The organism is Dolichospermum sp. UHCC 0406, from assembly GCF_009712025.1.
Lineage (GTDB): Bacteria > Cyanobacteriota > Cyanobacteriia > Cyanobacteriales > Nostocaceae > Dolichospermum > Dolichospermum lemmermannii.
Map to the genome: position 1 here is coordinate 1 of NZ_VILA01000009.1, position 49,309 is coordinate 49,309.

The 49,309-nt window shown below is 38.4% G+C and carries 51 protein-coding genes, 2 tRNA genes and 3 pseudogenes; 24 read left to right on the forward strand and 32 right to left on the reverse strand.

Annotation, left to right across the window (positions count from 1 at the left end):
- Positions 1 to 173 precede the first annotated feature (173 nt).
- Positions 174 to 500, reverse strand: coding sequence for a hypothetical protein (locus FJR09_RS08400; protein ID WP_174782928.1), 327 nt, complete (start codon positions 498 to 500; stop codon positions 174 to 176).
- A 389-nt stretch (positions 501 to 889) separates the two neighbouring features.
- On the opposite strand from FJR09_RS08400, the gene FJR09_RS08405 reads away from it, so the two are divergent.
- Positions 890 to 1,804 (forward strand): amino acid ABC transporter substrate-binding protein, encoded by a 915-nt coding sequence (locus FJR09_RS08405; protein WP_254433064.1) that lies wholly within the window; start codon positions 890 to 892, stop codon positions 1,802 to 1,804.
- A 280-nt stretch (positions 1,805 to 2,084) separates the two neighbouring features.
- Here the strand turns inward: FJR09_RS08405 and xseB are convergent, their stop codons facing one another.
- Positions 2,085 to 2,324, reverse strand: a complete 240-nt coding sequence (gene xseB / locus FJR09_RS08410; protein WP_015080802.1) for an exodeoxyribonuclease VII small subunit — start codon at positions 2,322 to 2,324, stop codon at positions 2,085 to 2,087.
- 23 nt (positions 2,325 to 2,347) lie between these two features.
- Between xseB and FJR09_RS08415 the strand changes: the two are divergent.
- A pseudogene (locus FJR09_RS08415) lies at positions 2,348 to 3,025 on the forward strand (VOC family protein); the annotation flags it as partial.
- Positions 3,024 to 3,137: pseudogene (locus tag FJR09_RS08420) on the forward strand (DUF1838 family protein); the annotation flags it as partial. The pseudogenes FJR09_RS08415 and FJR09_RS08420, both read left to right, overlap by 2 nt.
- A 131-nt stretch (positions 3,138 to 3,268) precedes the next feature.
- On the opposite strand, the gene FJR09_RS08425 reads toward FJR09_RS08420, so the two are convergent.
- The gene (locus FJR09_RS08425; protein WP_015080803.1) at positions 3,269 to 3,637 is read right to left on the reverse strand and encodes a pentapeptide repeat-containing protein; all 369 of its coding nucleotides are present in this window, start codon (positions 3,635 to 3,637) and stop codon (positions 3,269 to 3,271) included.
- A gap of 737 nt (positions 3,638 to 4,374) precedes the next feature.
- On the opposite strand from FJR09_RS08425, the gene FJR09_RS08430 reads away from it, so the two are divergent.
- The 4 genes from FJR09_RS08430 to FJR09_RS08445 all read left to right on the forward strand — a co-directional run bounded on the left by FJR09_RS08430 (position 4,375) and on the right by FJR09_RS08445 (position 6,527).
- Positions 4,375 to 4,740, forward strand: a complete 366-nt coding sequence (locus FJR09_RS08430; RefSeq protein WP_168653808.1) for a Lin0512 family protein — start codon at positions 4,375 to 4,377, stop codon at positions 4,738 to 4,740.
- A gap of 112 nt (positions 4,741 to 4,852) precedes the next feature.
- Positions 4,853 to 5,191: a hypothetical protein gene (locus FJR09_RS08435; RefSeq protein WP_168632185.1), complete on the forward strand. Its 339-nt coding sequence runs from the start codon at positions 4,853 to 4,855 to the stop codon at positions 5,189 to 5,191.
- Between the two features lie 75 nt (positions 5,192 to 5,266).
- Positions 5,267 to 5,794: a hypothetical protein gene (locus tag FJR09_RS08440; RefSeq protein ID WP_168653807.1), complete on the forward strand. Its 528-nt coding sequence runs from the start codon at positions 5,267 to 5,269 to the stop codon at positions 5,792 to 5,794.
- A 52-nt stretch (positions 5,795 to 5,846) separates the two neighbouring features.
- On the forward strand, positions 5,847 to 6,527 hold the full coding sequence (locus tag FJR09_RS08445; RefSeq protein ID WP_015080807.1) for an SDR family oxidoreductase: 681 nt from the start codon (positions 5,847 to 5,849) through the stop codon (positions 6,525 to 6,527).
- Positions 6,528 to 6,571: 44 nt separating this feature from the next.
- On the opposite strand, the gene FJR09_RS08450 is transcribed toward FJR09_RS08445, so the two are convergent.
- From FJR09_RS08450 to ylqF, 4 genes are all read right to left on the reverse strand, one after another.
- The gene (locus FJR09_RS08450) at positions 6,572 to 8,410 is read right to left on the reverse strand and encodes a bifunctional serine/threonine-protein kinase/formylglycine-generating enzyme family protein (protein WP_168654062.1); all 1,839 of its coding nucleotides are present in this window, start codon (positions 8,408 to 8,410) and stop codon (positions 6,572 to 6,574) included.
- Between the two features lie 319 nt (positions 8,411 to 8,729).
- Positions 8,730 to 10,373: an acetolactate synthase large subunit gene (locus FJR09_RS08455; protein ID WP_148760599.1), complete on the reverse strand. Its 1,644-nt coding sequence runs from the start codon at positions 10,371 to 10,373 to the stop codon at positions 8,730 to 8,732.
- 114 nt (positions 10,374 to 10,487) lie between these two features.
- Positions 10,488 to 11,855 carry an NAD-dependent succinate-semialdehyde dehydrogenase gene (locus tag FJR09_RS08460; RefSeq protein ID WP_168653805.1) on the reverse strand — a complete coding sequence of 456 codons (1,368 nt, stop codon included), beginning with the start codon at positions 11,853 to 11,855 and terminating at the stop codon, positions 10,488 to 10,490.
- Between the two features lie 213 nt (positions 11,856 to 12,068).
- Positions 12,069 to 12,950: a ribosome biogenesis GTPase YlqF gene (gene ylqF / locus FJR09_RS08465; RefSeq protein ID WP_015080811.1), complete on the reverse strand. Its 882-nt coding sequence runs from the start codon at positions 12,948 to 12,950 to the stop codon at positions 12,069 to 12,071.
- A 78-nt stretch (positions 12,951 to 13,028) separates the two neighbouring features.
- On the opposite strand from ylqF, the gene FJR09_RS25105 reads away from it, so the two are divergent.
- Complete coding sequence (locus FJR09_RS25105; RefSeq protein WP_254433065.1) at positions 13,029 to 13,172, forward strand: hypothetical protein; 144 nt, start codon at positions 13,029 to 13,031, stop codon at positions 13,170 to 13,172.
- Positions 13,173 to 13,224: 52 nt separating this feature from the next.
- On the opposite strand, the gene FJR09_RS08475 is transcribed toward FJR09_RS25105, so the two are convergent.
- Positions 13,225 to 13,662 (reverse strand): VOC family protein, encoded by a 438-nt coding sequence (locus tag FJR09_RS08475; protein WP_051155190.1) that lies wholly within the window; start codon positions 13,660 to 13,662, stop codon positions 13,225 to 13,227.
- A gap of 661 nt (positions 13,663 to 14,323) precedes the next feature.
- Between FJR09_RS08475 and FJR09_RS08480 the strand changes: the two genes are divergently transcribed.
- Positions 14,324 to 15,184, forward strand: a complete 861-nt coding sequence (locus tag FJR09_RS08480) for an Rpn family recombination-promoting nuclease/putative transposase (protein ID WP_015080813.1) — start codon at positions 14,324 to 14,326, stop codon at positions 15,182 to 15,184.
- Positions 15,185 to 15,194: 10 nt separating this feature from the next.
- Positions 15,195 to 15,374, forward strand: a complete 180-nt coding sequence (locus tag FJR09_RS24620; RefSeq protein ID WP_041458080.1) for a hypothetical protein — start codon at positions 15,195 to 15,197, stop codon at positions 15,372 to 15,374.
- Between the two features lie 324 nt (positions 15,375 to 15,698).
- Here the strand turns inward: FJR09_RS24620 and FJR09_RS08485 are convergent.
- From FJR09_RS08485 to FJR09_RS08500, 4 genes and pseudogenes are all read right to left on the reverse strand, one after another.
- Positions 15,699 to 15,899 (reverse strand): annotated as a pseudogene (locus FJR09_RS08485) (transposase); the annotation flags it as partial.
- A complete protein-coding gene (locus FJR09_RS08490; RefSeq protein WP_083881473.1) occupies positions 15,860 to 16,096 on the reverse strand; it encodes a hypothetical protein in 237 nt (78 codons plus the stop codon). The gene FJR09_RS08490 and the pseudogene FJR09_RS08485, both read right to left, overlap by 40 nt.
- A gap of 69 nt (positions 16,097 to 16,165) precedes the next feature.
- Positions 16,166 to 18,592 (reverse strand): hypothetical protein, encoded by a 2,427-nt coding sequence (locus FJR09_RS08495; RefSeq protein WP_015080814.1) that lies wholly within the window; start codon positions 18,590 to 18,592, stop codon positions 16,166 to 16,168.
- 450 nt (positions 18,593 to 19,042) lie between these two features.
- Entirely contained in the window at positions 19,043 to 19,210 is a 168-nt protein-coding gene (locus FJR09_RS08500; protein WP_158310538.1) for a hypothetical protein, read from the reverse strand.
- A 183-nt stretch (positions 19,211 to 19,393) separates the two neighbouring features.
- Here FJR09_RS08500 and FJR09_RS08505 point away from each other — a divergent pair.
- Positions 19,394 to 19,465: transfer RNA gene (locus FJR09_RS08505), tRNA-Lys, on the forward strand.
- Between the two features lie 137 nt (positions 19,466 to 19,602).
- On the opposite strand, the gene FJR09_RS08510 is transcribed toward FJR09_RS08505, so the two are convergent.
- A complete protein-coding gene (locus FJR09_RS08510; protein ID WP_015080815.1) occupies positions 19,603 to 20,232 on the reverse strand; it encodes a hypothetical protein in 630 nt (209 codons plus the stop codon).
- 201 nt (positions 20,233 to 20,433) lie between these two features.
- On the opposite strand from FJR09_RS08510, the gene fbp reads away from it, so the two are divergent.
- Both fbp and zwf read left to right on the forward strand, forming a co-directional pair.
- Positions 20,434 to 21,471, forward strand: coding sequence for a class 1 fructose-bisphosphatase (gene fbp, locus FJR09_RS08515; RefSeq protein WP_015080816.1), 1,038 nt, complete (start codon positions 20,434 to 20,436; stop codon positions 21,469 to 21,471).
- Positions 21,472 to 21,813: 342 nt separating this feature from the next.
- Entirely contained in the window at positions 21,814 to 23,343 is a 1,530-nt protein-coding gene (gene zwf / locus FJR09_RS08520) for a glucose-6-phosphate dehydrogenase (RefSeq protein ID WP_168632175.1), read from the forward strand.
- Positions 23,344 to 23,361: 18 nt separating this feature from the next.
- Here the strand turns inward: zwf and FJR09_RS08525 are convergent, their stop codons facing one another.
- The gene (locus FJR09_RS08525; RefSeq protein ID WP_168654063.1) at positions 23,362 to 23,499 is read right to left on the reverse strand and encodes a hypothetical protein; all 138 of its coding nucleotides are present in this window, start codon (positions 23,497 to 23,499) and stop codon (positions 23,362 to 23,364) included.
- Positions 23,500 to 23,509: 10 nt separating this feature from the next.
- Between FJR09_RS08525 and opcA the strand changes: the two genes are divergently transcribed.
- Entirely contained in the window at positions 23,510 to 24,874 is a 1,365-nt protein-coding gene (gene opcA, locus FJR09_RS08530; RefSeq protein WP_168652847.1) for a glucose-6-phosphate dehydrogenase assembly protein OpcA, read from the forward strand.
- A 166-nt stretch (positions 24,875 to 25,040) separates the two neighbouring features.
- Here opcA and FJR09_RS08535 read toward each other — a convergent pair whose 3' ends face one another.
- Positions 25,041 to 25,415 (reverse strand): hypothetical protein, encoded by a 375-nt coding sequence (locus tag FJR09_RS08535; protein WP_015080819.1) that lies wholly within the window; start codon positions 25,413 to 25,415, stop codon positions 25,041 to 25,043.
- 468 nt (positions 25,416 to 25,883) lie between these two features.
- On the reverse strand, positions 25,884 to 26,057 hold the full coding sequence (locus FJR09_RS24625) for a hypothetical protein (RefSeq protein WP_217361114.1): 174 nt from the start codon (positions 26,055 to 26,057) through the stop codon (positions 25,884 to 25,886).
- 34 nt (positions 26,058 to 26,091) lie between these two features.
- Here FJR09_RS24625 and FJR09_RS08540 point away from each other — a divergent pair, with 34 nt between their 5' ends.
- From FJR09_RS08540 to FJR09_RS08570, 7 genes are all read left to right on the forward strand, one after another.
- Positions 26,092 to 27,309 (forward strand): type IV pilus twitching motility protein PilT, encoded by a 1,218-nt coding sequence (locus FJR09_RS08540; RefSeq protein ID WP_168652848.1) that lies wholly within the window; start codon positions 26,092 to 26,094, stop codon positions 27,307 to 27,309.
- A 35-nt stretch (positions 27,310 to 27,344) separates the two neighbouring features.
- Positions 27,345 to 28,115 carry a circadian clock KaiB family protein gene (locus FJR09_RS08545; protein WP_015080821.1) on the forward strand — a complete coding sequence of 257 codons (771 nt, stop codon included), beginning with the start codon at positions 27,345 to 27,347 and terminating at the stop codon, positions 28,113 to 28,115.
- Between the two features lie 456 nt (positions 28,116 to 28,571).
- Positions 28,572 to 30,107, forward strand: coding sequence for a hypothetical protein (locus FJR09_RS08550; RefSeq protein WP_168652850.1), 1,536 nt, complete (start codon positions 28,572 to 28,574; stop codon positions 30,105 to 30,107).
- A 20-nt stretch (positions 30,108 to 30,127) separates the two neighbouring features.
- Positions 30,128 to 30,343: a hypothetical protein gene (locus FJR09_RS08555; protein WP_148279058.1), complete on the forward strand. Its 216-nt coding sequence runs from the start codon at positions 30,128 to 30,130 to the stop codon at positions 30,341 to 30,343.
- Positions 30,344 to 30,389: 46 nt separating this feature from the next.
- Positions 30,390 to 30,956, forward strand: coding sequence for a transposase (locus FJR09_RS08560; RefSeq protein ID WP_015080823.1), 567 nt, complete (start codon positions 30,390 to 30,392; stop codon positions 30,954 to 30,956).
- 103 nt (positions 30,957 to 31,059) lie between these two features.
- Positions 31,060 to 31,812, forward strand: a complete 753-nt coding sequence (locus tag FJR09_RS08565) for an MBL fold metallo-hydrolase (protein ID WP_015080824.1) — start codon at positions 31,060 to 31,062, stop codon at positions 31,810 to 31,812.
- A 580-nt stretch (positions 31,813 to 32,392) separates the two neighbouring features.
- Positions 32,393 to 33,706, forward strand: coding sequence for an ABC transporter substrate-binding protein (locus tag FJR09_RS08570; RefSeq protein WP_015080825.1), 1,314 nt, complete (start codon positions 32,393 to 32,395; stop codon positions 33,704 to 33,706).
- 88 nt (positions 33,707 to 33,794) lie between these two features.
- Here FJR09_RS08570 and FJR09_RS08575 read toward each other — a convergent pair whose 3' ends face one another.
- The 8 genes from FJR09_RS08575 to FJR09_RS08610 all read right to left on the reverse strand — a co-directional run bounded on the left by FJR09_RS08575 (position 33,795) and on the right by FJR09_RS08610 (position 39,905).
- Positions 33,795 to 34,262, reverse strand: coding sequence for a hypothetical protein (locus tag FJR09_RS08575; protein ID WP_174783273.1), 468 nt, complete (start codon positions 34,260 to 34,262; stop codon positions 33,795 to 33,797).
- A gap of 181 nt (positions 34,263 to 34,443) precedes the next feature.
- Positions 34,444 to 35,343, reverse strand: coding sequence for a hypothetical protein (locus FJR09_RS08580; protein ID WP_254433066.1), 900 nt, complete (start codon positions 35,341 to 35,343; stop codon positions 34,444 to 34,446).
- A 315-nt stretch (positions 35,344 to 35,658) separates the two neighbouring features.
- The gene (locus tag FJR09_RS08585; RefSeq protein ID WP_015080826.1) at positions 35,659 to 36,183 is read right to left on the reverse strand and encodes a YqeG family HAD IIIA-type phosphatase; all 525 of its coding nucleotides are present in this window, start codon (positions 36,181 to 36,183) and stop codon (positions 35,659 to 35,661) included.
- Positions 36,184 to 36,380: 197 nt separating this feature from the next.
- Entirely contained in the window at positions 36,381 to 36,953 is a 573-nt protein-coding gene (locus tag FJR09_RS08590; RefSeq protein WP_015080827.1) for a DUF3727 domain-containing protein, read from the reverse strand.
- A 180-nt stretch (positions 36,954 to 37,133) separates the two neighbouring features.
- Positions 37,134 to 37,610, reverse strand: a complete 477-nt coding sequence (gene ruvX / locus FJR09_RS08595; RefSeq protein WP_015080828.1) for a Holliday junction resolvase RuvX — start codon at positions 37,608 to 37,610, stop codon at positions 37,134 to 37,136.
- A 1-nt stretch (position 37,611) separates the two neighbouring features.
- Complete coding sequence (locus FJR09_RS08600) at positions 37,612 to 38,856, reverse strand: GNAT family N-acetyltransferase (RefSeq protein ID WP_015080829.1); 1,245 nt, start codon at positions 38,854 to 38,856, stop codon at positions 37,612 to 37,614.
- A gap of 225 nt (positions 38,857 to 39,081) precedes the next feature.
- Positions 39,082 to 39,294, reverse strand: a complete 213-nt coding sequence (locus tag FJR09_RS08605; protein WP_041458081.1) for a hypothetical protein — start codon at positions 39,292 to 39,294, stop codon at positions 39,082 to 39,084.
- A 173-nt stretch (positions 39,295 to 39,467) separates the two neighbouring features.
- A complete protein-coding gene (locus tag FJR09_RS08610) occupies positions 39,468 to 39,905 on the reverse strand; it encodes a DUF29 domain-containing protein (RefSeq protein ID WP_015080831.1) in 438 nt (145 codons plus the stop codon).
- 271 nt (positions 39,906 to 40,176) lie between these two features.
- Between FJR09_RS08610 and FJR09_RS08615 the strand changes: the two genes are divergently transcribed.
- Positions 40,177 to 41,925: a M61 family metallopeptidase gene (locus FJR09_RS08615; RefSeq protein ID WP_168652854.1), complete on the forward strand. Its 1,749-nt coding sequence runs from the start codon at positions 40,177 to 40,179 to the stop codon at positions 41,923 to 41,925.
- A 275-nt stretch (positions 41,926 to 42,200) separates the two neighbouring features.
- Here FJR09_RS08615 and FJR09_RS08620 read toward each other — a convergent pair whose 3' ends face one another.
- The 8 genes from FJR09_RS08620 to argF all read right to left on the reverse strand — a co-directional run bounded on the left by FJR09_RS08620 (position 42,201) and on the right by argF (position 47,716).
- Positions 42,201 to 42,941: a 2-phosphosulfolactate phosphatase family protein gene (locus FJR09_RS08620; protein ID WP_015080833.1), complete on the reverse strand. Its 741-nt coding sequence runs from the start codon at positions 42,939 to 42,941 to the stop codon at positions 42,201 to 42,203.
- A gap of 163 nt (positions 42,942 to 43,104) precedes the next feature.
- Complete coding sequence (locus FJR09_RS08625) at positions 43,105 to 43,485, reverse strand: DUF423 domain-containing protein (RefSeq protein WP_168652855.1); 381 nt, start codon at positions 43,483 to 43,485, stop codon at positions 43,105 to 43,107.
- An 8-nt stretch (positions 43,486 to 43,493) separates the two neighbouring features.
- Positions 43,494 to 43,976: a hypothetical protein gene (locus FJR09_RS08630; RefSeq protein WP_015080835.1), complete on the reverse strand. Its 483-nt coding sequence runs from the start codon at positions 43,974 to 43,976 to the stop codon at positions 43,494 to 43,496.
- Between the two features lie 110 nt (positions 43,977 to 44,086).
- A complete protein-coding gene (locus tag FJR09_RS08635) occupies positions 44,087 to 45,568 on the reverse strand; it encodes a DNA phosphorothioation system restriction enzyme (protein WP_015080836.1) in 1,482 nt (493 codons plus the stop codon).
- A 27-nt stretch (positions 45,569 to 45,595) separates the two neighbouring features.
- Positions 45,596 to 45,718 carry a hypothetical protein gene (locus FJR09_RS25815; RefSeq protein WP_256370247.1) on the reverse strand — a complete coding sequence of 41 codons (123 nt, stop codon included), beginning with the start codon at positions 45,716 to 45,718 and terminating at the stop codon, positions 45,596 to 45,598.
- Positions 45,687 to 45,830: a hypothetical protein gene (locus FJR09_RS24630; protein WP_217361115.1), complete on the reverse strand. Its 144-nt coding sequence runs from the start codon at positions 45,828 to 45,830 to the stop codon at positions 45,687 to 45,689. Before FJR09_RS24630 ends, FJR09_RS25815 begins: the two co-directional genes overlap by 32 nt.
- 169 nt (positions 45,831 to 45,999) lie before the next feature.
- Entirely contained in the window at positions 46,000 to 46,605 is a 606-nt protein-coding gene (gene lexA, locus FJR09_RS08650; protein WP_015080837.1) for a transcriptional repressor LexA, read from the reverse strand.
- A 190-nt stretch (positions 46,606 to 46,795) separates the two neighbouring features.
- Positions 46,796 to 47,716: an ornithine carbamoyltransferase gene (argF, locus tag FJR09_RS08655; protein WP_168653179.1), complete on the reverse strand. Its 921-nt coding sequence runs from the start codon at positions 47,714 to 47,716 to the stop codon at positions 46,796 to 46,798.
- 229 nt (positions 47,717 to 47,945) lie between these two features.
- Between argF and FJR09_RS08660 the strand changes: the two genes are divergently transcribed.
- Positions 47,946 to 48,017, forward strand: a tRNA-Thr gene (locus FJR09_RS08660).
- Positions 48,018 to 48,157: 140 nt separating this feature from the next.
- The gene (locus tag FJR09_RS08665) at positions 48,158 to 49,213 is read left to right on the forward strand and encodes an integrase (RefSeq protein WP_174783275.1); all 1,056 of its coding nucleotides are present in this window, start codon (positions 48,158 to 48,160) and stop codon (positions 49,211 to 49,213) included.
- Positions 49,214 to 49,309 lie beyond the last annotated feature (96 nt).

The window sequence follows — 49,309 nt, forward strand, 5'->3', positions numbered from 1 at the left end:
AATTTATGAAATTTTTATAATTTTAATAAAGGAATTTATCAGATTTTGAATGAAGTTAGATATTTTCCCATATTGATGCACTAATATAGTATTCTGTCAAGATAATTTAGATGCGTTTCCCCTGTACATAATTACCGTCAACGGCTTTTAGGTCAAGGTGAAGAATCTGCACGTTATGATTCTAAAATTTGGCGAATTTGTTCAATTGTAGCATTTTCTAACAACAATCGTCTACCGTTGCGGCCAACAATCAGAACTTTGTCAATTTTTTTACCAGATTGTTTTTGTTTATACTCTTGATACCATTTGCGGATTTGTTCAGCTATGGCCATAGTTCCACCCACCAAACCGACTATAGTGGCAACAGTGGTAATTACTGCCTCTTTTTTCACATCTTCTGAATTTACGGTATAGTTACCAGTTATACCTTCAATTGCCAAAAGTTCCTCTGCGGCTGTAATGGCATCTTCACCTTCAATAGAAAATTTAATTTCTGTCATAAATTTACCTAAAATAGCTAATTTCCACGTTTATAAACCATTATTTTCAAATATCATAGAGTAAGGATGATGACTTTGCAAGCGATCAATTCCAATTAAATCCTGACATATAACTATCAATAATTGTGCAATACCAAATTAAAATGAAGTTGTATAGAATCAGATTTCAATAATAATTGACCGCAGATAAACGCAAATGAACGTAGATGAATACGGATAAATTAATTGGTTTCATAATTCTGTGCAGGGTCTAATGTGAAGAATCATTTCTAGAACTGCTAACTTGATCTTTAATAGAGATAATTTAATCATTTTGATTCTATGGATTCCCCAAGATTAATATGTTTGTAAGTACCAAAATAAATCTTTCCCATTTACCTGCTTTCACTATGTCGAAGATATATAAAAATATTGCCCCTGTGATCTTCGGTTTGATATTATCAGGATTAATACCCGGTGTTGCCGGTGCAGAGACAGTGATGGAAAAAGTAGCCCGAACAGGAGTATTAACTGCTGGTACAAGCAAAGATGCTTTACCATTTGCCTACTCCGACAGTCAAGGAAAATTGACTGGTTATTCTGTGGATATGCTAACTTTAATCCAACAGCAATTAGAGAAAGAATTAGGCAAAAAAATTACACTTAAATTAGTTGCAGTTACCCCAGCAGCAAGGATTCCCAAAATTATTAACCGACAAGTTGATATTGTCTGTGATGCCAGTAGTTTTACTTGGGAACGAGATAAAAAAGTTGATTTTTCTATTAGTTATGGTGTCACAGGGACGCAAATTTTAATTAAAAAGGAAACCAATTTAGGTTCACCGGAATCCCTGATTAATAAGCGTGTGGGTGTGTTAGCTGGAACTACCAATGAACAAGCAATCAAGCAAATACAACCCCAATCCAAACTTGTATATTTTAAGACTAGATCGGAAGCATTTGCAGCTTTGGAACAGGGTAAAATTGACGCTTTTGCATCCGATAGCATTCTTTTAGAAGGATGGTTACAAACAGCAAAAAATCCAGATAGTTTTGCCATAGTCCCCCCTCGTCCCTATTCACGAGAAGGAATTGCTTGTATGGTTCCTGAGAATAACTCGAAATTCCTCAATTCAGTGAATTATTCCCTCGTCAAATTTATGCAAGGATTTGTGAACAATAACCCCAAATATGTGGCGATTTTTGACCGTTGGTTTGGTTCTCAAGGTGCTGTATATCTCAATCAAGATTTACGTGATTTAGCCGTAGAAACCATGCAATTAATGATCGAGTTTCATGAACCGATTCCTCAGAAAGATTTGTAAGCCGTAGTTATTAATTAGCAAATAGTCTCACAAGTTAATTTTTTTTAATTTGGTTAATCAGGTAAAGTTTCAACATATCCAAAATGATGTTTGTTTCTGATACCTGAATTAACTAATTTTGGCAATTACCACAATTACGGTAATAATGAATGGTATGTTTGGCTGTATTTAAAAAGTATTTATTACTTATTTGGTTTTGACAATTTTACAAAACTCAACTAAGATAACGCATTCAGGAAGATTTGCATATTTTCGCATATTTTGGTTGTCTTCCGTTTATTTACTTCTGGTCATCTTGCAAAGTTTCAATTAACAAATCTACCTGCTGCTGTTGCTGCTGTAGAAAACTATCACATTCTTGTAAATACTTAACCGCAGTGGCAAATTCTGCAAATATATCCGCTAATTGTAATTCACCTCCTTCAATGCGAGTGATAATAGTTTCAATTTCTGCTATCTTAGCTTCATAACTTTCCCCGTTTGCGGACATGGACTTAACTGAATTATTCCGTTTAACCATAAAATTTTCCCCCTAAATAAATTATGAATTCAAACAATAATACAACAATTAGCAGCATATATGAAGTCTGTATTGGTGTCACAGATGCTATTTCTGCAATTCAATATTGGCAACAATTTGGTTATCGGATTGGAGAAATAGGAGAATTAACCGCAACTACAGCTTATCAACTATATCGGGTAAATTCACCTTTACAGACTATTCGACTTTATCATCAAAATGCAGATCATGGATTAATTCGGTTAATGATTTGGCAAAATCCTACATCTACAGGGTTAGGTGTGAGTTCCATGAAAACAAAAGGTAATCGTTGGGCTACTAGCTTAACTGCGGATATATTAGGGATTTTAAATCATGCGGAAGCAGCAAAATCAATTGGTGAAAACATTCTTTACACTCAAACTCACTGGGAAGTAATTTATAACAAAGATCAAAAAATTCGTCCTTTCGTAGAACCGTTGGTGGGGGTACGAGAAATGCTATTACTTCAACCATTTAGTCGGCAAGTTTTATTTCAACGTTTTGGTTATGATGTGACTAATTATGGACAGATTAATGATCATTCACCTTTAAAAACTAGTCAGTTTACTCATGTAGGTATAGTTGTCCAAGATGATAGTAAAGAAATTCTCAAATTCTATGAACAAGCTTTAGGTTTATTGCGTGTACGTGATGATATAGAAACAACTTATGAATCGTCCAGGAGGAATTTATCAAGCCGCAGAATTATTTAAAATCTCTGTACCTACAGCAGAATTAGAAAATGCAGAACTAAATTCAGTTACGCAATTAAGCCTGTCTTGGGATAGAATTAGACCTCTCCGAAAATGAATGTAGAGACAGCAAATTGCAGATTAATGGGGTACAGAATCTAAATTGAAACCTATACACAAAGACAGTTTTACTCCTGACTCCTGACTCCTGACTCCTGACTCCTGCTGTAATTACAACTTGTGCATATTGTGACTCAGAGGATCAAAATTTCTTGGAAATTTGGTGCTTTCATCATAATATGCACGATGTAAATTCGCTCCATATAACTTAGTATAATGCAGCCTAGCACCCCGAAGATTTGCTTCAGTGAGATTGACACCAGATAAATTTGCTTTAGTCAAATTTGCCTTTGCTAAATTCGTTCCACTCAAATCTGCACCCCAGAGTTTAGCTTTAGCTAAGTTAGCTTCACTTAAATCTGCTCCCCATAAATTAATTCCGGGTAAATAGGCATTAATTAATTTAGCCCTGATTAATTTAGCAGAAACAAAATATCTTTCTCCTGCAAGATAACGCCGTTTTAGTTCCTCAGTTTCCATATCTAACCTACTTGAGCAACAAAACCTCTATCTCCAGAATAGTTCCTAAGTTGTTTATTGGCATTTTATCACCACAAAAATTTTTGCCCATATAAACATAAATAGTATTATTAAACACTGATAAATTAATACTATTTATGGGAATATAACTATTTTACACATAAAAAACGCCTGAGTTTTGTAACTCAAGCGTTTCCCCGTATAACTTTCTACCAATTCATTATTTTTGTAACATTTGAAACCCGCAACTTAAATAACAAAAAGTATAAGTAGTGCTAGGAAAATTGTAACAAATATAAGCTGAAGTGGTATCACTCCTTGCATTCACTAAGGATATCTCTTTTAAAATTAAATTGCTAGTGTAGAGAGTGACACTTTCTGAACTGACACTAGTTAAAAATGAATCATAGTAAATAGTAGTTAATCAAACACGGCTAAATAGTAAATAGCGCAGTATTCCTGTATAAAGATGTCAGATTTGCCATAATTATATTTGGAGAAGAGTAAAAATTTCTTGACAATTACATAAGCTAATAAGCTGTTAAATAACATCCAAATTATAGAATTACACTAGGTTCTCAGGTGGAACATGAATTTAGATTTAAGTTACTCAACGTGATGATGAAAACCGAGAATTATTGATGACAGTTTTAGTATTTGACCTTAAATTAAGAAAAATTACATAACCACCCCATACAACGTTACATTAATAGATACACAATTACTGGAATTTAACTATGCCACTAAAACGGTTTATTATCGAAATGGGAATGGGTGTAGACCAGCATGGACAAGAACCGACGGTAGCAGCAGCAAGAGCAATTAGGAATGCGATCGCTCACAATGCGTTGCTTGGTATTATGGAAGTAGCGGGCTTAAAAGATCCCAATGAAATGATTATAGAAGTCAAAATTGCCGTTCCTTACCCCGAACAAGTACGGGAAACAGAAGTATTAGCTGTTCTTCCCTTTGGTCAAAAAACCCTCATCTTAGAAGCAGGGGGAATGGTAGTTAATGGTTTAGCAATTGCTTCTCTCAACGATAAAAATGATGAAATGTTGATAGCTGTAGCCGCAGTTACAGTTTTTGTAGAAACTGCATAATTAATCTTGAAAATATTGATTTCTTGTGGATTTTTTGAGTTAAAGTAGAGATACTGGGATCATCTCTGGCAGTAATTTTTCCAAATTATACATCTACATAACTCCAGCGAAAATGTCTCAAGATCCTCAAAAATCACCTCAAATCCAAGAAGTAATTGGATTAAAAGCACAACACTTTGCTGACTTAATTAGAGCCGCACAATTAGTTTTTGATCCGACTGCGGGCGTTATCGGCAGAAATGTCAAAATTGATTGGGAGGATTTTGGTATTCCTCGGAATATAGAGGATAATCTCAGAATTCTTGGTGAAGAGTTTCAATATGCTTCTCCCCATATTCCCGTTGATGTGATCTGGGGTAAATTAACTACAGAAACTCGGATTTGGTTTCTAGAAAATAAAGATCAATTGTGGCAATTTGAAGAATTTTTACCTGCACTTGATGAAGATTAACTATTGCCAAAAATACTTTTTTCTAGTAGGATATATATATTTTATATCCTACTTACTTACTAGAAAATAAAGTTGATGAAAATTATAAATTTCCAGTTTTTATTAGTTTCAGCTTCTTTGATATTGCCAATGATAACTCCGGCTTTCCATAAGTCTAGTATGGCTTTGGCAGCAAGTACAACAAATTATGATCAACCAATTATTAATCAGCAACTAGTTGTTAATAAGAGTGAATTTGGCGTAAAGATAGTCAACCCAGAAGGGAAAGTTAATTTTTTTCCAACAACTACAGTTCCCTTAAAAGAAGGTGATGCTTATGGTTGGAGAATTACAATTGATAATTATCAAGGTAAAGTCAAATGGCGCGAAGTTTTAACTTTACCACAAGCCCCCGAAACTTGGACAACAGAAAATAATAAAAATTTCTCCATATCGAAAGATGGAAAAACAGCAACTTCCACGCGCACAGTAACACCTGTGAATGGTGTAATTGAAAATTTTTGGACTATTGCTGCTGGAGATCCTTTGGGTAAACATCAAATAGAAGTCTATATTGATGAACGTTTAATTGGTACTTTTGCCTTTGAAATAGTTCCATTCTAAAATGACAGTTTTGTGCTAAATGTAAGTATAGCATCTTTTTTATAGACTAATTATGTTAATCTCATCTTCCATTTTTCTAGCTGGTGCTAGTCGCGGTGTTGGGCAAGAAATCGCTAAATATTTGATAGCACAACAAATTCAAGTTAAAGCCCTGTTGAGAACAGAAGCCGCTGCTGTGGTAGCAAAAGCAATGGGTGTTTATCCAATTCTAGGAGATGCGTTAAATGTAACTGATATTGAACAGGCAATTTTAGGAAATGAACCTATTCAAGCCGTTATCAGTACATTAGGTGGTTTACCTACAGATAATATCAAACCTGATTATATCGGTAATAAAAACCTCATTGATGCCGCAGTCAAAGCAGGAGTTAAAAAGTTTATTCTCGTAACTTCCATTGGTAGTGGTGATAGTGTGGTGGCTTTACCTCCCCAAGCTTTAGAAGCACTCAAACCAGTTTTAATTGAAAAAGAAAAAGCAGAACAATATTTAATTTCCAGCGGACTTAACTATACAATTATCCGTCCTGGTGGTTTAAAATCAGAACCAGCAACCAATAACGGAATTATCACCGAAAATCCTCAGATTGTGGGTACTATTCATCGTGCAGATGTTGCCCAATTAGTTTGTCGCTGTTTAAATTCTGATCATACTAATAATAAAATTTTCTCAGCCATAGATCGGAATATGATCTATCCAGGATTACCGGAATTTGTGGAATTTAATTTAGATTAGTTGTTGTTAACTTTGAGGACTAAAGTCCTCACTACTAATTCAATTTAAACAGAAAATACTACCCGAAACCCACACATTCTTAAACCACCGTCTGCTTCATTCCAACTTCTACTAGCGCTGCGACAAAGTTCTGCCCCAAAATTCCATGCACCACCCCTTAAAACCCGACGATGTTTATCACCTCCATCTTCCCAGACATTACCATTTGTAGGTGCGCCATGATAGTTATTATGCCAAGAATCTGCACACCATTCCCAGACTAATCCGTGCATATCATATAAACCAAAAGCATTAGCAACTTCAAAATAACCAACATTAGTTGTTTCTTTCCGAAATCTACTTTTTGGTTCTACAGAATAAGTATCGCTACCGCTACAGTTAATTAAATCAGAAGTAATAGTTTCTCCAAAATGGAAAGATGTGGTAGTTCCTGCGCGACAAGCATACTCCCATTCGGCTTCACTAGGTAAACGATATTCTCTCCCAGTTTTAATTGCCAATCTGGCACAAAATTCCACAGATTCATACCAAGAAACATTTTCGACAGGCAAATTTGCACCTTTAAACTTTGAGGGGTTAGGGGGCAATTCTTGTTGAACTGGAGGTAAAGCTGCTATGGTTCTCCACTGTAATTGGGTAATAGGATATTTTCCCATGAAAAACGCTGGAACTATGACTTGATGTTGAGGACGTTCATCATCATCACCTTCACAACTTAGAGAACCCATGATAAAATTCCCATTGGGAATTGATACCATTTCTAAAGTTGTATTTCTGCCTAATTCTTCTTTAAAATATTTAGTATTTCGTCTATCACGGTTAACTTCTCTCCCCGAAGTATCTACGGTAATTACATAAAAATCAAAGTTAGACAAGGAAGGTAAGGGAACAGTAATTTTTGGGGAAGGTGGAAGGATTAATGGTGGTTTAGGAAAGGAAGAAAATTTAATGACTACGGGAGATTTAGGAAAGTTCAAATCATCCAAAACATCCATTGCTGATTGATATCTATCATGTGCAAAATGTTGGAGTAACTTATCTAGGATTTGCTTTAATTCATTACTAATAGTAATTCCTTTGATTCGTAAACGTTCTGCCCATAACCATTTAGCATTCATGGCATCATAAAGATGATCTTGAAGTTGTCCATAATCATTTTGTAATGGTAAATCTTGAGTTAATAAGCGTACACAAGTGACACCCAAGGCATATAAATCACTTGCTTGACAAGCAAACCCAGCCATTTGTTCAGTTGGGGCATAACCAAGGGTATAAATAGCTGTTGCTTGTCTAGCTATACTGGTTTGAGTAACTTGTTTCGCACCTCCAAAATCAATTAATACGGGTTTTCTATCACTATCTCGACGCACAATGTTTTCTGGTTTGATATCGCGGTGAATTACATTATGTTTGTGAACAAAATCTATAACTGGTAATAAGTCAGCCAAAAGTTGCCGAACTTGGGTTTCATCATAAGCTTGATTTTGCAGTTCTTCGAGAAGAGTTTTCCCAATAATAAATTCCTGGACTAAATACAAACTAGAACCTTGTTCAAAGTAAGCTAAAAGTCGGGGAATTTGGGCATGGTTTTCTCCCAAATCGTAGAGTCTAAAAGCTTCTTCTCTGAAAAATTCCGCTGCTTTGGCACGTTGTCCAGTTCCCTGAACTTGGGGGAAAAATTGCTTAATTACACAGGGTGCATTCAGTCTATCTACATCTTCAGCAGCGTAGGTTCTGCTAAATCCACCTTCACCTAATAACCTCAAAACCCGGTAACGGTTTCGCAGCATTTCCCCAAAATTACTTTCTTGACAACTCAGACAAGATTTAGAGGTTTTCGGGTTGAAGGGGTTGGAACAATTGGGATTTTGACAAATTTGCATGAATGTTGAGAAAATAGCATCTTTTCAAAATTCATCCCCAATATTATTAAGTTGTCTAAACTATGATTTATTTGATTTCAATGATTATTGTGATTAAAATTATAGGTAATCATAAAAAATCATCTTGATCACAAAAAAATATAAACTATGATTTATTTGATTTCTATGATGATTATGATGTATATCACAAAAATCACAGTTAAGACGATTTATTTATGAATAACACTTTCAAGTTGAGAAATCTGTGATGTTTGTTGCTGAAAGTTAATACAAAAAAAATTGTCAGCAGGGGACGGAGTTTCCCCGCCCCTACAAATATTTAAATTTCGCAGCTTAACTCACCGGCTTTTTTGGTAAAACGGCGATTTTCTCGATAATCTACCCGACAATCTATCACCGCTGGTACATCTTGCGCGAGCGCTTCTTTAAGTAGGGGAACAAAGTCTGCTACAGATTCCACTCGATAACCTTTTAATCCCATACTTTCGGCAAATTTGACAAAATCAGGATTACCAAAATGGACAAAAGATGAGTTACCAGCCCCAAATTGGTTTTCTTGTTTCCACTCAATTAAACCATAGCCACCGTCATTAAAAATCAGGGTAACAAATGGTGTTCCGACGCGCAAAGCAGTTTCCAATTCTTGACAATTCATCATAAAACCACCGTCACCAGTGGCAGCGACAACTTTCCGATCTGGATAAACTAATTTTGCGGCTAATGCACCAGGAATCGCAATACCCATGGCAGCAAAACCATTGGAAATAATGCAAGTATTGGGACTATGACAATGATAATGTCTAGCAATCCACATTTTATGGGCGCCAACATCAGAAATTACAATATCATCTGGTCCCATAACTTGCCGCAAGTCATAAATTAGTTTCTGCGGTTTAATGGGAAATTCATCATCGTTGGCATATTCTTCGTAATCAGCGCGAATGTTAGAACGTAAGCTAATAGAATAGGGATTGGGTTTATTGTGTCTGTCTGCTAATTTTAATATTTCATTAAGAGAATCAGAAATATCGCCAACTATTTCTACTTGGGGAATATAACTACTATCAATTTCCGAAGAAGTGGCCGCAATATGGATAATAGGAATTGTCCCTTCTGGATTCCATTTTTTGGGGGAAAATTCAATTAAATCATAACCAATTGCTATGACTAAATCTGTACTATCAAAGCCGCAGGTAATGAAATCTCGTTGTTGTAATCCCACAGACCAAAGTGCTAAAGGATGGGTATAGGGAATGACTCCTTTACCCATAAAAGTATTCACAACAGGAATATTCATTTGGGTGGCAAATTGCGTAACTGCATCACTAGCATGGGCGCGAATTGCTCCATTTCCGACTAAAATGATGGGATTAACGGCTTGGGAAATTGCCCCAGCAGCGGCGCGAATACTGGCAAAGGAAGCATAGGTTTTTTCACTATTATCCTTATTTAAAGGTTTGCCTTCTACGGGCATAGCGGCTATATTTTCTGGTAAGTCAATATGAACAGCACCGGGTTTTTCTGTTTGCGATCGCTTGAAGGCTTTTCTCACAACTTCGGGTGTAATACTCGGCCTGACAATCTGTTTATTCCACTTAGTAACTGGGGCAAACATTGCCACCAAATCTAAATATTGATGGGATTCAATGTGCATTCTATCTGTTCCCACCTGCCCCGTAATTGCCACCAATGGCGCACCATCTAAGTTAGCATCTGCCACCCCAGTCATTAAATTAGTTGCCCCAGGACCAAGGGTAGAAAGACAGACTCCGGCTTTTCCTGTTAACCTCCCATAAACATCAGCCATGAAGGCTGCACCCTGTTCATGACGGGTAGTAATAAATTGAATTGATGATGTTTTTAAAGCTTCCAAAACGTGCAAATTCTCTTCACCAGGAAGTCCAAAAACATATTGAACTCCTTCATTTTCTAAACACTGTACTAATAATTCTGCGGTATTCATATCATTTCCTCAAAATAAAAAAATATCAAAATCATCAAATCAAGGCATAAATAAAAACCAATTATCTGCCTTTATCTGCGTCCATCTGCGTTCATCTGCGTTTCAAAAAAACAATCATTTCACCCAAACTGTCTTGATATTCACAAATTCATGAATACCTTGAATACTCAATTCTCTACCATAACCAGAACGCTTAATTCCCCCAAAAGGTAAACGAGGATCAGACTTAACCATGCTGTTAATAAATACTGCCCCGGCTTCAATTTCTTGAATGAGGCGATTTTGTTCTTCTGTATTTGTTGTCCATGCACTTGCACCCAAACCAAAGGGACTATCATTAGCTAATGTAATTGCTGCTTCGATATCAGGAACTCGGAATAATAATGCCACTGGGCCAAAAAATTCCTCTTGGGCAATTGGTGTATCTACAGGAATATCTATGATAATTGTGGGCGGATAAAAGTTCCCCGACATTTCTGTTAACGGGTGTCCACCTGTGAGGACTTTACCACCACTTTTGACCGCATTTTTAACTTGTTGGTCTAATTCTTTGAGAATATCAGGAGTTGCCAATGGTCCCAAATCTGTATCTGCTGCCATTGGATTACCAATTTTCAGGGCTTGAAATTTTTCTAACAGCAATTTTTCAAATTGATCAGCCACAGATTCAGCAATAATAAAACGTTTCGCAGCAATACAAGATTGTCCATTATTTAACATTCTTGCTGTTACTGCGGTGCTAACTGCTGTTTCTAAATCGGCACTTTCTAAAACAATAAATGGGTCACTGCCCCCCAATTCTAAAACAGTTTTTTTGATTTGTTTCCCAGATGCAACGGCGAGGGATATACCGGCTGGTTCACTACCTGTCAAGGTTGCGGCTTTGATGCGATCATCAGCCATGAGATTGGCAACTTGAGAAGCACCAATTAATAATGTTTGAAATACACCTGGGGGAAAACCTGCACGGCGGATAATATCTTCGATCGCCAGGGCGCACTGTGGCACATTGGAAGCGTGTTTGAGTAGCCCCACATTGCCTGCCATGAGTGCTGGTGCAGCAAACCGGAAAACTTGCCAAAATGGAAAATTCCAAGGCATGACGGCGAGAATTACCCCTAAAGGTTGATATTTTACAAAACTATGACTGGCATCGGTTTTGATGGTGACATCAGCTAGAAAACTAGGGGCATTTTCGGCATAATAACGACAAACCAGGGCGCATTTTTCAACTTCTGCGATCGCCGCTTTTAATGGTTTACCCATTTCCAGGGTCATCAATTTCCCTAAGTCTGCCTTTTCTTGGTCTAAAATAGTTGCTGCTTGTTCTAACCAGTGCGATCGCTCTATAAAACTCGTCTGACGATATCCTTCAAAAGCCTTTCCTGCCAAATCTAACTTAGCAACAATTTCTGTATCATTTAGTGGCTCAAAAGTTTTGAGCGTTTCCCCAGTGGTGGGATTAATGGTAGCTATAGCCATTACCTGACCTCCCATTAAAAAATAGTTTGAGGTAGCTTTCCAGTGTTACACACATTCATCACAGAAGCTAACACGAAAATTGCCTTCGAGAGAAAATAATCAACAATAGTTTTGCGGGGATAATTATTTATCTTTCCTCACTACAAACTTTGAATTATTCAAGCCGTTCTACTTAGTTTTGACTTTTACTACCAGATAAATACAAATTAGCGGTTACATTGGCGGTAATTCTAAAGATATATTTCCAAAAAATCCTTTCCGAAAATCAGTGATCATTTGTCTGGCTGCGCGTTCTACATCTCCTTTATAGCGATGCTCTGCTAAAACTTGTAAATATTCTTCTCCTGTATAAATGATGGAATCGAGATCATATCGTGTAAGTAATGGATGTGGTGGTAATGAATTAGAATGCGTTTCTTGAAGTTCATTCAGTATATCTACGAAGGCTGCGGCTATCAGTTGATTATCATAAGCTGCTTCACCGATATCATCACAAATAGCTAATTTGATGGCTGCGGCTTGGCTGTCAAGTCTGGCAGGAATAACACCAGGAGCATCTAGTAATTGTAGCTGATCAGAAATTCTTACCCACCGCAGTTGCCGGGTAACACCTGGACGGGCTGCGCTTTCTACAACTCGCTTACCAATTAAACGGTTAATTAAAGCTGATTTACCGACATTGGGAAAGCCAATCACGACAGCCCGAACAGGACGGGGTAACATTCCCCTATCTGTGCGGCGTTGGTTAAGTTCTATACCCGCTGCTTGGGCAGCCTTGGTAATGGCGGTGATACCTTGACCATGTTGAGCATTGGTAAAATATGGAACTTCGCCTCTATTTTTAAACCACTCTATCCAGCGCGATCGCACTTGTGGCAGAATCATATCTACCCGGTTCAGTACCAATATCCGTGTTTTCGTCCCTACCCATTCATTCATTTGTGGGTGATTTGTGGTTATGGGAATGCGAGCATCTCTGACTTCTAAAACCACATCAACCCGTTTTAACTGTTCTTTGAGATTTTTTTCAGCTTTGGCAATGTGGCCTGGATACCATTGGATCAGATTTAATTTGTAGTTTTGTGTTATTGACATTTATTGTTTGTTAGTTGTTAGTAGGGGCGAAGCATTTGGAAAATAAATTATCGGTCATTGCCAAAAATAGTTCTCCAAATGCTTCGCCCGTACAGTTGTCAGTTGTTAGTAGGGGCGAAGCATTGGGAAGATAAATTATCGGTCATTGCCAAAAATAGTTCTCCAAATGCTTCGCCCGTACAGTTGTTAGTTGTCAGTAGGGGCGAAGCATTGGGAAGATAAATTATCGGTCATTGCCAAAAATAGTTCTCCAAATGCTTCGCCCGTACAGTTGTTAGTTGTCAGTTGTTAGTGGTAATAATATTTGCTTGTTCCCTGTTCCCTGTTCCCTGTTCCCTGTTCCCTCTTGATGAGATTGGTGTAAAATTAATCTGTTGCCGTCGGGGTCGTAGGCATAAATTTCTTGACCGTGGGAAGCTGTAGAAATCGCTCCGGGTGGGGTACAGCCTAAAGATGTCAGGTGAGATATAGCGGTTTCTAGATTATTCACTTCTAAACACAAACTTAGCGGACTTTGGACATAAGTGACAAATTCAGGTTCGTTTGCCGATTTGGGTTTAAAAATCCCTAATTTTAAGCCAGAAATTTGAAATTCAGCATAGATATGGGGAATTAGTTTCTTTGGTTTTTGTTCTAGTAATTGAGTATAGAAACTGACTATATTATCAAAATTAACTGTGGCTATGGTGATAATTATACTATTATATTGCATATTTATTTTTACCATAGATTTGCCCCAGGAGCGGAGTTAATTCATCACCAGATATCGCACCCAGCATAATTATTAGTTTAAATTAGTTTTTCTAAACATATTTCTTTCTTCTAGTCTTGCACAACTGTGAGCGATCTTTGACTTTTATCTAAAAAACATTATGTTTCTAGCTAAATCAAAAGCTTTGGATCATCTATAATCTCCAATTTTGACTACCATTCGCTTATATCTTGAAGCCACTGAGTTTTACACTTACCGAATATTTCTATAAGTTACTTGTATGGGATTTTGGCAAAAAAGAACATTCTCAATTATTGGGGGTTTATTCTCATTATTATTGAGAATTTTATCAATAATGTAACGAGTTTTGGTAATTTCAGCTAGGGGGGTTGACAGTGTTCCGAGTTTCGGGTATGCTTATGATATGGGTGGGAAAGTGTGCGCCCATATATATAAGGTTTTTATTTATCAAGATAATTATTTCCCAAATAAATCCCTCCAAGCAGGGAAATAGGAAAATAAAGTTTGTCCTCATAACCAAAATACCAAGACGTTATTTGTATCTCAGAATGAAGATGCAATTACAGTAGATGGAGAACTGGGAAAGATGGTTAAAATCAGCAGATAAATAAGTAATTAAGAAATTTCAAAATCAGGAATAATGCACACAGACACAATATTTTATCAAATCTTCCTCACTTTTCACACCCTATTATTTGAAATTCTGGGAGAACCTACAGAAAACGCCACAGATTATAAATTTACCTCTGTGGAAGTGAAAGAAAAAGCATTTCGATTTGATGGAATTTTTATGGCAGATAGTCTAGAAAAACCCATCTATTTTGTAGAAGTGCAATTTCAACCAAAACCGGATTTTTACTGGGAATTAATCGCCGAAATCAACATTTATCTTAATCAATTTAAACCTGTACAAGATTGGCAAGGAGTAGCTTTATTTGCGAAACGGAGTTTAGATGTAGGAGAATTGACTGCTTATCAACAAGAATTGATTAATAGTGGGAGAATTAAACGAATTTATTTAGATGAATTACCACCAGGTTCAATTGGTATGGGGTTAATTGAGTTAATTGTCAGTAAGGAAGCACAAGCACCGAAATTAGTTAAAGCTCTCTTGGACAGAACTAAGACAGAAGTTGAGAATGACAGAGAAAAACAAGGTATTATAGAATTGTTGGAGACTGTTTTATTGTCCAAATTTTCACAATTAAGCCGTCAGGAGATAGAAGCAATGTTTTTAGTGAGTGATATTAAGCAAACAAGGGTATATCAAGAAGCCAAGCAGGAAGGGAGAGAAGAAGGTAGAGAAGAAGGTAGGCAGAATGGTGAGATGATTTTATTAATACGTCAGTTATCAAAAAGATTTGGAAAATTGAAAGATATTTACATCGAAAATATCAACAGTTTGAATATAGAACAACTGGAAAAGTTAGGAGAAGCATTATTAGATTTTACAGATATTAATGATTTGGAAACATGGTTAAAATCTGAGATAGACAAGTAGGTTTATTTAATTGTCAGAATCAGGATATCCAGGATTTGAGGATTTTCAGGATGTTATTTTTGGTGGGGAGTTGGTGATTTTTATTTGTCAGAATCAGGATATCCAGGATTTGAGAAATTCAGATACCCGAAAACTTTTAACAATCTTCTCATTTATCACATTAATTATCGCAGAAGCCAGGGATATTTAGGGCTTGCTGAAAAATTGGGAAAAGGCAAGAAAAAAGATGACTAAGTAATTAGGCAAAAGTAAATATAAGTTTTTGTTGTTTAAATTTTTGCAAAATATAACTTTTGCTAATCAAATTAGAGAAAAAAGACGTTATTTGCAAAAATTGCCATAAAAATCCCCGAAAAAACCTTGATAGCAAGGTAGAAAGATTCATAACTAAAAAAGTAATAGCAATACTAGTACAGCACGGCGTAAATAAACCAACCATTCTTAATCGTCAAAAAGCTTGCTCAATATTACTTTTGACTTTTGACTTTTGACTTTTGACTTTTGACTTCCACCTTGCGGTACTAGTCAGAGAGGTATGAGGAAGTTTAGCCATAACTCTACCCAAGCTAAATCTCCGTTTACCTTGCCCAAATTTGCCCTCAATACAGTTACGAATTCCTTCATCATCAGCGGCTTGTTTCTTTGTTTCTGAACTGACATTTTTGGGCGGTCTTCCTAATGGTAGACCACTAATTCTAATTCCTCTTTCTTGACAATTGCTGCATATTCTGATTCAAATTCAGACAAAGGTATCATTTTTGTCATGATTACCCACGGATTATCTAATGCCAATTTCTCCTCGAAAGGTAGTTGAAACTTTCCTGGTGCTGTTTCTTGTTCTTGCGCTTTTCTATACATTCTATTACGCTTTTGTGCAAGGGTTTTTACCCATTTTAACTCTTTTTCTTGCACCTTTTCATTTTCTATCCCCCCTCAAGTCATTGATTTGTCACGGTTCTATGTTTATTCAGCAAGCCCTAGTTAGGGTTTGCTGAATAAGTCTCTCAAATCCACATTTACTGAAGTCAACTCTTGGTTTAAGAGATAAAATCTACCTATAATACTAACAGAATTATAAAATCCATTTTTAGATTTTTTCAGCATTATTTTGGCATTTCTTTGATTATTTATCCCTTTAAGGATGAGAACACCAGCAAAATTAAAACTACCTGATGCAGTTAATTTACTGCTATTTACACTAGCAGTAATATTAGCAAAAGTATAACCTAAAAACTTGAGATTCCCGGAAATACTAGCAGAATTATTGATATTACCATGAGTTCCCTTGCCTAGATTAACTGTAGCACCGTTGAAAGCTAAAATGCCAAAGTTGAAATTACTTGTGGCTTGAAATCCACTCTCATTCAGACTAATTCCTAGTAATGTGAATTGTTTACCCAGGAGAGTAATATCACCTAAACCAAAAATCTTTTTATTCATTAAATCTACTTTAAACTTAGGAACATTTAGCTTGAGAACATTGGCTAAATTAAGAGCTACATCATTAATTAAAACGTCTTGAAGGTTAAATGATAACGTACCCTTACCTAAAGATTGATTAAAACCAATAATATTTGTTTTTCCGGTTGCGCTTTGATTCTTTAAATTAACTGTGAGATTAGGAATAGTCAAAGTTAAGAAACTTGCTAAATTCAGTTGAACGTTCTTCAGGTTAACACTATTGTGATTAACATCAAAGGTAATCCCTACCAGAGTATTACCCAAAATTGAAACCTTTCCTGAACCACTACCAGAACCAGATTTTATATCTATAGTTAGGTCATCAACATCAATACTCAATAAATTAGCTAAACTCAAGTCAAAGTTTTTAAAGGTAGCATTGCTAGAAGTAATTTTAAATTCAACATTTGCAATTTGATTATTAAACAACTCTACATAGCCATCTCCTTGAAAATACTGCTCGCTAGGTGTTACGTTTAAAGCTAAATCTAAGCTATCGTCATCTGTTCCCTTAATTTTGATAAATCCTAAATCTATTTCTAAAACTTTTAACGAACCACTAATATTATTTAAACTTTTGTCACCTTCAAGGAATAAGATTGCTTCATGACCCCAAGCATTGACTTTGCCATTAATTTCTAAACCTTCTGATATTGGTTGGCCTGCAATCATCGTCGGGAAGGGAACATACTTAATTAATGGGTTAATTTTTCCGTCTCTATCCCTATCAATTGATTCGATAGTCAAATTTACCAGACTTTCTAATAAACCTAGGGCTTTGTTAACTAAATCAATTGAGCAACCTACTTGTTTGGTAATAAAGGAACTGACTAGACCGCGCCACAAATCTATTAAACTAACGGCTTGATTAGGAGTTAAAACTAAAGCTAATCGCTCAGGATCATTAGTATCTATGAGGAATGCTACCTCAATATCTATTTTTTCCCATCTCAAATCACCAATGAAGCCAAAATTATCAAAGTAAGGAGGTAAATATGTTCCACCTCCTTGAAACCTGATATTGCGAAGTTCAGTTCCTACCAAACCATAGGGATTATGCCAGGATTTTTCACTTTGTTGACAGAAAGATGCTGTTAAAGATTCAGGTTCGAGAGAGAGAGAACCAGAGAGAAATAGTTTAGGTTCTTTTTCCTGGGTAGGGTCGTAACCTTGAAGAATTAAATTTCCAGTTAATCCAAAGTTTGGCTCTAAATCAGGATCAATTTTTAATTCCATGAGCAAGTTACTAAAATTAGCTTTAAATTGTTGGCGGGAAAATAGTTGCATATCACTTGCAATATTACCTGTTAAGCTAACTTGTCCTGTGGGATTGAAACTAATCATAGATTCCAAGTATGTAATCCCTAAATTTTTATGTAGAAAATTACTAAAGTTTTTAGGGAACTTTCTTAAATCAATATCTCCGATAAAGTTTAGTCCTCTGTTTAAATTAATATCACCTGATTTTGAATGTGCAAAAGCATGGGCAATGTTAGTGATAATTAACTCTGAATTGGCTAATTTTAGATTGTTGATAATAGGAATTTTATTTGTGAGTTTACTGAAACTAAAATCACTAGTTAATTGATATCTTAATGTGGTTTTTCGTCCAAAAATCAATTCAATTTTTCTGTTATTTAGGAATCCTCGACACCTAATTTCAATTTTATGATGATTTTTATAAAGTTTACATTTTGATGCGGATATTTTAATTTCAGGTTGGCTAAATATTTCAACAATAATTCTATCTAGGGCTACATTCATGTATGGGATTTTACTATGAATGTTAAAAATTTCGTCTAAATTTAATTGCAAATCATGATCTAAATCTAAATCTAAATAAACTTCTGAATTTGACGAGACTAAATCTATATTATCCAAAGATTCCAGTTTTAATTTGAGAGCCTTAGGTAAGGTAATTCCTGCTAGGTCAATGTTAGGAGACATAAGTAAATTGACGTAAATGTTTTGAAGTTTTGAAAGGGTAGACGGTGATCAACTTCTGCTGCTGACACAGCGATGGGAGGAGGTAAGCCGGATTTCTCACAAAGAAAAGAAAAAAAGGGGTCAAAAACTGCGAAAACGTATATGTAACAAGCATTTCAGTAATTATAAAATATGACCCCAGTCAGAACAGATTGTATACCAAAACAGTTCACTTGCAAACAAGAAAAACTCCCTCCAGTAGTAGTGAATTTCCAGGGTGGTAAAGTAACATCAGATGCAGGTCTAAGTTTAATTTATTAAAAAATGATAATTTCATACAAATTTTTTACTTAAATTAAGAGAATTTTATCTTATTTTTTCAAAATGAGAATTGCTGCATTTTAACTCTTTTTCTTGCACCTTTTTCACTTTCTATCCCCATCAAGTCATTTATTTGTCCCGGTTTTATGTTTATTCAGCAAGCCCTACGTATGTAGCAGATGCCCTGACTTCTCTTTTTAAACCTACCCCTTTAGGAGTCTGCTTCTGTATGCTTTTAATTAAAGCCAGTAAGCGTTCATAACCAATTAAATGATTATCCAGATTGATTGCCGTATCTGGGTTTGAACTTTCCCCCATTTTTCCCCCAAGTTAATTTTGAGGTGAGGGAAATCTGAGGGAAAAACTAGATCAGTTATGTTACTAGCTGCTTACAACTGCTAACAGTCAAACCACTTTTATCATGCAATTTCCGTTGTTGCCAGTTTTTTAGCTGCAACACTAGCGCAAAATTCAAAAGTCTGATATTATGAGTTAATGAACGGGTGAGTAGCTCAACGGTAGAGCAGTTGACTCTTAATCAATTGGTTGCGGGTTCGATTCCCTCCTCACCCATTAGAAGCAATGATAATAGTTTAAACCTGCCTGGTAATGATAGCGTAGCTTGGCATAAGCCATATTCCCAGTCTCATGACAAAAGCCGACTCAAGCCGGCTCAAAAATTGTTATTGTGTTTTGTCTATAAAATCAAATTAAGCCTCAACCGATACCATGCGTTTTTTAGCAAGATGGTTTCTGCGGAGTTTAGCAGCGCCAAAACAAACAGCTAATGATGCTGGTAGCGCAATAGGACTAGACTCAAAGGGAACAGGTGTCGCAGCAGTGAATTGTGTTGTAGTGTTGGTGTAATCGGCATAAGAGAAAGTACTCATATCAGTTAAATCGTTATAATAACTGTCATTCCCAGATGTTCCCAAAAATAAGAAGGTGTCAGCAGAATTGATAAACGAAGCATCAGCAAAAGTTATATTACCACTGGTAACGTTAAAAGCATTACCGTTACCAGTGGAAGAAAAATTATAACCAGAACCGACTCCTTTACCACCGGGACTAGATATAACCGTTGCTGTAATCCCTGTTCCAGAGTTATTACCTTCCACTAAACCGCTTAATGTTCCCTTAACTAACCCGTTAGTACCTCCAGGCCGTGTATCCTGAAACTGAAAATTGAAACTAATAGCATGAGCCGGGGCTGCACTTAGGAAAACAGAAGCCGCAAATCCGCTTACAGCAAGGGTTTTAGCGATTATGGGGGGGTAGAGATATTGATCTTGACCATGACTATCAAAAAAATATTTACACAACTTGGTACACAGTATCATTCTACGTGCTTAGTGTCAACTACTTTGAAGATTTATTATCTAGAGAAAAATACTGAAAAACACAGATTCTCGACTTCTTGAAGAAGTCGAGAATCTTCAAATTAAAAATTCAATTCTTTAGTTTATATAAAATCACATTTAAGTTATCAAATTCCCTTTCTAAGATAGAAGCAGGAACATGACCCCATAGCAGCGAACAACATGACACAAATATCAGAATCTTTAGATTTGTCCACAGATAAAGCTTTAGATCGTGATTGTACAACATTATCCCGTCACGTCCTCCAGCAATTACAAAGCTTTGGACCAAATGCCCAGGATTTAAGTGCGCTGATGAATCGTATCGCTTTAGCGGGTAAATTAGTTGCCCGTCGGTTGAGTCGCGCTGGTTTAATGGAAGGGGTGCTGGGATTTACTGGAGAAGTCAACGTCCAGGGAGAATCCGTCAAAAAGATGGATGTTTACGCCAATGAAGTATTTATTTCCGTGTTCAAGCAAAGCGGCTTAGTCTGTCGTCTCGCTTCCGAAGAAATGGAAAAACCCTACTACATCCCCGAAAACTGCCCCATTGGTCGTTATACTCTCCTTTATGACCCCATTGACGGCTCATCTAACACAGATAACAATCTCAGTTTAGGTTCTATCTTTGCCATTCGTCAGCAAGAAGGAGAAGATGCTGATGGTGAAGCCAAGGATCTACTTACAAATGGACGCAAGCAATTAGCAGCCGGATATATTCTCTATGGACCAAGCACTATGCTAGTTTATAGCATAGGTACAGGTGTACATTCATTCATTCTTGATCCTAGTTTGGGTGAGTTTATTCTCTGTCAAGAAAATATCAAAATGCCAGATCATGCCGCCACCTATAGCGTTAATGATGGTAACTTCTGGCAATGGGATGAATCTTTTAGAGAATATATCCGTTATGTTCATCGCACAGAAGGCTATAGTTCCCGTTACAGTGGGGCAATGGTGAGCGATATTCACAGAATATTATTACAGGGTGGGGTATTTCTCTATCCCGGCACACTACAAAAACCAGAAGGTAAATTACGTTTGCTGTATGAAACTGCTCCCCTAGCATTTTTAATTGAACAAGCTGGAGGTATAGCGACTACAGGAACAATGGATATTTTAGATGTAGTTCCCAGCAAATTGCACCAGCGGACACCATTAATTATTGGTAGTAAAGAAAATGTAGCCAAGGTCATGTCTTTTATCAAAACAGGTAATTAGATAAAACTCTAATTAATTAAAAAATCAAACCTCATGTTCCACATAGAACAAATAACAGAAAAACAGTCGGTTAAAACCGACTTTAGCTATAAGACAGGGAATAAATTCCCTGGATTCTGGATTCTAAATTCTGGATTCTAAATTCTGATTCTGTACTCTATGTACTTGCAATAACCTGTCTGTGTCCTTTCCGTGTGATTCATGAACTCTTTCAAAGGTCAAGTCAAGCTATTCTCACCTATAGAGGAGATTGCGGAATTTAAGAAAAGATCAGGAAGTAGAGATCTTTTTCTTCTTGCCCTTCACCTCTGGCAAAATCTAAAATCTAAAATCTAAAATCCTATGGTCAGTCTGCTAGAAAATCCATTGCGCGTCGGTCTACAGCAGCAAGGGATGCCCGAACCACAAATTATCGTCATCTTTGGTGCTTCTGGAGATCTAACCTGGCGTAAATTAGTACCAGCACTGTACAAATTGCGGAGAGAAAGACGTATTCCCGCAGAAACCACCATTGTGGGCGTAGCGCGTCGGGAATGGAGTCACGAATACTTCCGCGAGCAAATGCAAAAAGGCATGGCAGAAGCTCACGCTAATGTGGAATTAGGTGAACTTTGGCAAGACTTTTCCCAAGGTTTATTTTACTGTCCTGGGAATATAGATGACCCCGCAGGATACCAAAAACTGAAAACCCTATTAGCTGAACTAGACGAGAAACGAGGAACAAGAGGAAACCGGATGTTTTACCTCTCTGTTGCCCCTAATTTCTTCCCTGAAGCTATTAAGCAACTAGGGTTAGCAGGAATGCTAGAAGACCCCGAAAAACAGCGGTTAGTCATTGAAAAACCCTTTGGTCGTGATTTAGCTTCCGCTCAAAATCTCAACCAAGTAGTACAAAAGGTTTGTAAAGAAAACCAAGTTTATCGTCTTGACCACTACTTAGGGAAAGAAACGGTGCAAAACTTGCTGGTTTTCCGCTTTGCTAATGCCATTTTTGAACCTTTGTGGAATCGGCAATTTGTAGATCATGTACAAATTACTGTCGCCGAAACCGTGGGAGTAGAAGACCGGGCGGGTTATTATGAAAGTGCGGGCGCGTTGCGAGATATGCTGCAAAATCACCTCATGCAGCTTTACTGTTTAACGGCCATGGAAGCACCTAACTCTATGGATGCTGACAGTATCCGCACGGAAAAAGTTAAAGTATTACAAGCGACTCGTTTAGCTGATGTTAATAATTTGTCAAAATCAGCAATTCGTGGACAATACAGCGCGGGTTGGATGAAAGGTCAACAGGTGGCAGGGTATCGAACTGAACCAGGTGTTAATCCTGAATCTACTACCCCTACTTACGTAGCCATGAAGTTCATGGTAGATAACTGGCGTTGGCAAGGTGTTCCTTTTTACCTACGAACTGGTAAGCGGATGCCGAAAAAAGTCAGTGAAATTGCGATTCATTTCCGCGAAGTTCCTTCGAGAATGTTCCCCTCTGCGGCTCAACAAACAAACGCCAACGTTTTGGCCATGCGAATACAACCCAATGAAGGTATTTCCCTCCGGTTTGATGTGAAAATGCCCGGTGGTGATTTCCGTACCCGTGCCGTAGATATGGATTTTAGCTACGGCTCTCTAGGTATTTCTGCTACTTCCGATGCCTACGATCGTCTCTTCCTTGATTGTATGATGGGCGACCAAACTTTGTTTACACGGGCGGACGAAGTAGAAGCGGCTTGGCAAGTAGTTACACCTGCCTTGTCTGTATGGGATTTACCAGCCAATCCTGCGAATATTCCTCAGTATGAAGCCGGTACTTGGGAACCAGAAGAAGCAGAATTACTAATCAACCAAGACGGTCGCCGCTGGCGCAGACTTTAATTAGTCCTTGGTCATTGGTCAGTAGCAAAACAACGAACAACTGACAACGAACAACTGTACGGGCGAAGCATTTGGAGAACTATTTTTGGCAATGACCGATAATTTATCTTCCAAATGCTTCGCCCCTACTGACAACTGACAACGAACAACTGACACAAGATTAACTATGGTTTCTACAATTTTTTCTTTGCAAGCGCCCAAGGATGTTTCCCTCACAGAAATTGAGGTAGAACTTAATCAAGTTTGGCAAAGTTACGGTCTTCAGGGGGAAGATGGTACTTTACCCGCTGCTACCCGCGCCACAACATTTACTTTAGTAGTTTATGAACCGGAAGAAACTCAGTATTTGTTAACTGCAACCGGCTTTTACAAGGGTCCAGTTGACGGTATTCTCGGACCACAAACAAAAACAGCTTTGCAGGAAGTCCAGAAAAAGCACCACCTTCCAGAAACTGGTACTGCTACACCAGAAACTCTGACGGCTTTACGGGCTGAATATTTCCAAAAGCAGCGCACTGGACCAAATGGAGATAATCATGGTGCAGCTATGGGGTATACTTTTAGTCCTACCAGTCCCACGATTGCTGACGAAATTGCTACCCGTAACCCTTGCCGAATTATTGCTTTATGTCCCATTGCCGGCGATGATGAAGGGGTAAAAGCCCAAGTTTCTGCCTATTGTCCCATTCAAAAGCAATCTTCCAGCACTCTTATCTGTTGTGAGTACATTACCCTTACTGGTACTGTTGCAGCTTTAGAACGGATTGGGGGCATGATTCCCGCTTTGTTAATTGGTGGTTTGCCTAAGTTCCTCTGGTGGAAAGCTACACCAGATGCTGGCAATACTTTGTTTAGGCGTTTAGCGTCTGTTTGCAATAATGTCATTGTTGACTCCTGCAACTTTAATACACCAGAAGATGATTTACTCAGCTTGCAGAAGTTAGTAGAATCTGGTATACCTTTGGCTGATTTGAATTGGCGGCGGTTGTCAGCATGGCAGGAGTTAACAGCACAAGCTTATGATGCGCCTAATCGTCGCGCTGCTCTTAGAGAAATTGATCGTGTCAATATTGATTATGAAAAAGGCAATGCTGCTCAAGCCTTATTGTATTTGGGTTGGTTAGCTAATCGCTTAGAATGGCAGCCAGTTTCCTATAAACAGGAAAACGGTGATTATGATATCACCTCGATTCAGTTCCTGTCTCAAGACCAAAAACACATAGAAGCTGAGTTAGCAGGTGTTCCCATTGCTGATATGGGGGAAATTATCGGTGATTTAATTGGTTTGCGTTTGAGTTCTACTAATATTCAAGCTAATTGCGGAACTGTGATTTGTTCGGAAACTGGCGGTTGTATGCGAATGGAAACTCATGGAGGCGCTCAGTCGTCTGGGTTGTTCCAACAAGTAACTTCTCTTTCTGAACAAAAAGCCGAAGCGTTGTTAAGTCAACAAGTACAACGCTGGGGACGTGAGGCTTTATTTGAAGACAGTTTAACTGCAATTGGCAACACTATTAAGTTAGGCAAGTAGTTAATGGGTAATGGGTTAGTTGTCAGTTGTCAGTTGTCAGTGGAAAATATTTTCCCCATGCCCTCTGCTTCTGCCCTCTGCTTCTGCCCTGTTCCCTGTTTTAAATATTAAAAAACCCGGATAAACCGGGCAGATGTACTGTTTGTCGAGTGTTAGCCAATGATAATTATTGGTTAATTTCACAAGTTAAAGGACAAGCTGCATAAACAGTGGTTTGGGCTTTTTCAGCTTTACCATGCAACCAACTTAACCATTTTATTTGCGTAGGATGAATACCTTTAGCTGTTAGCACTCCAGCAGCAATTAATACTGCCATAACATTAAACATTACTAAACCACCTGCCACAATTAACACGGCACTAGCGGGCATCACAGATTGTAAAACAATGGACAATAGACAGCCAACCGTAGCCATCAATACAACCAATGGAAAGCCGACGACTAACAAGCACACTGCCAATGTAAATGTCCAGATTAAAAAGCTTTTCATCATTAATAAGGAGTCGGTCTGAACTAGATTAGAGCTTTGAGCAGAAACCATGACTTTTCCTCCTAATACACAGCAAGTTTAAATTTCAGTTGTTTATCACTCGAAAGCGAATTAACTGATTTTGTTTCAGTGAAATTTAGTATATAAAACCTTAGCTCCAAAATGAGCATTTCTTTACTAAAGTTTACAGTTGATTTTTTCTACTTATGAATAAGAATTCACATATACCCACAGGTAGGGAAGAGAGTTTTGGTCTATGCCTTGAGAAATATAGACTAAGGATAGATGAGAAGCAGATATTGATCCCCGCAATCTGATTACCCAGATGCTTAACATTTCTTATAAAAAACGATATCATTTCTCATAATTTATCAAAAAGTGATCAAAACAGATTGTAGATGATGGGTAATTCTTAATTTCTTTCACTTTGCCCCGCCTCTTTATCCTTAATTACTCCGTATTATTAGTTGCTAATATATTACGTAAATCCTATGAAAGACCAAGGATAATCAGTATGTGTTAAAAAATATGTATATTGGTGAATAACCCACTAAGAAGACTGCATAACAGAGGCAGGGGAAGCAGGAAGCAGGAAGCAGGAAGCAGGGGACAGGGAACAGAAGGAAAATATTTTCCACTGACAACTGACAACTGACAACTAACAACTGACAACTGACAACTGACAACTAACAACTGACCAATTAAAAAAAGTGAAGATAGAAGATATATGACAGAATCACAAACATTCAGAATACCGCCACCCTTGCCAAAAGTAAAAATACAGCATCAGTCGGCAAATTTAGAAATGAATGCACCAGCGCCGTCAATAATTACTCTGCCACCACCAATATATTCTTATGACAATGCGCCCACGGATGAACCTTTAGAACGGACATTGGTACAGCTTATCCAGGAAGCATTTGATGAAGGTTACTCTGATGTTCACTTGGGAGTAGGAGAAATACCCCGCTTCCGCAACCGGGGCGAAATTCTGACCACAAGTTACCCCGAAACTGATAAACCGACTTTTATGAATTGGTTGCGGGAGATTCTCTCTGATTCTGAAATTCAAAGGTTTCAAGAACATTTAGAATTTGATGGTGCAACTCAGTACGATTTTGCCCGTGTGCGGATTAATGTGTTTGATTCCCTGCGCGGTTATGCCATGGTACTGCGGTTAATTCCTCTCAAAATTCTATCTATGGAGCAGTTGCGCTTACCACCAGTGTTTAGAGATATTTGTCACCATCACAAGGGTTTAGTTTTGGTGACAGGTCCTACTGGTTCAGGTAAATCCACGACAATGGCAGCAATGGTTGATTATATTAATCGGGAGATGGCTAAACATATTATTACGATTGAGGACCCGGTAGAATTTGTCCACCAAAGTCGTAAGTCTTTAGTTAAACAGCGGCAAGTGGGAATGCACACCCGCAAATTTGATAATGCTTTAAAAGCAGCTTTGCGGGAAGATCCAGATTTAATTCTGGTGGGGGAAATGCGGGATAAGGAAACTGTAAATACGGCACTAAAAGCGGCGCAAACAGGTCAATTGGTGATGGGAACTCTGCACACTAATAGTGCGGTAAAAACTATTGAACGGATTCTCAATTTGTATTCGGGTGAAGAACAGGAAGCTATGCGGATAGCGCTTGCGGAATCTTTAGTAGCTGTAATTGCTCAAGGTTTATGCCGCACTACAGATGGTAATCGGGCGGCTTTCCACGATATTCTCATTAATACTGAGGCTGTTAAGGAATGGGTGAAGAATGGCAAGTATGATGAGATTGCGGACTTGATGAAACAAGCCAGTTTTGATGGCATGGTGACAATGAATCAGTCATTACTCAACCTTTACCAAGAAGGCCGGATTACTGAAGAAACAGCTTTGGAAATGTCGGCAACTCCTAACGAAATGGCGCAATTCCTCCGAGGTCGTGTTTAATTAACAACTGACAACTGACCCTGGACAACTGACCAATGACTAAGTTGAATTTAGACAAACTATCTAAACCCCAGTTGTTCAAGGGTATTGCCTTGTTTACGCCTGGTGGGGATTTGATTTATTGTATTGACCCTAGTAAGCAAGGAAGATGGCATTTACATTTATGTGCGGCTTTGCAGGAAATTCTCGACTTACCAGAGCCGCCACATTTTTTAGTACCTTGTTATACTGCAACCATTGATCACTGGTTAAATCCTCGGACTCAAAAAGTACAAATTTTTGCGGAGGCTTATCCAGCAGTAATGCGTCATCAAGCTGTGCTGAATGCGATTTTTGGGACGGGAGATTTGGTTTGGCAATCAGCACCTTGGCAAGATGGTTTGTGCGATCGCTTGGTATTATCAACTTATCGCTCTACATTTCCTCAACTTTGGCAAGATCATGATTTAATTGTGCGTTTGGATTTGGCTGATTCTCCCTCACAGTACCAGCAACCAGTCATTAATACACAACCAGTGCTACAAAAGATCCCAGGTCCCCCAGGCTTTGTTTTGCGCTTGTTTGTGGCTGGTCATAGTGCGACTACAGAAAAAATTTTACAAAACCTGCACGAATCCTTAGAGCGCTCGCTAGGATATCCTTATACTCTCAAAGTTATTGATGTTCTCACCAATCCAGAACAGGCAGAAATTGATCAAGTTTCTGCTACTCCTACTTTAGTTAAGGTTTGGCCTCATCCAATTCGGCGCATGGTTGGTAATTTACATAATGCGGACAAACTCCTACAAATGTTAGCGGGACAATAGACAACTGATGATAAAGAATGTATGGACTCTACAAGGATTTTAGGACTGGAATTAGCTGTAAAAAATCCTGTTAATCCTGATTCTGACAATTTTATCAAAAATTTACATAAATTCCGCTAAATTACTGAGAAGTCAGGATTACACTTAGAACCACTCATGAAGCAGCAATCATCAAGGTTGTGGCTAATTTTATTCATCTTATATCAATCTGATAACAGCTTTACAAGCAGAGATCAGATGATAAATTTTCTGCTGGCACGCATAAATATACGGATACTAAAAAAATAAAATTCACTAACTCTTGAAAATTAAAGTATACAAGCTGCTATACTGGCTCGCATAGAATGAAAGGTAACAAGACCACTAATCTTTACATGATAAGGCATCTATGTTTGAGCTATCCTTAGACTCTCAACAATCAGGGTTCATATCTACCCCCCCTACAACAATCTAGGTTTGAGCGATTATCAAGATCCTGTATTCGCTGTTAATCCTGCCAATTCTTCTGAGTTACCTGTTCCGTTTATTGATACAGTTTTTCAGGCAATTAATGAAACTAAATATATCCTGAGTGGACTCAGCAGTAATTCTCAAAGAGATTACATTATGGGGACTGCTTTTGGTCTTTATAACCAGGAGTCAGCTAATCAAATATTGACAGCTTGGGCGCGAAATAATTTTACTAATACACCGCATATAGAATTAGTATTTGGTCAAAACTTCAATGGAGCGTATGCAAAGGACAATAATACTATTTATCTATCTGGGGAATTTTTAGGGGCTAATAAGGATAATATTGAGGCTGTTACAGGGGTTTTAGTAGAGGAGGTTGGGCATTATTTAGATAGTCAAATTAATGTACAGGATGCTGCTGGGGATGAAGGGGATATTTTCTCGCGGTTGGTAAGGGGGCAAAGTATTAGTGAGGGAGAATTGGTATCATTGCATGGTGAGGATGATACAGCAACTTTTACTTTAAATGGACAAAATATTGCTGTTGAGATGTCTAAGGTTGCGATGGAAGTATTTAACAACCGCATCTATCAGTCAGTCAGAGGTACTGACAATGGAATTTATAATCGTTCCTCTGCTGATGGTACTAACTGGACTGCTTGGCAAAACTTCGGTGGTGCTACTCTCGGTGGACCTGATTTAGAAGTGTTTAATGGCAGACTATATCAAACAGTTAGAGGTACTGACAACCAAATCTATAATCGTTCTTCTGATAATGGGAGCAATTGGACTGCTTGGCAAAACTTTGGTGGTGCTACTCTCAGTGGACCTGATTTAGAAGTGTTTAATGGCAGACTATATCAAACAGTTAGAGGTACTGACAACCAAATCTATAATCGTTCTTCTGATAATGGGAGCAATTGGACAAGTTGGCAAAACTTTGGTGGTGCTACTCTAGCTGATCCGGAGTTAAAAGTCTTTAATGGGAAATTATTTCAAGCTGTACAAGGAACAGATGATCGAATTTATACTCGTGATTCATTTAATGGAACAAATTGGAATGGATGGCAAGAAAGAGGAGGTTTAACTCCTGCGGATGCACCCTCTGGTTTAATGGCCACTTCTAGCTATTTAACACAGCTTAGTAATGAAACTCTAATTGGTAAATATAGTAGAAATGTTGATAATGCTTATGGTTATCAATGTTGGGATTTAGTTGCTGATGCAACAGCAATTTCTGGATCAAGTCCTTATTGGAATGCAGGTACTTGGAAACGAAGAGTTAGTGTGATAGGTAATGGCAATGTTGCGGTAGGTACGGCGATCGCCACTTTTGCTGGTACAAATAATAGTTATTATGGTACATATAACCATACCGGAATTTTTGCTGGATACAGACTTAATAGCGCAGGTGCAATAGATGGTTTTTGGATGTGGGAACAAAATGCTCCATTGGGTTCTGCTATTGGCAAAGGATTTTATTCAATTAGCGGTTCTGGTGTTTCTGATGCCGATAATTATTATTTAGTTAGTGTTTAAAGCGTTGTAGGGGTTTAGCAGTGCTAAACCCCTACGTTTGTGGGAAAACGTTAAGACTGGTGTATCGCTTTTCTGTATTTGTAGAAAATGCGATAGCAAAGCTCACCGCTTGTTTATTTTCAATGATACATTGCGATCGCTCATCTACCGTCAATGATTGTAGGGGTTTAGCAATGCTAAACCCCTACCCGTATCGCCACCAACCGATTAATCCCACATTCCCTACCCATGAATGATATATAATCATATAAAAATTCATCAAAACCATCCCTCATCACCAAAGTGTCCTATAATCCAGAAATTCACCATCGCCGTTCTATTAGATTAAAAGACCACGATTACACCCAAGAAGGTGCATATTTCATTACCATTTGCACTAAAGACAAACAATGTATATTTGGTGATATCAAACAAGGGGAAATGAAATTAAACTTGCTAGGAACAATTGCTGATGAATGCTGGCAAGAAATTCCTCAACATTTCCCACATATCAACTTAGACGTATTTGTGATTATGCCAAATCACATTCATGGCATATTATGGATAGTTAAAACAATTCCCAAAGAAGACAAAACCAGAAATTATGGTAAAATGATTCCCGGATCAATTCCCACCGTCATCAGGTCTTATAAAAGTATTGTTACTAAGAAAATTAATATTATTTGCCATCAAAAAGGAATATCTTCTGTATGGCAAAGAAACTTTTATGAACATATTAACCGTAATGAAACATCTTTGGAAGGAATTAGAAAATACATTATTAATAATCCTCTAAATTGGGATAATGATGATGAAAATATAGGGCAAAATATTCAAGAACAACGATTATTATTAGATATACCTTTTTAGATAAAACCTTCGCTTTTACTGCACATATTGTAGTAGGGGTTTAGCAATGCTAAACCCCTACGTTTTCGCTATAATTGGATTATAGATAGCGTTTTCTGTAATTATGAATTTTACTTGGTTAGATAGTAATAGTTGGTTGATTGAAATTGGTGAACAGCGGATACTAATTGACCCCTGGTTAATTGGTGATTTAACCTTTAATAATTTAGATTGGTTATTTAAAGGTTCTCGGACTCAAGATCGGTCAATACCAGATAATATAAACTTAATTTTGCTTTCTCAAGGATTAGAAGATCACGCACACCCACCCACCTTAAAACAGCTTAACAAAAATATCCCCGTTGTCGCTTCCCCCAATGCGGCTAAAGTTGTCAAACAACTGGGTTATCAACAAATCATCAGTCTCAATCATGGTGAAACCTTCACCTTAAATCATCAAATAGAAATCAAAGCTGTTCCCGGTTCTCCCATTGGACCAACCTTATTAGAAAACGGCTATCTACTCAAAGATTTAGCAAATAATTCCACATTGTATTATGAACCTCATGGTTATCATTCCCCCCAACTTGAAGAAATAGCAGCCATTGACGTAGTAATTACACCAATCATTGATTTGAGTTTACCCCTACTCGGTCCGATTATCAAAGGCATGAATAGCGCCCTAGAAGTAGCAAAATCGGTAAAACCTCGATTTATGCTCCCTACCGCCGCCGGAGGGGATATTTTGTTTGCAGGACTACTGGTAAAATTCCTGCAAGCTAAGGGAACTGTAGAAGAATTTCGCACATTACTGGAAAAAAACAATTTAACAACCCAGGTAATTGCTCCTCAACCTGGTGAAAAAGTTATGGTTTGATTGACACTCTCCGCGTCTTTAGACGCGGAGATTCTACAGAGAGTTTCAGTCTATATCCCTCAGTTATCCCAGTTTCAGGCAGGGTTCCTTAAATATTTGGGTTCTTGCCCTGATTTCGTTTGCCCTGGCGGGCGAAATCATATCTGACAAGCGTAACCTTCCGAGAGTCTCTCGGTAGCTTTTTATGTCTTTAGTGACAATTTAATTCTATCACGAATATGGATTAAAAGAATGCAGAATTTAGAATTTAGAATTACGTTTTGCAACGGGGATTTTACCCCGACGCAAAACCCGCTGCTTGTAGAAGCAGGGGACTTTAACCCCCAAAGGTAGATGAAAATTTGAAATTATTTCAAATTTTCAAATTAACGTCAATGCAGGATAAAGGAAAGCCTCTAGCCTTCATCCCTTGTCTAAAGCCCAAATGTGGCTGACTCAGTCAGCCACATTTTCAAGGGTTTTCGGCGTTCTTCCTTATAATTTAAAACCAATAATAGTGTGAGGATGTTATAATCTGCGATTTAAAGGCTTAATGTAAATATATCTACATCAAGTTTTCTAAATATCTGTGTGATTAACTATGGCAAAAATTCGTATTTCCCTAGCCTTGAGTCTAGCTACCCTAGCCAGTGGTTTCTTGTTAGCCGCTTGTGAAAATCCTAATCCTTCATCATCTACCGGAAATAGTACCACCTCCCCAACAGCTACCACTACAACCAGTGATACTAAAGGACTGAAAATCGGGAGTTTATTACCAACAACTGGTGACTTGGCTTCTATTGGACAACAAATGGTTGGTTCAGTTCCCTTACTGGTAGACACAGTTAACGCTTGTGGGGGTGTGAATGGTGAAAAAGTCAGTTTAGTACAAGTAGACGACCAAACAGACCCTAAAGCCGGTGCTGCGGGAATGACCAAATTAGCAACTTTAGATAAAGTCGGTGGTGTAGTCGGTTCTTTTGCCAGTAGCGTTTCCACTGCGGCGGTTTCTGTGGCTGTACCCAATAAAGTCATGCTGATTTCTCCTGGTAGCACCAGTCCTGTATTTACCGACAAAGCTAAAAAAGGCGACTTTAAGGGCTTTTGGGCGCGGACTGCTCCCCCAGATACCTACCAAGCATTGGCTTTAGCCCAACTTGCTCGGAAAAAAGGTTTTAAACGAGTTTCCACAGTAGTTATTAACAATGACTATGGTGTAGGTTTTGAAAAAGCATTTGTGGAAACTTTTGAAAAATTAGGGGGAACAGTAATTAATAAAGATAAACCTATTCGCTATGATCCCAAAGCTCAAACTTTTGATACAGAAGCAACTGCGGCTTTTGCTGGCAAACCAGATGCAGTTTTAGGGGTGTTATATGCGGAAACTGGGAGTTTATTCCTCAAAGCGGCTTATCAGCAAGGTGTCACCAAAGGCGTACAAATTTTACTCACAGACGGCGTAAAATCCCCTGCTTTCCCTGATCAAGTAGGCAAAGCTAGTGATGGTAAGTATATTTTATCCGGGGCAATTGGGACAGTTCCTGGTTCTAGTGGTCCAGGTTTAGAAAACTTTAATAAACTTTGGAAGGAGAAAAAAGGCGGTTCTCCTGGAGAATATGCACCTCAATCTTGGGACGCTGCGGCTTTGTTGGTATTAGCCGCTCAAGCTGCGAAGGAAAATACCGGGGTTGCTATTGCTGGTAAAATTCGGGAAGTCTCTGCTGGTAAGGGTACACCAGTTAGTGATGTCTGTGAAGGATTGAAGCTACTTAAAGCAGGAAAACAGATTAATTATCAAGGCGCAAGCGGTGATGTAGATGTTGACGCTAATGGCGATGTCATTGGTACTTATGATGTCTGGACTGTGGGCGATGATGGTAAAATCAAGGTGATTGATAAAGTTAGTCCTAAGTAAGTAATTGAGATCCTCGAGATACACAAATAACGTAGTTTAACCTTGGTCAAACAGCGTTAATTGCTGATAATTCGCTCTCTGATTGACCTTACTCGTAAGGAGAGCTTTTAGGTTCTAGAGTCTGGGGCTTATCCTTGCCCGTTTTCGCTTCAGCTTCCATTACTATGGAGTCCCGAAACTTCTGCGTCCGTTCTAGCAAGATTACTTTTACATCGGAATGTTTCATGTATCGAGTGATTTCAACATCACTCATTCTTGCTAGAACGTTATCAGCAGCATTAGTATCTGAGTGCATTACGACCCCATCATGTCCGGTAAACTTGTCACCATTTCTACTACCCGTTAAGGTAGCAAATCTGGAGTCAAGTTGTGACGTATATGCACAATTCACACTAACAACCGTGCAACCTACACGGGTTGAAACTTGTTTGAGAGCATCCGCAACCATCCCCTTGCACCATGAAGAAACATTTCTCTTCATGCGCTTTCTCATGGGCTTTTTGCTTTTTATTGCTTCCGTCAAATCTTCAAAAGCTACCTTAATTGCATTTAACATCAAGTCATGGGTAGCTGTAAAAACGATTGTTTTAATCCTACCTTTAAAGGATGTTTCCCGATTATTCCACTTGATTTTACCAAGGTTATTCCGTTTAATTTACCTTTGGGGGTTAAAGTCCCCTGCTTCTACAAGCAGCGGGTTTTGCGTCGGGGTAAAATCCCCGTTGCAAAACGTAATTCTAAATTCTAAATTCTAAATTCTGCATTCTTTTAATTCTATCAGCTTTGGCACTGTTTCCTTTAGCGATAGATTTATGAAAAACTGACCTGATTTTGCTGCGTTTAACTTGTTTCGCTGTTCTATAATCAGTTTCTTCTGTTTGGATTTTACCAAAATTATTGCCTAAAAATCTAGCACCATCGTTAGATGATGTAGCATAAACTTCTGTATAACCTCGGTCACATCCAATTATTTTACCTTGAGTCTTTTTTTCAGCTTTTTGGATGTCAGTCGTGTAATGTATTTCCCATCTGCAATTACGCTTGATTAGCCTTAATTGACATTTTACTTCTGTCGGTAAAGTCGTTGGTAGCTTGAGGGTTTTACATGGAGTTAGTCCACCAAAACGCAACCACACTAAGCCTTTGCTATCTAATTTAGTATCAAAAGCCCTAAGAATAATTTGGTTACAAACTTTTGTGTTACCTCGATCCCAAAACTTTCTCATCAATGTGCAAAGTTTGGGGTGTTCCAACCATTCACGACTTTCTAATGTAAGTTGTAAAACCCCTTTTTTAGATGGGAATGATTGGAACGATTGACCCAAAGATTTCATCACCTTTTCGACACAAGCAGCCTGAACCAAGTGGATATCATCAATTACATCGTAGAGGGTTGAATCCCATAACTTAGCAGGTAATTGATACTTGTCTTTCGATGTGCGTAGCTGTTTGTCAATCTCAAATTTAGACACACCCCAGGCTTTCAACGACCCGAACTCATTCCACAAGTCAGAGCGTAGTTGTCCCAAACGCAAAGCAATTAAATCAAGTTCGTTAGATTTCCAAGTATTTAGTTTTTCAGTCCCTAAAATAGCGATTCTCGTAACGGTTAACTGATTCTTGACAATACGTTTCATATTCTAGACTTACTACATTAGACATCTCCTAAAAAGATCGTAGAGACGTTCCATGGAACGTCTCTACAAGGGTTTCAAGTCACGTACATTTAATTCTCGGAGATGTCTATTGTTTATAAACTTGTTCTGGGGTTAAGTATTTCATCTTCCGGTTAAATACGATTAACCCCAGTATACTACGTTATTTTGAGATTAGAATGATAGACTTTTGAGATTAATAGAAGTCGGGGATTTTTGATCAAGCGACAATATCTTTTTCTGGCTTCAGAAATATCCTCAGACGTGCCGAGATTTTTTAATTTTCGCTGACAATTTTTAATTTTTAATTGTAATAGATGCGCCTAATATCTCAGATATCCAAACTTCAATATTGCGGATAGGATGGGAACGGAGGGCTGTAAAATCGGGATGGATGATTGGTTCGACTAAAATTGTAAACATTCCCAAGCGATTACCGGCTAAAACATCAGTAAACAAGCGATCGCCTACCATACCTACTTGATGTGCAGGTAAATTCATTTCTTGCAACGCCGCCCGAATTTTCCGCCGGGAGGGTTTGGCCGCACCCAAGTAATAAGGTAAATTTAGAGAACGGGCAATACCACCAATTCGCGCTTCACTTAAATTATTACTAACTAACCATAGTGCTGTACAAATCCGAATTTCTGCCACCCATGCTTGCAATTCTGGGAAAGTAGAACTCGTTGTCATGGGTACTAAAGTTTCATCCACATCTAATACTAGCCCTTTCAGCCCATATTGTTGGATGACACCTGGTGTCAGCGTTAATACTGAACCTGATAAAATCAAGTTAGGCTCTAATAGATGGTTGCGAGTCATAATTTTTTGTGAAGGCTAGGAGGTAGGGGCGCAGGGACTAAGCCCATTCAGGAGTCAGGAGTCAGAAAGAAAAATTTGAAGTTTAGATTTATTAAGCAAACTCTAACTAAATTTAGATTTTTGAATAAGGCAAAAGGTAAAAGGCAACAGTAATTAATTAAATTACCAATCACCAATTACCAATTACCAATTACCAATTAATCAAGCTCATTAAACAGATGTTCTTCTAAGAGGGGTTGAAATTTACGAAACTCTTCGGGGGAAAGTAATTCTGGTTCACCCGTTTTAGTCATTCTCGCAAAAAAGAGCAGGGGATCAAGGGGAGTATAAATTGCATACTCCTGTTCATCATGATAAAAAGTGGCAATTTCCATTAATTGCTCTGGTTCTAAACCGTTTTCTTCATCTTCAAGTTCTAAAGTAAAGAATTTTGATTCATCTTCAGGAGGCAACTCACCTGCTACAGTTAAGGCATAAGCAGTATTCTTGAGAATCAAGTTTTGCTCAGAAAGAACCGCTTGAGCAGTGCCGAAAATTTCGTCAATGATCTCATCATCTTCCACCAAGACGGCTTCTTCTTCGTCGCCATCAACTTGCCAAGCAAAAATTTCTATTGGTGCATCTATAGGCAGAAGGAGAACATATTTTTCCCCCTCTACATCGAGCGTATGCTCAATGTAACATTCTAGTGTCCGTTTTAGCTCATCTGTTAAAATCAGAGAACTTTCGGAATCGTGATCATTGTCTTCAGGAAGTGGAGATGAATACATAGCTGAATTATGTAACTGTAACAATACTCTTATATATGGAAATCATTGAACCGCTAAATGACAGCCGATGTCAACCATAAATTGAGAGATCCAACTGACGCTCTCAGGTCTAAAGACACTGAAATCATTAAGATCAAATAAATGATCTGTAATAGTTTTTAGAATACCATTTAAAAGGGATCACTCATCGGTAAATGCTACCGATCTCTGTACCGAACTCCGTCTAGCATCTAGCCATTGTTGTAAAATCAATGCAGCAGCCTTACGATCAATTAAACCCTTATTCCTTGATGGGGAACGATTCTCAGCTATTATCAGTTGTTCCGCTTGATAAGAAGTTAATCGTTCATCCATATATTCTAAAGGAAGTTTCAGCGCATCCGCCAATCTAGCCGCAAATTTTTGGACATGACGGGCTTGAAACCCGATAGTACCATCCATTGAATAAGGTAAACCAACAACGAGAATTTGTACCTGTCGCTCATTGACTATTTGCTGAATTTTCTCCACATCTTCAACAAAAGATTTGCGCTCAATTGTGGTTATACCCGTAGCAATTAACCCAGTCCCATCACATCCAGCTAAACCGATGCGTTTACTACCAACATCCACACCCAAAGCCGAAATAAATGATTTTGATTGCTGTTGAGAGATCACGCTATTGTTGCTCCTGGGATTCATCTGCGGCTGAATCTGATGGACAGGGTATATCCATGTTAGGATTTTGATAAGTAGAAGCCACAATTTCTGACTGCATTGGTATAGCCCTTTCTGGATGCACCTGCTGAGTTTGCGGCATCCATGACATCCCCCCAGGGATAGGTTTCCGGGTTGGTTGTAGTCCTTGTAACATTTCCTGCCACTGAATCCCCTCTAAGGAGACAAATTTCGATTCTCGCAGTTTATGCCAAACTGAGCGAGACATGATCAGGGTATGTTCTTTGCGTTTAGCCCCAATCCGCTCTAAATATTCTTCTCTTTCTGGTTGATAGTCTGAAGAAGCTAATTGTAATCCTTGTTGAGGAAAATCTTGAGCAATGCGGGCTAATTGAGACAATAATTCAGGATACAACCAAGTATAAGCCGGATGAACTGTAAGAGTTGCTACATGAGGATTTTCACCTGTGCGATCAAGTTGCACCTGAAAATAACCAATGGCTGCTTTCCGCTGGGGTTCAAAGACATAACCACTCACAACTTCAGTTTTTGTCATCCACTGCTTGAGAGCATCAATAATAGCCCCAAACAAAGTCGTTTTAAAGTCGTGGGTGTGTCGATCAAATACTTGCCTTACCAAAGGTGGCATTGATGCTGTATCCAGTTGATATAGCAACGGAGCATCAGCATTACTCACCGGTAAGAGGTTGGGTAAATCTGGTTCAGTTTGAATTAATTCCGCTAATAACTGGGGACTAATTTCCCAGTATGTCATTTCTGCTAACCGTTGAAATCCATTGTGGCGATACAGTGCTAAGGCATCAACGTCATTGATATTAACTTCTAGTATCCATGTTCGCGCTTCTAAAATTGATTCAAAGCAATGGCGCAGTAGTTGTGAACCTACTCCCATTCTGTCGCCAGTGCCTGCTAACATTACCCGATTAATTCGCCAAGTGCTGCGGGTTCGGTTAAATGGTGATACTTGAATCATTCCCAGTAGTATCCGTCCCTGTTCGGCAACATAGCCCCAGAAGCGATACTGTAATGGGTTGGGAAACCAACTTAAGAATTTGAGTAACCCATACCAGCGTCGTAGCCATTGCATTTGCCGCATGGCCGCACCAGCTTCTTGGGGAGAAAGATGGGACAATGATTCTTGAGTTAAGCAATCAATTCCGTCCAAATCCCTATGTTGGACTGGTCGGATAACAACGCTGAGGTTTCGAGGGAGTAGTGAAGTCATGTTGATTCAAGCCGCCATTTAACCTTTAAAAAATAGGATTGGTGATGTGATGCTGCAATCATTTTAACGGCTTTTTTTCTCTTAGGTCTTGCTCCCAAAGAGTGATTTTTTTAAGTGACCACGTAAAAAAAATATAAAAAGCAGAAACCGTGATTATACCTTTGGGGTGAAAACCACAATACCTGCTTCTATTCTAGGATAATTCTACTCAAAATACTTTTAAATCTATAGACCTTGGCGAGAAGCGAATTTTTCAAAGTCGGCTTGGGTTTGATGAAGTAATTGTTGACGACTATCTTGAATTGTTTGTTTGCAGTTGGGAACCAAGTTGGGAACCAGATTTCGAGCTTGTAGTGCCATGTGCATTTGTAGATGAGCAACGTATTCACTTATATCTTGGTTGTCTACAGTTGCGCCCGTTAGTACATTTGATTCCATTGCCACTGGGTTCTCCTTGATAAATTTGGTGTAATTGCTTTACTAGACTAGATCAGAAGTTATCATTTTTTTTACTTAACTGCCTAATTTCGCAATGAAGTGTAATGATTGGGAAGGAGGGAACAGCCAAAAATCAAGATAAATAACCTGATTTTTTCCCAAATAGAAATTTTCTAATCCTCCCAAAGTGTATAAGTTTCGTTAAAAACCTCATCCCAACTTAAAGCAATAATATCTGGTTTTTTACCCATTTCATCTCTAGCATCCTGTTTTGCAGCCAGAAAACACTTGTTCCAAATTGATTCCAAAAAATCTCGATTGAGACTTGGCATTTCTTCTTGACTGGCAGTAATTTCTGCCCTAGCTGAACGAATAGAAATTACCCAACTAGCGCTACGTTTTTCCGGTTGACATTTCCACTTAATTATATGCAGTATCAATCGAGTTAGGCGATTAATTACTGCTCTTTTTTCTGATCTTCCCATAGACTCGGCTAAACTCTCTAAAATATCATCAACTTCTTTCATTTTCCCCTCCTCTAGCAGTTGTTTTGCTTTTACTACAGCTAAATATGGTGATTGAAAAACCAGTTCGTCATAAGGTACTGTCATAATTAATAACTCCTTGGCTTGTTTTTTCCCAAATCTTGCATAAAAGATGGTACTGTTTTAACAACTTATACAAAAAATATCCTTTTGTGATTAGATACAATCAGCAAAGACCTCCACTCTAAGAGTATTGTAGGTTTACAAATCAGTCAATAATCTTGGTTTACATGAAATCACCATAAACACATCATATTATTAATTTTATATGCCTATACTTGACGATTAACGATAGACTGTTGATTATGGATAAGTAAATCAAAACTCAACACACAAAATGATTTTAGAACTCTCTCCACAAATTCATTACTTGGTGGGAATGTCTCAACCAGAAACCCATTTATTTGAGGTGACTTTACACATTGTTAACTATCCGTCAGCAGTTCTCGATTTAAAAATGCCAGTGTGGACTCCTGGTTCATATTTGGTGCGGGAATATGGCAGACATTTACAGGATTTTGCGGCTTTTGCGAATAATCAACCCTTATCTTGGCATAAAGTTAGTAAAAATCATTGGCAAGTAGAAAAAGGCAATACTTCAGAAGTAACTATTCATTACCGTGTATTTGCTAATGAATTAACAGTAAGAACAAATCATTTAGATGCTACTCACGGTTACTTTAATGGGGCAGCTTTGTTTTTTAGAATCCCTGGTTGGGAAAATTTTCCCATGCAGATAAGGGTAATTCCTGCTAACCCTCAATGGCAAGTAACTACTAGTTTACCAACATTTGCAGAAACAGTAAATACTTTTTTAGCGGCAGATTTTGATACTTTAGTTGATAGTCCTTTTGAAGTTGGTTGTCATCAATTATATAATTTTGAAGTTTTGGGTAAACCCCATAAATTAGCAGTTTGGGGAAAAGGAAATTTTCAACCAGAACAAATGATTGCTGATTGCCAAAAAATTATTGAGGTAGAATCACAAATGTTTGGTGGTTTACCTTATGACAGATATGTATTTTTTCTGCATTTGCTTCAGCAGGGTTTTGGTGGTTTAGAACATAAAAATTCTTGTTCTTTAATTTATCAAAAGTTTGGATTTCGGACGGTGGATAAATATGAGCCATTTTTGCAATTGGTAGCCCATGAATTCTTTCATTTATGGAATGTTAAAAGAATTCGTCCTTTGGGTTTGGAAGTGTTTGATTATGATCAGGAAAATTATACACCATCTTTGTGGTTTTGCGAGGGAACAACCAGTTATTATGATTTAATCATTCCTTTACGGGCAGGTATTTATAAAACCAAGGCATATTTAAACTATTTGAGTAAGGAAATTACCAGATATTTGATGACTCCAGGACGAAAAGTTCAACCTTTGTCGGAGTCAAGTTTTGATGCTTGGATTAAACTTTATCGTCCAGATGCTAATAGTGGTAATTCTCAAATTTCCTATTATATCAAAGGGGAAATGGTGTCACTTTTATTAGATTTATTAATTCGCGTTCATCACGGGAATCAGCTTTCTTTAGATGATGTAATGCGGCAAATGTGGGAGAAGTTTGGAAAGGACGAAGTTGGTTATACTCCCGAACAATTAGAGGGTGTGATTGAGTCTGTAGCGGGTATGGATTTAGGAGATTTCTTTAAACGCTATCTTCATGGTTTGGAAGATTTACCTTTTAATCAATATTTACAACCTTTTGGTTTGCAATTAGTTGAGGAAAAGAATGAAGAACCTTATTTGGGTGTGAGGATAAATACTGAAAATGGACGGGAGATAATTAAGTTTGTGGAAGCGGGTTCACCGGCACAATTTGCGGGAATTGATGCTGGGGATGAATTGTTAGCGATTGATAGGATTAGGGTGGGAAATCAATTAAATGAACGCTTGAAGGATTACCAGGAAAATGATTCTATCCAAGTTACTGTTTTTCATCAAGATGAATTGCGGACTTATTCTGTTACTCTAGCTGCATCAATTCCTAGTAGATATCAACTTAAAGTTGTGGAAAATCCTTCTTTCACAGAAATGGAGAATTTTGCCGGGTGGTTAGGTGTACCTTTGTCGAGTATTCAGTAATATTAATTGTCTGAATCAGGATGTCTGGTTACTGAGCGAAGTCGAAGTACAGGATTTCAGGATTAACAGGATGAAATATTCCAGATTATTATGTTTGATCTAACAGAGAAGAGAGAGGTGAAGAAATTTTCTTTCTTCTTTCTTCTTTCTTTCTTTCTTTCTTTCTTCTTTCTCCTTTCTCCTGACTCCTGACTCCTGACTCCTGACTCCTGACTCCTGACTCCTGACTCCTGACTCCTGACTCCTGACTCCTGACTCCTGACTCCTGACTCCTATTAGTTATTTTGACTTTTTAATACTCCTAGTTCTGTTTGAATCGGTAAAATATCTAAAGTATCAGTTTGGGAACAATATTTCAGGTCTTCTAAACATTCTAAGCGTAATAATCGTTGACCATGACTAGCTTTGTGTAATAATCCTAATAGGTCATTTTGCCATTGGGAATAAAGAGCGATCGCACTAACCACTTCATCATTGCCACTGATGTCTTCTAGGGGACAATTAGTTTGTTGCCAAATACTATGAGCGATCGCCCCCGCACATACTGTATCCTCTAAAGAATAACTTCCTTCCCAGCCAGAACCAACAATCCAGACTGTTTCCGGTTGCTTTTCTAACAGAAATTTAACTACTGCTGCCCGATTAATCAAAGCTGCTGCGAGAACAATGGGGGCGTTTTGTATCCGCTGTAAAGCCCTTGTCCCATTGGTGGTACTAATAAATAACCTTTTTCCAGCAACTAATTCGGCTGTGCAATCTAAGGGTGAGTTACCCAACTCAAAACCAGCTACTTTAGCACCACCCCTTTCTCCAGCCCTAAGTCGCTTGTCTGAAGGCCATTGTTCACTCACTGTCATCAGTTGATCTAAATCGCTAAAAACCTGTACAGCTTCACCTCCAGCGGCTAATACTGTGGCCATTGTACTAGTTGCTCGCAGAACATCAACAGCGATCGCACATTCTGGAACTGTATCATTTGGGGTCAATTCGGGAGTGTGATATATAAATATCTTCACGTGCTGGCTACACCTATTTCATAAGACTGTGGTAATATTCTACCTACTTGATGTCACCAACTGATGATACTATTTTTCAATAGATAAGAGAGAAAAGGTAACAGGCAAGGGAAAACGAAGATTTTGAGTGATAATTTAGACTCCATTTCCCATTTGCTACTGATTAAAACTTGATGGTTGCACCAGCCACAGCTAAAGCAGCCCAACCCAGCATTAATGCCAATCCTCCCAATGGGGCAACTGCGCCTAAAGACTTAATACCAGTTAAACTGAGAGCATATAAGCTACCGGAAAAAATCACCACACCAATAATAAATAACCAACCACTGACTAAAAGCGTCGTCGGTGGATTTTCTAAACGACTCATGAGCATGGCAACCAACAAAAGTGCCAGAGCGTGGTACATTTGATAACGAGCGCCAGTGTCAAATATTTCTAAAGAGCGCTCGCTAATTTTTTCCCGCAAAGCATGAGCGCCAAAAGCACCACCAGCAACAGACAAACCGCCAAAAATGGCGGCTATAGTTAAAAAAAATTGTGTCATCTGACCTATTAAACATCAAAATGATATGATACAGCCCCTTCTTCGGTTACTTGAAAATTCGCATTGAATTCTTTAGCTTTCTTATCTAAATATTGTTTAGCTTCCGCTGCTGGTAATTGAGACTGCATAGCAAAACTTAACAAAGTTACTCGTCCTTGATTTTCTAGTAACATTTGATAAAACTGCGCTTGTAATTGTTCACTGTTTTGCTGCTTTAAGGCTTTTTTCTCTTGTTGACTTTGTTTATACAATCCTAATGCTAACCAACTCCCCAATATCGCGCTAGGCACACCAAAAATTATCCCTCCCACAATCGTATCTTTACTCTCTTGAGCCGCATTGGGAGGTGAAAATACCTGTTCCCCCTCCACTGGATATACCGTTACTCCTGACTGCGCCGATTTATCTATGGCTTCTGAGACTGATATCGCCAAAAACATGAATCCGAGTGTGAGTAACCAACCAGCAGCCAGTTTTTCAGCCGTCTTCATAGTTCTACTTCAGATTTAGACATTGCTTGTAATTTTAACCTCACTTACCTCAAGCTTCCACTAAATATTGCGAATTGTTGAGGTTTTTTTTGGGGAGTTTTTTAACTTTGTTAAATATCCAATAACCCATATCTTTTTTGCAATGCTAATAACTTCATTCTTGCTTCCCCAGCATTATCAGCTAAATCAGCAAATTCCACAAACCGCCGTAATTCCTTCTTTAATAAATTCCGTTCTACTTCAATAGTTTCCCTATCCAAATCTGGCGGTAAAACAATCATATCAAAAATCGTGGCTCGTTCTTTACCAGGGTGAGGACGTAAAACCCGTCCCCGACGTTGGATAAATTGCCGGGGATTTCCCGAACTTGATAAAATTACTGCGGTTTGAATAGCGGGAATATCCACACCTTCATCTAAACACCGAATTGCGACTAAACCCTGTAATTCTCCACTTTCAAATTGACGACGTAAAATTTCTCTTTCTTCCAAAGAAGTATTTGCTGTGTAGGTACTGACTTTATAACCTAATTCTCCTCCCAAAATTTGAGCAACAGCTTTGAGTTGACGCAGAGAATAACGTTGTCCAATTTCTTGAGAACCATCACTACAATAAAACAATGTATGGGTAGTTCCTCGACGAGTTGCCATTAACTCTTGCAAGGCTGTTAATTTATTTTCTGCAGTGCCAACTAACCGCGCCCTTTGCATTAATAATGATTTGATATCTTCGTTGTTTTCAAAATCTCCCATTTCCCCCATATCTCGATCTCGATAAAGGAGAGAACGACCAATTTTTTTGGTTAATTTTAAATAAGCGATACTCTCAGTTTCTGTCAATTCTACCAATACCGGATTATAGATATAATGAACTAATGCACCTTGAGAAATCGCATCCTGTAAACTAAATTCAGGTTGGAGAATATGACCAAAATAATCTAATAAAGATTCTGTACCATCATCATCAAAATATCTTTCTGGTGTGGCTGATAAAGCTAGACGTAAACCCACATTTCGGGGTAAACTTTCCTCTAGTTTCGGTGCGCCTAAATTATGAGCTTCATCACCAATAATCAACGTTTTCGGCGGAAAATATTTAAGTTGTGTCTGAAAACCATCACCAATTAAAGTCGAGTTAGTGGTAATTATCGTCACGAAATCTTGAGAACCAGAACACAGATTATAGATTTGTGTAGAAAGTTGACTTTGCCAACTGCGTAAATTATCAAAGGCTAAAATCGGCTGTAAGTTAAATTTCTCACATTCTCTACCCCACTGGGTAACAAGATGACGATAGGGACACACCACCAACAAGACTTGTAAACCAATTTGCTGGTACAATTCACAAGCGATCGCTAATGCAGTAATAGTTTTACCACTACCAGTAGCCATTTTTAATGTCCCCCGACCATGATTAGCAAACCAGCTAGTCACAGCTTGACGTTGATATCCCCGCAATTGCAGAGATAAAGGCATTTTCGGAAATCCCGGTAATGGTTGCTTAACTTGATAGCTGCCCTTTTTCTCCCCCGCATAAGGTAACTTGAGTTTAAAAGTAGGCAATTTCGGTACTGCATTTCGCGTTAGGTACATAAATTGGTAATTGGTAAGAATCAGTAGTTACTTGTTTTTTATTTGCAACTGACAACTGACAACTGACAACTGTACGGGCGAAGCATTTGGAGAACTATTTTTGGCAATGATCGATAATTTATCTTCCAAATGCTTCGCCCCTACCGACAACTGACAACTGTACGGGCGAAGGATTTGGAGAACTATTTTTGGCAATGACCGATAATTTATCTTCCAAATGCTTCGCCCCTACCGACAACCGAAAACTGTACGGGCGAAGCATTTGGAGAACTATTTTTGGCAATGATCGATAATTTATCTTCCAAATGCTTCGCCCCTACCGACAACTGACAACTGTACGGGCGAAGGATTTGGAGAACTATTTTTGGCAATGACCGATAATTTATCTTCCAAATGCTTCGCCCCTACTGACAACTGACAACCGACAACCTTTAGTTATAATTACGCCAAATACCCACCAAAGAACCTTGCACTTCTACTTGCATAGCCGATACTTCTATGGGATTGTAATTAGGATTTGCAGGTTTGAGAGTAACAAGATCATCATGGCGGTAAAAACGTTTTAAAGTTGTACCGTGTCCTTCCACTCTCGCAGCCACGATAGTCCCATTTTTTAATTGGTTAGGTTCAGCAACAGGACGCAAAAATACCACATCACCATCTGCAATCAAATCTTCAATCATACTATCCCCAGCGACCCTTAAAGCATAGCTTTGAGGTGGTAATGATAAATTAGCCAAATCCAAATGTTCGACGGCATCTGTGAACGGTTCAATCAAACCACCTGCGGCAATAGTTCCTAAAATTGGTACACCTTGTTTAACAGGATGAAGTATCCGCAAAGTTCTCGCCCTACCTAAATTCCAGCCAATGTAACCCTTATTGCGTAAATGTTCCAACCGACTTTGAATGGGTGCTGGAGATTTCAAATTCATCCCTTCCATCATTTGGCGAATCGAGGGAGAATGTTGATTCAACCTGATATATTCAACCAACCATTCGTATAGTTCTTTTTGAGGATCTGTGAGACGTTCCATAATTTTATCGGGAAGTAAATAATAAATGTCCCTAGAACATTGGTACTACAAAAATCTTCCCTTAACAAGCTTTTATTAAATATTTATGGTAATTGGTAACTAATAGGGAACAGGGAACAGGGAACAGATAAAAATTTAACCAATTACCCATTACCAATTACCCATTACCAATTACCAATTACCAATATTGTTATTTTGCCCCAAGAATACTTGCAAGTAAAGCTTTTTGAGCGTGGAGACGATTTTCTGCCTGGTCCCAAACCCGTGATTGTGAACCTTCAATTACTTCTTCAGTAATTTCTTCACCACGGTGGGCTGGTAAGCAGTGTAAAACAATTGCTTCTGGATCTGCAAGACTTAATAATTGTTCAGAAATTTGATAAGGTTGAAAAACAGGGAACCGGTTATTTGCCTGTGTTTCTTGTCCCATACTTGCCCAAACATCAGTGTAAAGTACAGATGCACCTTTAGCTGCTGCTTCGGGATCATGGGTTAAAAGAACTTCAGTTTTTTTATTGGCTATTTCTCGAGATTTTTCCACAATTTCTGCATCTGGGGAGTATCCTGACGGAAAAGCTATTCTGATATTCATTCCCACCAAAGCACAACCCAACATCAGGGAATTAGCGACATTATTACCATCACCGACATAGGTTAAAGTTAAACCTGCCAAAGTTCCAAACTTTTCTTGAATGGTGAGTAAATCAGCCAATATTTGACAAGGGTGTTCTAAATCTGTGAGGGCATTAATTACAGGAATTTTCGCATACTTCGCAAAAGTTTCCAACTCCTGTTGAGCAAAGGTGCGAATGGCTAAAACATCCAAATAACGATCTAACACCCTAGCGGTATCCTGGATAGGTTCTCCACGACTCACCTGAGTGACATTGGGGTGAAGATCAATTACCTGTCCCCCTAGTTGGTACATTGCCACTGTGAAGCTGACTCTAGTGCGGGTTGAAGCTTTGGAAAACAATAAGCCCAACACTTTATTACAATGTAACTTGAGTTTTCCCGACTTTAGTTGAGTAGCCAATTCCAGAAGTTCTTGCAGTTCCCCAGAACTCAGATCCGCTAGACTTAATAAATCTCTGCCTATTAATGCTGCCATGCTTGATTATCTATAAAGAACAAATGTTTCCGCGCCTTTGTATAACCGTGTCACCAGGAATACTCCAATTGCACTGTACCAAATATTTTTGCATCAATCTACAACCTAGCGGCTAGTTTTGCCAATTTTTGGCAATCAGAAAAATATTTTGCTTACCCTCTAGACAAATCATGTCCCCATGTTATAATATGAAATCGGTGAGGCAATCAAAAACCTTCTTACCAAAATCGCCAGCATAGCACAGTGGTAGTGCATCCGACTTGTAATCGGAAGGTCGTAGGTTCAAATCCAACTGCTGGCCCTTATCGAAACCCTTGAGAAATCAGGGGTTTTGTCGTTTCTACCCATGAATTCTATTTTATGGAATCTATATTTAGATATGCTGGAATATGCTGGAATATATAGGAACGTAAATTTAAATTAGTTCAAAATTAGTTCAAAATGGATAGCAAATGGACTATCGAGGAAGTCAACGCAAGGCTAAAAGCGGGTAAGATAGGGGTTGCAGTTTGCCAACGTGGCGACAAACTTTCCCTCCGCGCCACATTCCCGCCCAAATCAGGAACAGGCAAGCCTCACCAACAATATTTAGCTTTAGGCTGTTATGCCAACCCTGCTGGTTTGCAATTTGCAGAAGCAGAAGCCAAAAAAGTAGGGGGGCTACTGGCACAAGGAAGATTTGAATGGTCAGAATATCTTGATCAGGGGTTACAATCGGCACCGATCAGCAGTGCCAAAAATTGGATACAAAAATTTGAGGTAGATTATTACAGTCGTAGGGGTAAAAGCCCCACTACGGAAACCACATGGAAATCAGACTACCTACCAGCTTGGCGACTACTAGGAGATGAACTTACGCCAGAGGCAATGTTAGCAGCCGTGGCTCAAGTACCGGCTAATACCAGAAAGAGAAAACTGGTGTGCGAAAAGTTAATAGCACTGGCAAAATTTGCAGGACAGCCCATAGACCTTAAACCCTACATCGGTAGTTATGGGATAGGGGAGACAACACCCCGCTATATCCCCAGTAGGAAAGAAATAGAAGCCAATAGAGAACTTTTAAAAAATCATTGGCAATGGGCTTATGGCATTTTGGCAACCTACGGGCTAAGACCGCACGAAGTATTTTTCTGTGAAATCTCCCCAGAACATCCATACCTGCTAAAAGTCCTACGGGGGAAAACTGGTTACAGGGAGGTTTACCCCTACCATCTGGATTGGGCAAAGAACTGGGAACTGTGGCGACAGCAAGAATTACCATGCACCGCACCCACGCTCAAAGAATATGGACAGCGAGTAACTAAAGCATTTTCTCGCGCAAACATCCCTTTCACTGCTTACTGTTTGCGCCACGCCTACTGCATTAGATTATCCACAGAATACAAAATCCCGGTGGCGATAGCGAAGCGCTGCTGCAAGCAGTTCGCTGCTAGTTGGGCGGGTCACGAACCGGGAGTGTATCTAAAAACCAGGGGAAACGCATCTAATTTTTTTTGACAAAATGTAACTTCTATGAATAGATAAAAAGGGCAGTATTACCATGTTAATATCAAGCCAATAAATGAGTATGAAGAAAATTTGATGGTAAATTCG

Excerpts from the sequence above, each read along its gene's own strand:
- FJR09_RS08400 (WP_174782928.1), bottom strand. The coding sequence starts at position 500 with ATGACAGAAATTAAATTTTCTATTGAAGGTGAAGATGCCATTACAGCC.
- FJR09_RS08405 (WP_254433064.1), top strand. The coding sequence starts at position 890 with ATGTCGAAGATATATAAAAATATTGCCCCTGTGATCTTCGGTTTGATA.
- xseB (WP_015080802.1), bottom strand. The coding sequence starts at position 2,324 with ATGGTTAAACGGAATAATTCAGTTAAGTCCATGTCCGCAAACGGGGAA.
- FJR09_RS08425 (WP_015080803.1), bottom strand. The coding sequence starts at position 3,637 with ATGGAAACTGAGGAACTAAAACGGCGTTATCTTGCAGGAGAAAGATAT.
- FJR09_RS08430 (WP_168653808.1), top strand. The coding sequence starts at position 4,375 with ATGCCACTAAAACGGTTTATTATCGAAATGGGAATGGGTGTAGACCAG.
- FJR09_RS08435 (WP_168632185.1), top strand. The coding sequence starts at position 4,853 with ATGTCTCAAGATCCTCAAAAATCACCTCAAATCCAAGAAGTAATTGGA.
- FJR09_RS08440 (WP_168653807.1), top strand. The coding sequence starts at position 5,267 with ATGAAAATTATAAATTTCCAGTTTTTATTAGTTTCAGCTTCTTTGATA.
- FJR09_RS08445 (WP_015080807.1), top strand. The coding sequence starts at position 5,847 with ATGTTAATCTCATCTTCCATTTTTCTAGCTGGTGCTAGTCGCGGTGTT.
- FJR09_RS08450 (WP_168654062.1), bottom strand. The coding sequence starts at position 8,410 with ATGCAAATTTGTCAAAATCCCAATTGTTCCAACCCCTTCAACCCGAAA.
- FJR09_RS08455 (WP_148760599.1), bottom strand. The coding sequence starts at position 10,373 with ATGAATACCGCAGAATTATTAGTACAGTGTTTAGAAAATGAAGGAGTT.
- FJR09_RS08460 (WP_168653805.1), bottom strand. The coding sequence starts at position 11,855 with ATGGCTATAGCTACCATTAATCCCACCACTGGGGAAACGCTCAAAACT.
- ylqF (WP_015080811.1), bottom strand. The coding sequence starts at position 12,950 with ATGTCAATAACACAAAACTACAAATTAAATCTGATCCAATGGTATCCA.
- FJR09_RS25105 (WP_254433065.1), top strand. The coding sequence starts at position 13,029 with ATGCTTCGCCCGTACAGTTGTCAGTTGTTAGTAGGGGCGAAGCATTGG.
- FJR09_RS08475 (WP_051155190.1), bottom strand. The coding sequence starts at position 13,662 with ATGCAATATAATAGTATAATTATCACCATAGCCACAGTTAATTTTGAT.
- FJR09_RS08480 (WP_015080813.1), top strand. The coding sequence starts at position 14,324 with ATGCACACAGACACAATATTTTATCAAATCTTCCTCACTTTTCACACC.
- FJR09_RS08495 (WP_015080814.1), bottom strand. The coding sequence starts at position 18,592 with ATGTCTCCTAACATTGACCTAGCAGGAATTACCTTACCTAAGGCTCTC.
- FJR09_RS08500 (WP_158310538.1), bottom strand. The coding sequence starts at position 19,210 with ATGGGGGAAAGTTCAAACCCAGATACGGCAATCAATCTGGATAATCAT.
- FJR09_RS08510 (WP_015080815.1), bottom strand. The coding sequence starts at position 20,232 with ATGATACTGTGTACCAAGTTGTGTAAATATTTTTTTGATAGTCATGGT.
- fbp (WP_015080816.1), top strand. The coding sequence starts at position 20,434 with ATGACACAAATATCAGAATCTTTAGATTTGTCCACAGATAAAGCTTTA.
- zwf (WP_168632175.1), top strand. The coding sequence starts at position 21,814 with ATGGTCAGTCTGCTAGAAAATCCATTGCGCGTCGGTCTACAGCAGCAA.
- opcA (WP_168652847.1), top strand. The coding sequence starts at position 23,510 with ATGGTTTCTACAATTTTTTCTTTGCAAGCGCCCAAGGATGTTTCCCTC.
- FJR09_RS08535 (WP_015080819.1), bottom strand. The coding sequence starts at position 25,415 with ATGGTTTCTGCTCAAAGCTCTAATCTAGTTCAGACCGACTCCTTATTA.
- FJR09_RS08540 (WP_168652848.1), top strand. The coding sequence starts at position 26,092 with ATGACAGAATCACAAACATTCAGAATACCGCCACCCTTGCCAAAAGTA.
- FJR09_RS08545 (WP_015080821.1), top strand. The coding sequence starts at position 27,345 with ATGACTAAGTTGAATTTAGACAAACTATCTAAACCCCAGTTGTTCAAG.
- FJR09_RS08565 (WP_015080824.1), top strand. The coding sequence starts at position 31,060 with ATGAATTTTACTTGGTTAGATAGTAATAGTTGGTTGATTGAAATTGGT.
- FJR09_RS08570 (WP_015080825.1), top strand. The coding sequence starts at position 32,393 with ATGGCAAAAATTCGTATTTCCCTAGCCTTGAGTCTAGCTACCCTAGCC.
- FJR09_RS08575 (WP_174783273.1), bottom strand. The coding sequence starts at position 34,262 with ATGTTAAATGCAATTAAGGTAGCTTTTGAAGATTTGACGGAAGCAATA.
- FJR09_RS08580 (WP_254433066.1), bottom strand. The coding sequence starts at position 35,343 with ATGAAACGTATTGTCAAGAATCAGTTAACCGTTACGAGAATCGCTATT.
- FJR09_RS08585 (WP_015080826.1), bottom strand. The coding sequence starts at position 36,183 with ATGACTCGCAACCATCTATTAGAGCCTAACTTGATTTTATCAGGTTCA.
- FJR09_RS08590 (WP_015080827.1), bottom strand. The coding sequence starts at position 36,953 with ATGTATTCATCTCCACTTCCTGAAGACAATGATCACGATTCCGAAAGT.
- FJR09_RS08600 (WP_015080829.1), bottom strand. The coding sequence starts at position 38,856 with ATGACTTCACTACTCCCTCGAAACCTCAGCGTTGTTATCCGACCAGTC.
- FJR09_RS08605 (WP_041458081.1), bottom strand. The coding sequence starts at position 39,294 with ATGGAATCAAATGTACTAACGGGCGCAACTGTAGACAACCAAGATATA.
- FJR09_RS08610 (WP_015080831.1), bottom strand. The coding sequence starts at position 39,905 with ATGACAGTACCTTATGACGAACTGGTTTTTCAATCACCATATTTAGCT.
- FJR09_RS08615 (WP_168652854.1), top strand. The coding sequence starts at position 40,177 with ATGATTTTAGAACTCTCTCCACAAATTCATTACTTGGTGGGAATGTCT.
- FJR09_RS08625 (WP_168652855.1), bottom strand. The coding sequence starts at position 43,485 with ATGACACAATTTTTTTTAACTATAGCCGCCATTTTTGGCGGTTTGTCT.
- FJR09_RS08630 (WP_015080835.1), bottom strand. The coding sequence starts at position 43,976 with ATGAAGACGGCTGAAAAACTGGCTGCTGGTTGGTTACTCACACTCGGA.
- FJR09_RS08635 (WP_015080836.1), bottom strand. The coding sequence starts at position 45,568 with ATGTACCTAACGCGAAATGCAGTACCGAAATTGCCTACTTTTAAACTC.
- FJR09_RS24630 (WP_217361115.1), bottom strand. The coding sequence starts at position 45,830 with ATGCTTCGCCCGTACAGTTTTCGGTTGTCGGTAGGGGCGAAGCATTTG.
- lexA (WP_015080837.1), bottom strand. The coding sequence starts at position 46,605 with ATGGAACGTCTCACAGATCCTCAAAAAGAACTATACGAATGGTTGGTT.
- argF (WP_168653179.1), bottom strand. The coding sequence starts at position 47,716 with ATGGCAGCATTAATAGGCAGAGATTTATTAAGTCTAGCGGATCTGAGT.
- FJR09_RS08665 (WP_174783275.1), top strand. The coding sequence starts at position 48,158 with ATGGATAGCAAATGGACTATCGAGGAAGTCAACGCAAGGCTAAAAGCG.